Origin of the sequence: Leptothoe kymatousa TAU-MAC 1615 (assembly GCF_018739865.1) — a bacterium.
In the GTDB taxonomy this organism is placed as follows: Bacteria; Cyanobacteriota; Cyanobacteriia; order Phormidesmidales; family Phormidesmidaceae; genus Leptothoe; species Leptothoe kymatousa.
Genome location: NZ_JADOER010000002.1, coordinates 80530 through 138200, shown reverse-complemented (window position 1 = coordinate 138200; position 57671 = coordinate 80530). Strand labels below are relative to the sequence as shown.

Here is a 57671-nt window from a genome sequence, read left to right as displayed (position 1 = left end):
CGCCGCCACCGCATTAAGCGACCTAGTAATTACATCGATAGACTCATGAATATTACGGGCAGCAATGGGTGGACTCATGGTTGGGGAACAAGAGTGATAGTGATGGGCTTTCTCCACTATGCCCTGGTTTTCCCGAAAAGGTTAACAGTGTATCACCCCACGTATTTTTACGGCCAGATTCCGTGGAACTACTTAAATTTTAATAGCTTCGACCAACTCTAACCCAGTCTTTTAGCCCGTCCCCTGTACAATTCTAAAGTTTGTTTATTGTGCAGCCCATGGGTCCCAACGCCAGCCCCACAACTACTTTGCTTGCCCCTGCCACCAATTGGGAAAACCTTGACTATCCCCCGCTCAGTCTAGGTGTCCTGGCATCTGGCAACGGTAGCAATTTCGAAGCGATCATGACGGCCATTGAACGTTCCGCCCTAAAGGCCCAGGTCAATGTCGTGATCTGCAATAATCCTGGGGCAAAGGTCATGGAACGAGCTGAACGCTGGCAAATCCCTAGGGTTTTGCTTAACCACCGCGAGTTTACATCTCGAGAAGCGTTAGACCAAGCCATTATCCGCACGTTGAATCAACACGATGTTACCTGGGTGGCCATGGCTGGCTGGATGCGGCGGGTGACCCAACAGCTGATCGACGCCTTTCCTGACCGTGTGCTCAATATTCACCCCAGTTTATTACCCAGCTTTCCGGGGCTACATGCCGTGCAACAGGCGCTGGATGCTGGCGTCACCCTGGCAGGGTGCACCGTGCACCACGTCGAACTGGCCGTGGACAGTGGTCCGATCATCATGCAAGCCGCAGTGCCGGTTTTAGCGGGGGACACCGTCGAGCAGCTCCAGGCCAGGATTCAAGTGCAAGAGCATCACATTTATCCTGCTGCGATCGCCCTCGCCGCCCATGGCGACAGCCGAAAAAATGCCGTTGCTGATTTGGCCGGGGAACCACTCTGCTAATGGTGCGATCCATCGACCTTGCGCAGATGCAATCACCCCAAGGCTCAGCAATGCCAAGCACCTATTTTTGTCAATTTTGATACCGCGTTCACTCACGCTTCTCAGTATCTATCTACGCCCAATCTTGTCTGTTTTTCTCAACATTTAATCCGGAAGTCGGTCCATGAAACGCGAATGTACCAAGTAGTCACTCGCAAAACCGACAACATGTTTAACACCAATCAATTCACTGGTAAAAATCTAGAAGGTTTGGTGCGTATTGCCTTAACCCACAGAGAATTGTCCCCAGGTGTTGCAGCTGCCATTAAAACATATCGAGTTAAGCCTCAACTCACCAATGCCGAGGAGCGTCAGCTCGCTATTTTAGACAGTGCCATTGCCGATGGTTGCATCGTGCCTATTATGCGTGCATAGTTTACCCTTCGCCCCCTCGGAGTAAACCCTGGCTTAGCAAACTACGAATGAAAACGATTATGGAACGGCATCGCTTCGCAACGATGTCGTTTTTCCGTTAAATCGGCCGCAGAAAGACGACTCGATAGATAGTCGGGGCATTAAGTCATTTATAGTAATCAATGTGGGTGGCTTTTTGGCTACTCAATTGCTGCTTCTTGAAACATCATGCGCCTGAGTTCGATCTTTCATCGCTGCCGCTGGATTGTTGCGGTTGCGATCGCACTAACTATCAATCTCATCATCACGCCCCCTGCGAACGCTACCGGTGTGTACGACATGCCCATCACACCCAATAGTGAAAACTGGGTTTTAGATGACGCTAACCAAATCACCCGGTTAAACGAAAGCAACCTCAACAAAGATCTCCAAAAGCTAGCCGCAGCCACCGGCCAAGAAGTTCGCTACGTTACCATCCATCGCCTAGACTATGGCGAAACAGCCCAGAGCTTTGCCGAACAGCTATTCGCCCGTTGGTTTCCCACACCAGAAGCGGGTGCCAACCAGACAGTCGTTGTTCTAGATGATGTCACCAATACTATCGGCCTCAAATCAGGCGAAGAAACGGCGGCGTTACTCTCCAGTGACATCGCTGAGAGCATCACCGAAGAAACCATGAAAGCGCCACTGATCAAAAGCAATAGCTACAACCGTGCCTTTGACGACGCCACCACTCGCCTCGCAGCAGTGCTAGCTGGCGAGGCAGACCCAGGCCCCCCCATCATCGCAGAAACCATCAACGTAGAAGGCACCTTCGCCACTGCCGAAGAAACGGAAGCGAACCGCACCAGTTCCACCTGGATTGTTGTTGTCCTATTGATTTTATCCACCGTTATTCCCATGGCCACCTATTACTGGTACCAGTCCATGGGAGGCTAGCACACAGCACTAAAACAGAAATATTTTCCACAGAACAAGAATATGGGGGCGTTGACTACAACGCCCCCATATTTTTTATGACGTCAGTTAAGCCTGTTTCCTAAGCATAAACAGCTTCTAGAACATCACTGGCCACCCCTTGCAGGAGGCCTTCAGTCAAGGCCATATGAACCATTAGATCGACGACACGATTGGAGTAACCCCACTCGTTGTCGTACCAGGTCAACAGCTTAAAGAAATTAGGATTGAGCTCAATGCCAGCACCGGCATCAAACACACTGGAACGAGGATCGCCCACAAAATCAGTGGAGACAACGGGCTCCTCAGTATAGCCAAGCACACCGCGCAAACCGTTCTTAGAAGCGGCTTCCATTGCCTTACAGATCTCACGGTAGTTAGTGGATTTTTCTGTACGTACCGTTAAATCCACAATCGAAACATCGGGGGTGGGGACCCGCAATGCCATCCCCGTTAGCTTGCCAGTCAACTCTGGTAATACCAAGGTCACGGCCTTCGCCGCACCGGTTGAAGCAGGAATAATATTTTGAGAGGCGCCACGACCGCTGCGCAAACTCTTCTTATTGGGGCTATCAACGGTAGGTTGCGTCGCTGTGGAAGCGTGCACCGTAGTCATCAAGCCTTCTGCAAAGCCAAAATGTTCGTGGATAACTTTCGCCACCGGTGCCAAACAGTTTGTGGTACAGCTGGCATTGGAGACAATGTAATCAGATTCAGGGTTAAACGTTTTATGGTTCACACCCACCAACAACGTGGGCACTTGCTCAGGGCTCTTAGTAGGAGCCGAAATCACCACACGCTTGGCTCCAGCCTGGAGGTGAGCCGATGCTGTTTCATGGGTAGTAAAACGACCGGTGCACTCCACCACATAGTCCACATCTAAGCGGCCCCAAGGCAGCTCAGCTGGATTCGCAATGGAAAAACAAGGAATAAAGTAACCAGAGACAACAATTCCATTATCCCGAGCTTCCACATGGCCTGGAAACTGACCATGGGTGGAATCGTATTTAAGTAGATACGCAAGATTTTCAGGGGAAACTAAATCGTTAATACCAACAAACTCAATATTGGAATTGTTAATAGCGGCCCGCAGTATTAAACGACCAATACGACCAAACCCGTTAATGCCAACTTTCAGCACGGCCATGACAACTATCGCTCATAGAAGGTGTACAAAATGACTGCTTCAATCGGCGAGCAGCTTGTACCTGTTTATGGCTGATTCAGTCTAGTACATGGGGATCATCGGTTTTCCTTTAGAGTTGCAACCCGCTACGTGAACAAGGGTTTCAAAACATAGGCGAACATGACTGAATCGACATCATTCGCAATGGAAGCTTTAAATATCTTTGATATATTTCCCCAGCTATAAACCAAGGGAAATATCTGGCAGCTGGCGCTGAATTTGCTGCACGGCCTGGGTAAACATGGAGTCGTCCAATACCGGGGTTGATGGCATGGTTTCTAGGGCATTTTCTAATGTGAGCCAAGAACGACAGCCCCCGTAGCTGGATTGCCAGTCCATGGAAATAGGCGCCATTAAACGATATGTCCGCAACAAAAGTAAGTGCAGGGGCTGGGTGGGCTGCCAACGAAAGCGTTCTGCCACAAACTGATCATTCCAAATGTGAAATGGCAACAGGGCATTCACTGCGTCTAACGTATCCACGGTCCAAACATGAACCACCTCGGCCCAAGCCTGCAAAGTCACCTGGTTGGGATGCCAGCCTGGGGCTACGGGAGTGACCCGCTCAGCCCAATCAGATTTAAGCAAATGGTTTTTTTGGTGTTCATAGGTGGGGTATAACCACACATGCCGATGGGGCACCTGAAACTGTTTACCAACTTCGCGAATTCCACCTTTGCGCAACAAAAGAATTGTTTGGCCCTGCATCAGGGCATCGACGGCAACAGACCATTCTTTGAGGGCTTGGCTTAACAACATAGATATACCAGCAAGATATTTGCCCATAGTAGTGCCAATATTTTGTCCTATGGCAAATGAAATCATCCCGAGGAGCGACCCATTTAAACCCAAAGCCGCTGCCCTAAGGACTAGGACAACGGCTTTTTAAGCTACAAAACCCTGGTTAATGGCCCACTAGCAGCCCTAGCCCACCGAAGCGGCGACTGTTTCGGAACTTGCCAGGGTCTCAGGACGCTCCGCCTCGGAAGGGGGAACCACCTGCCAGAACTTAGGCAAATAGGTTTGCCAATCGGCCAAAATACGGGCCGCTTTAGTACTGCCAGTACGCTCAGCATGACGCGCAATCATTTCTTTGAGCTGGGTTGCGCCCTCATCGGTGATTACCCGCTGCACCTTCACAATTTCAGGATTCACACGGGTGGGGAAGTCGCCCTTTTCGTCTAGGAAATAGCCCAAGCCGCCGGTCATACCAGCGCCTACATTACGCCCCACACCGCCAAGACAAACCACGACACCACCGGTCATATATTCACAACAGTGGTCTCCGGCGCCTTCGATGACGGCTTCACCTTTGGAGTTGCGGACGGCAAAGCGTTCACCGGCTTTGCCGAACGCATACAGGGTGCCGCCGGTGGCGCCATAGAGGCAAGTATTCCCGACGATCACATTCTCAGAGGGGTCGTATTGCACACCTTCATAGGGGGTAATGATCAGCTCACCGCCGTGCATGCCTTTGCCAACATAGTCATTGGCTTCGCCCACCAGACGTAGGTTCATGCCCGGTAGGTTAAAGGAACCAAAGCTTTGGCCAATGCTGCCCTTGAACGTGAGGTTTAAGGTGCCCGCAAAACCGGTATTGCCGTATTGTTTAGCGATCGCACCGGATACGCGGGCGCCCACCGACCTGTCGGTATTGATGACATCCATGGTTTTCTCCACCAGCCCCTGGTCGCCAATGGCCCGTTGAACCTCAGCATCGGCCAACAGCTGATCGTCTAGCACAGGGCCATTACTGTGGATATCGCCATGGTTTAGCCAGCTGCGATCGCTACGGGTATCTGGCAAATGAGTCAGAATATCCAGCACCAACCCCTGGGTCTTCGCCAAACTAGCCTCGGCCCGAGCCGTTAGCAAATCGGCCCGGCCAATCACCTCAGACAATGAGCGATAGCCCAAATGAGCCAGCAGCGCCCGCACTTCTTCAGCCACAAAGTGGAAGAAGTTAACCACATGCTCAGGAATCCCCGTAAAGCGTTTGCGCAGTTCCTCCCGCTGGGTAGTCACACCAACGGGGCAGCTATTAGTGTGGCAAACGCGAGCCATGATACAGCCTTCAGCAATCATGGCGATGGTGCCAAAGCCATACTCTTCCGCCCCCATCAGGGCCCCCATAATCACATCCCAACCAGTCTTAATACCGCCGTCTACCCGCAGCAGCACCCGATCCCGCAGCTGGTTTTCCAGCAGCACACGGTGCACTTCGGTCAGCCCCAATTCCCAGGGCACCCCAGCATGCTTAATGGAACTTAGGGGCGAAGCACCGGTACCGCCATCGTGGCCAGAGACTTGAATCACGTCGGCATTGGCCTTAGCCACACCCGCGGCAATGGTGCCGATACCAATTTCAGACACTAGCTTCACCGAAACACCTGCCCCAGGGTTGATTTGATGCAGATCGTAGATCAGCTGAGCCAGATCCTCAATGGAGTAGATATCGTGGTGGGGCGGTGGGGAAATCAGGGTAACACCGGGCTTAGAACGACGCAGCGAGGCAATGTAGTCACTCACCTTACGGCCAGGCAGCTGCCCCCCTTCACCCGGTTTTGCCCCTTGGGCCATCTTGATTTCAATTTGCTTCGCGCTCATCAGGTACTCAGGCGTTACCCCAAAGCGGCCCGAGGCCACCTGTTTAATGGCAGAGCAAGCCGTATCCCCTGGCTTCAGCCCCTTCAGATGGGGCAATGTGGCAGAAAGGCCATGGTCATCCACGTCGTTGATGGGGGCAAAACGCACCGTATCTTCCCCCCCTTCACCGGAGTTGGACTTGCCGCCAATGCGGTTCATTGCGATCGCCAGGGTTTCATGGGCTTCCCGCGATAGGGCCCCCAGGGACATGCCCCCGGTGCAAAAGCGTTTCATGATATCGGCAACGGGTTCCACTTCGTCGATGGCAATGGCGGTGCGATCGCTCTTAAAGTCCAACAGATCCCGCAGAGCGGCCACCGGACTTCCCTGCAGATGCTCCTTATATACGGCGTAGTGATCGTATTGGTTCGACTTCACCGCCTTGTGCAGCAGCTTGGTCATTTGGGGGCTATTGCTGTGATATTCCCCCTTGGGCCGAGCCTGGACAAAGCCCATGTGCTCCAAACGCTTGCCGGTGAGTTCAGGAAATGCCTTACTGTGGAACCGCATAGTTTCCTGGGCCAGCTCCGACAAGGTTAAACCACCCAGTCGAGAAATACTGCCCTTAAAACCAGCCGCCAATAGCTCGGGTCCAATACCAATGGCTTCAAAAATCTGAGCCCCCTGGTAGCTAGACAGCAGCGAAATGCCCATTTTAGAAAGAATCTTGAGCAAACCGGCTTCCACCGCTTTCCGATAGTTAGCCTGAGCGCCATTCAATGTAGTCACCGGCAGCTTACCGGACTTCATAAATTTCTGGGTCCTGCTATTGGCCCACCAGTGACGCACACTTTCTAGGGCCAGATAGGGGCACACCGCGCTGGCGCCATAGCCAATCAAACAGGCAACATGATGGGTGCTCCAACACTGGGCCGTATCTACTAGCAGCGAAGCCCGCATGCGCAAACCATTACCAATCAGATGATGGTGCACAGCACCTACCGCCAGCAGTGGCGAAATATAGGTCTGGTTTTCGGAGAGGGTAGCGGGATTGCCCTGGGCATCGATGCGATCGCTCAGAATTAAAACTTCCGCCCCCGCTTTCACCGCTGCATCCGCCTGTTCACAAAGGGAGTCCAAAGCCTGCTTCAAGCCCTCAGGACCGCCCTCAACGGCATAAAGAGTAGACACAGTCGCCGTCGGCAAACTCCCCTGGCGAATCATCTCCAGCTCATTGTCGTTCACCACCGGAGAATCCAGTTTAATTAACCGACTCGGCCGCTCATCCAATAAGTTAGAGCGCTGCCCCAACTGCATCTGCAAAGACATCACCAACCGCTCCCGCAGCGGATCAATAGGAGGATTCGTTACCTGGGCAAACCGCTGTTTGAAGTAGTTATATAGCAGGTGAGGCTTATCAGACAGCACCGCCAAGGGGGCATCATTCCCCATGCAGTAGGTGGGCTCTTTCCCCTGGGCCGCCATGTCCTGAATGATCATATCCAGGTCTTCCGCGGTGTAACCAAATGCAGTTTGCTGAGTTAACAACACCTTGCCATCCAGCTGGGGTTGCCCACGGAATAACTGGGGCGAAATATCCTGGCGATGGTTACGCAGCCACTCACCATAGGGCTGGGATTGAGCCACCCGCTGCTTAATGTCCCAATTTTTCAAAATTTCATGGGTTTCAAAATCAATGGCAATCATCTGCCCCGGACCTAAACGGCCCTTTTCCACCACATCTTCCATAGGCAGATCGACCACCCCCGCCTCCGATGAAACCACCAAATAGCCGCTACGGGTAATGGCATAGCGGGCCGGACGCAAACCGTTGCGGTCCAGGGTTGCCCCCACCTGTTTACCGTCACTAAATACCACTAGGGCGGGGCCATCCCAAGGCTCCTGAACACCGCTGTAGTACTCATAAAAGTCTGTAATTTCAGGGTAGTTCAGCAGCTCCGGCTGGTTCAAATACGCTTCAGGCACCATCATCATCAACGCCTGAGCGGGAGTGCGCCCCGAACGCACTAGCAGCTCCATAACATTATCCAGGTTCGCCGAATCGCTGTTGTCAGCATTCACAATCGGCTTCAATTGCTGAATATTTTCTCCCCAAACAGGGCTGGCTAAGTCAGCCTCCCGCGCCATCATCCAGTTGATGTTGCCAATCAGGGTATTAATTTCACCGTTATGGCCAAGCAAACGCATGGGATGGGCCAAGGGCCACTTGGGCATGGTGTTGGTGCTAAAGCGCCGATGATAAACAGCAAAGGCGCTCTCATATTCGCTGTCTTGCAAATCCAAGTAAAACTGCCCCAGCACTTCGCTCCGGACCATGCCCTTATACACAACGGTCCGACTCGAGAAAGAACACATATAAGCCTCTTTCAGCGTCGATTTGAGCGCATCTGCACCGGCAACAGCCTCCAACGTGCGCACCCAAGCCCGACGCAGCAAAAATAGCTGACGCTCTAGCTCATCCCCATGGGCATCCGCCTCAACTAACACCTGCTCAATCCGAGGCTCATACTCTTTGGCCAGGGCGCCCAAAGCTTTAGACGCCACAGGCACAGGGCGCCACCCGAGCACCCTCACTCCGGCGTCCTGTGCCACTTTAGAAAACGCCGTTTTAGCAATCTCTACAGCGTCATCATGACGAGGCAAAAACGCCATACCAACGCCTACTTGGCCAGCCTTCAGGGTCTTATCCCCCGCCCAACGTTGCAAAATCTTCCAAGGAATCGCCGTCATGATGCCAGCCCCGTCACCGGAGTCTTGATCGGCACAACATCCACCCCGATGCTCCATACATGTAAGAGCATGGAGGGCATCAGTCACTAAACGATGACTGGCCCGCCCTTGCTGATCAGCAATAAATCCAACTCCACAGGCATCCCGTTCCTCCACTAATGATTTGGGACCCAAGGTTGGCAAACCCTGAGAGTGCTGATTTGCTTGAAGATTATCCACACGATTGTTAACCATGAGCCAGTCGCAAAAAGAAAAGAGAAAGAAACGGAGTGAGCACTCAATCATCGACTAATATCGCCAATAGATTAAGTTGACAGTGCCTAAAGAGTCTCCTCTCGGATTTTTTTCCAGAGGAAAGAGGTCATACTGACGCTGTTATTAGAATTGGTAGCCCGTAACCCAAAAGCTGCAATCAAGGGCTATACGATCAGTCAACATCGCCAAACAGCGCTGTTTTGTATAGATTGATACCGATAAAGTCACACCTAGGGTCACTTTTCAGCAGCAGACAGCTGTTTGCAAATACTCACAATGCTTTGACTGCTATGACGGTGATCACACTATCTTTACTTTTTAAAAGTAAATCAAATTTAGTCATCCTTCACAGAAGCTGACAAACTATGTAGCGCAATCTCTGACAAAGACTAGGGATAGATATTATTAAGCGAGCGCCCCAGATCCGTCAAGAATAGCTACGTGTTTTCAAGTATGTAGGATCTGAGCCCCCGGTTTCAATCATTACCTCAGCTGCTGTAGCAGTCACCCAAAAAATTATTCGCACGCCTAGACGTTTTTGCAAACCATTGCCGATGTCAATGCCAGGTTATTGGTCTTCCCAACTCAAAACATCTCTCAAATACTTTTTCCTCATGCTGTGCACCTGTGGATTTGTACTGGGAGGCGCCCAGATAAATTCACAACCTGCTATCACCCAGGTGATTTCATCATCCATTGGCCAACTTGCTTTGGTAAAAGCGGCAGAACCAACCGCCAGTGGGACTCAACTGCGCATTAACGGGCGTCTAGTCCCCGGTGACTGGCAAAAGCGTCGCAACCTGGTTGGCATTTCAGATGGGGCAATCGCCACTCAGCTTGGGGTTGATTTGAGGAGCACGGGCAACCCTAAACAGCAGCCCGTTGCATGGTTTCAAGGTGCCAACCAAGGGCTGCTGGAATTACCCGCATGGCACTACGACCACAATCGTTATGTCGACATCGAACCGCTGATTCGTCAGCATGGTTGGCAAGTAACTCCCCAGGGGACAGTACTCGATCTCAAATTGCCCCAAAGCAATATTGCAGCGCTCCGTCAGGGACGACAGCCTTGGGGCGATCGTCTGGTGTTGGATCTCAGTAATGCCACCGCCTGGCAAATGAGCCCAGCGGCTAATCGGATTACGGTAACTGTAGATGCGGCCATGGCAAAGGCTGCGATCGCTCAATTCAAGCTCACCTCCACACCGGGCATCAAAAACCTCAACATTACCTCCAGCAATCAGCGCACCACCCTCACCATATCGGTCGCTGACCATTTACATGCCAACATTTGGAGTTTGTCTCAGCCCCACCGACTCATCATCGATATTCGTCCCGATGCCCTCAAACCCAAAGAAATTCTCTGGGCAGACGGATTACAATTCCAGCAACGCTACATTAACCTTGCCCGTCAACGGTTCCCGGTTTACACCATCACCCTAGCCCCACAAAATCCCCAGTTTTCCCTACTGCCCCTCGGAGCCTTTCCAAACAAAGCTTCCGGCATCAAACCCCCGGCCGACCTCGCAGCCCAGGAAGAAACAATCGCCTTAATCAACGGCGGTTTTTTCAATCGCAATAATCAACTACCGCTGGGCGCCTTACGGGCCAATAACCGTTGGATTTCAGGCCCTATTTTAGGACGCGGAGCCATTGCCTGGAATGACCAAGGAGAAGTCATCGTCGACCGCCTCACATTGAGCACCAGCGTCACGGCCAACAATCAAACCTTTGCCGTAGACACCCTTAATAGCGGTTACGTCAAAGCTGGCATTGGTCACTACACGGATGCCTGGGGCCCCACCTACACCACGCTGGTAGACAATGAAATTGTCGTCACCATCCAAAACGGAAAAGTTACCCAAAAGCGAACCCTGGGCACAGCCGGTCAAAATACCCTGCCCATCCCCGCCGGAGGCTATCTCTTAACGTTTCGAGCTTTCAGCTCTGCCGCTACAGCTTTCACCGTGGGGGCAGACATCACCCTCAACCAACAACCATTACCCAACACATTCGAACAGTTTCCCCACATTCTCGGAGCCGGTCCTCTACTGATCTCCAATAGCAAAATCGTTCTCAATGCTCAGCAAGAAGGATTTAGCAACAACTTCATTACAGGCAGAGCCCCCCGAAGCGTCCTAGGCCTTACCCCCAAAGGCGACATCAAACTAGTCGCCATCCAAGATCGTGTCGGTGGGCGTGGACCAAACCTGAGGGAAACGGCTCAAATTTTACAGAAACTAGGGTGCAATACAGCGTTAAATCTGGATGGGGGGAGTTCATCGAGTCTGTATCTGGGAGGACGTCTAACCAATCGCCATCCCCAAACAGCTGCCCGTATTAATAATGGCTTGGGCATCTTTGTTACACCAACTCCATTAGCAAATCATCCCTAAAAGCACCCGTGATTGAAGCAACCTTTAAAGTAATTCCGATTAATTAAAGACTCCGTTTAATTAATCCTTTCCGTGGGCTTACCCGTGACGCCTCGCCATTGGCCACTGCTATGATAAAACCTGAATCAGAGACAGGTGGCTTTGCGCTGCCATGGACTTGATTTCGACCCATATAAATTCATTGAGCCTAAGGATAAAATTAAACCCTCATAATTCAAATCTATTACGGCCAATAAACCGTTATTTAAGCTTGTGTTGCTTTAGGTCAACACAAAATATATCGCCTACTTTTGCCTGTTGAAGTCAGACGCCCTTAAGTATTAGCAATGCTTACAGAGCAGCCACTATCAGCAAACAGTCACTATCAGCATCTGTACTTTTTCCATAGGAATTATTAACCATGGTCCAAACTCAAGAGCGCCCCAAGTCTTCCAATCAAGATAACAAAGATAGCGCACCTAACGTTAAGGACACTTCGCCTACATTCGACACACGCCCTTGGGGGTCTTTCACAGTTCTCGAAGAAGGCAAAGGCTACAAAATCAAGCGGATCGAAGTGAAGCCTGGCCATCGCCTAAGTCTACAAATGCATCACCATCGTAGTGAGCATTGGATTGTAGTTTCTGGCACAGCTAAAGTTGTGTGTGGCGATCAGGAAATTCTATTGTGCACTAATCAGTCCACCTACGTTCCTGCTTGCACAGCCCACCGCCTAGAAAACTCAGGCGTTATCCCTCTTATTTTAATCGAAGTTCAAAACGGCGAATATCTTGGAGAGGATGACATCATCCGTTACCAAGATGACTACGCTCGCACCAACAAATAGACTTTGCAGCGTCATGTGTGCCCTGCATTTTGCTAGCTAAACCGGCAGAGCACTAAACCTTTATGCAAGAAAATTTTGCTCAGGCAGCGCATACTGCCTGAGCATTTTTCACATGGGAAATCCGCTCACAAATCAAACACGATCACGTTCTGCCCCTAGGCCAAATGCAAAACCGCAAAACACCGTTGCCTCTCTTGGCAAACTAAACATCAAAAATAAATTGACAAGGCTACCCTGAAATCGATACGATGGGGTCTTGTGAAAACTTGGAAGCAATAGGCATTTGCCTTTCTTAGTATGCCAACCATTCAACAGCTCATTCGAAGTGAGCGCAGCAACGCTCAAAAGAAGACTAAATCCCCAGCCCTGAAGAGTTGCCCTCAGCGCCGAGGAGTATGTACCCGTGTTTACACCACAACGCCGAAAAAACCCAACTCGGCTCTGAGGAAAGTAGCTAGGGTTCGTTTAACGTCTGGTTTTGAGGTAACGGCTTACATTCCAGGCATTGGTCACAATTTACAAGAACACTCTGTCGTAATGATTCGCGGTGGTCGTGTAAAAGACCTACCTGGTGTGCGTTACCACATTATTCGTGGCACCCTTGACACTGCTGGGGTAAAAGATCGTCGCCAAGGTCGTTCCAAATACGGCGCTAAGCGTCCTAAGGAATAGCGATTCTTCGGCAGCGCACTACGAGAGACGGGTAGGTGTGGCCCCAAACTTTCGTGTAGTTGCAGTGCGTTTGCTAGTATGTGCGCCACAAATTTTCTAGCTAAGTGGAGTTAATTTGTTTTAACTCTTAGCACTCAACTCATACCTACATTCAAGAAATCCTATGTCTCGTCGTTCAAGCGCTCAAAAGCGTCCTGTTCCACCTGATTCTGTATACAGTAGTCGCTTAGTAAGCATGATGGTGCGTCGCATCATGGTTAGCGGCAAAAAATCATTGGCGTTGAAAATTGTCTATGGTGCTTTCAAAATTATTGAAGAGCGCACGGGCAATGAGCCGTTAGAAGTATTTGAACAAGCTGTTCGCAACACTACCCCCCTAGTAGAAGTGAAGGCAAGACGTGTAGGTGGTGCTACCTATCAGGTCCCCATGGAAGTCCGCACCGATCGTGGAACTGCCCTTTCCCTTCGTTGGATTTCTCAGTTCGCCCGTAACCGCGCAGGCAAGACCATGGCTATGAAGTTAGCCAATGAGCTGATGGATGCGGCTAATGAAACCGGTGGTGCTGTCCGCAAGCGGGAAGAGACCCATCGCATGGCAGAAGCTAACAAAGCCTTTGCCCATTACCGCTATTAATTTCCAACATCATCTTGGCATTAGTGTTAGCAACACGACTGTTTTGTCGTTGACAGGTAGCATCCATGGCGCGTACTTCTCCGCTAGACAAGGTTAGAAATATCGGTATTGCCGCTCATATTGACGCGGGCAAAACTACTACGACTGAACGGATCCTCTTCTATTCTGGCGTTGTCCATAAAATCGGAGAGGTCCACGACGGTAACGCAGTTACTGACTGGATGGAACAGGAGCAGGAACGGGGCATCACCATTACTGCTGCGGCCATCAGTACAAGTTGGCGCGATCATCAGGTCAATATTATTGATACTCCTGGTCACGTCGATTTCACCATCGAGGTAGAACGCTCAATGCGCGTTCTTGATGGTGTTATTGCCGTGTTCTGTTCTGTGGGTGGTGTGCAGCCTCAGTCAGAAACCGTTTGGCGACAAGCCGATCGCTACAGCGTGCCACGCATTGCCTTTGTGAATAAAATGGACCGCACTGGTGCCAGTTTTTTCCGGGTATATGAACAAGTTCGTGACCGACTGAAGGCTAATGCCGTGCCTATTCAGATCCCCATTGGGGCTGAAGATGAATTCCAGGGTGTGGTTGATTTAGTAAAGATGCAGGCCCATATCTACGCAAATGATTTGGGAACTGATATCGAAATCACCGACATTCCGACGGAGTTACAGGCCCAAGCAGAGGAATATCGCACTTTATTACTTGAAGCCATCGTTGAGACCGACGATGCCCTCATGGAGAAATACCTTGAGGGTGAAGACATCAGCGAACAAGAGGTAATGGGTGCGATACGCAAGGGCGTAACCGATGGTGGTCTGGTACCGATGCTCTGTGGCTCTGCCTTTAAAAATAAAGGGGTGCAAACACTGCTAGATGCGGTAGTGGATTACCTGCCATCGCCATTGGAAGTTCCTGCAATTCAGGGCACACTTCCTAACGGTGATGTTGGCTATAGACCCCCTGAAGATGATGGACCTCTGTCGGCCCTTGCCTTCAAGATCATGTCTGACCCCTACGGCAGGCTTACCTTTATTCGCATGTACTCTGGTGTGTTAGCCAAAGGTAGCTATGTCTACAATGCGACCAAAGATAAAAAAGAGCGTATATCGCGATTAATTATCTTAAAGGCAGATGATCGCATTGAAGTCGACGAACTAAGGGCTGGGGACCTTGGCGCCGTTTTAGGACTCAAAGACACTACAACAGGCGACACCATCTGCACAACAGATGACCCAATTGTGCTAGAGTCTTTGTTCGTGCCAGAACCTGTTATATCCGTTGCTGTGGAACCTAAAACTAAGCAGGATATGGAGAAGCTGGCCAAAGCTTTACAGTCGTTGTCTGAGGAAGATCCAACGTTTAGGGTCTCCACTAACCCGGAAACTAATCAGACAGTGATTGCAGGAATGGGGGAGCTTCACTTAGATATTCTCGTGGATCGTATGAAGCGGGAATTCAAGGTGGAGGCAAATATTGGCGCACCCCAGGTTGCCTATCGCGAAACTATTCGCAAGGCGATTACCACTGAAGGTAAGTTCGTGCGTCAAAGCGGCGGTAAGGGCCAATATGGCCATGTAGTGATTGAGGTTGAACCAGGGGAAGAAGGCTCCGGATTTGAATTTGAATCTAAGATTGCTGGCGGCACGGTTCCAAGGGAATACATTGGTCCCGCGCAAGCAGGCATGAAAGAGAAGTGCGAATCTGGTATCCTAGCTGGGTATCCCGTGATCGACCTTAAAGTCACACTGGTAGATGGTTCTTACCACGATGTAGACTCATCCGAAATGGCCTTTAAGATCGCTGGATCGATGGCTATTCAGGATGCAGTCACAAAGGCTTCTCCAGTCTTACTGGAGCCCATGATGAAAATCGAGGTTGAAGCTCCCGAGGAGTTTCTCGGTGACATTATGGGAGACCTGAACTCTCGTCGAGGCCAGATTGAGGGTATGGGGTCTGATGACGGACTTGCCAAGGTAAGTGCAAATGTCCCCTTAGCGGAGATGTTTGGCTATGCCACTGATATCCGTTCAAAAACCCAGGGTCGAGGCATATTCTCTATGGAGTTTAGCCACTATGCGGATGTTCCGCGTAATGTGGCTGATGCGGTTATCGCTAGAAACAAAGGGAACGCATAAGTAATTTTAGGGACACAGTAAATACATGGCACGCGAAAAGTTTGAAAGAAGTAAGCCCCACGTTAATATTGGCACCATCGGCCACGTTGACCACGGCAAAACCACTCTGACAGCAGCTATCACCATGACTTTGGCGGCAGCTGGTGGCGCTAAGGCTCGCAACTATGAAGATATTGATGCTGCTCCTGAGGAAAAGGCGCGTGGTATCACTATCAACACAGCTCACGTTGAGTATGAGACAGATACTCGCCACTATGCTCACGTAGACTGCCCCGGACACGCAGACTATGTGAAGAACATGATTACAGGTGCCGCCCAAATGGATGGTGCGATCCTGGTTTGCTCAGCAGCTGATGGCCCTATGCCTCAAACTCGTGAGCACATTCTTCTAGCGAAGCAGGTTGGCGTACCTCACATCGTTGTTTTCTTAAACAAAGAAGACCAGGTAGACGACGAAGAACTGCTCGAGTTGGTTGAGCTAGAAGTTCGTGAACTACTGAGTTCCTATGATTTCCCCGGTGATGATATTCCCATTGTTGCAGGTTCTGCACTGATGGCGGTTGAGGCCCTTCAGGCTAAAGGCGATATCGGTCGTGGTGAAGATGACTGGGTTGATAAAATCCATGCGCTGATGGACGAGGTTGATAAATACATCCCTACGCCTGAGCGTGATGTAGATAAGCCCTTCCTCATGGCTGTTGAGGACGTTTTCTCTATTACTGGTCGTGGTACCGTAGCCACTGGTCGTATTGAGCGTGGAAAAGTCACCGTTGGTGAGACGATTGAAATCGTCGGTATTCGCGACACTGTTGAAAGCACTGTAACGGGTGTAGAGATGTTCCAGAAGACCCTTGATGAGGGTATGGCTGGCGACAATGTTGGTGTTCTTTTACGGGGTATCCAGAAGGAAGATATCTTGCGCGGCATGGTTTTGTCCAAGCCTAAGAGCATCACACCTCACACTAAGTTTGAGGCAGAGGTTTATGTACTTAAGAAGGAAGAAGGTGGTCGTCATACTCCTTTCTTTCCTGGTTATAAGCCCCAGTTCTATGTGCGAACTACTGATGTAACAGGCTCCATTGCTAGCTTCACCGCTGATGACGGCAGTGCCGCTGAAATGGTTATGCCTGGCGATCGCATCAAGATGAATGTAGAGCTGATTAACCCTGTAGCCGTTGAACAAGGTATGCGCTTTGCGATTCGTGAAGGTGGTCGTACCGTTGGTGCGGGTGTAGTTTCTAAGATTACTGAGTAATTTTTACTGAGTAATTCGTTTTGAACTCGTAACGGGAAGGTGATGATACATCTTCCCGTTACTTAAGCCTTCGGGCTTTTGAACCTCGATAATTGAAGAACCTTTTGAGTCATTATGGCTACCATTCAGCAGCAAAAAATTCGTATTCGCTTGAAGGCATTTGATCGCCGTCTGCTTGATACTTCTTGCGAAAAAATTGTAGATACTGCCAATCGCACCAATGCAACCGCTATTGGCCCCATTCCACTACCAACCAAGCGCAAGATTTACTGTGTGCTCCGTTCTCCCCACGTGAATAAAGATTCAAGAGAGCATTTTGAAACTCGTACACACCGCCGCATTATTGATATTTATCAACCCACATCTAAAACAATTGATGCCCTGATGAAGTTAGATCTTCCTGCTGGTGTAGATATTGAGGTCAAGCTGTAGATAATTCAAGCTGGTTCATACTAGGTAGCCGGCATTGTCTATAGACTGCCAGAACTTGATATAGGAAAATGTGAGGCGCTGTGGAGTGCCTCACGTTTTCTTATTACAGGTCTTACGACTAGATTCTGTTTGGCTTCTAGTGGATGGGTTAGAATAATTATGCACATCCATAGGCGCTTTCGTTATTGGGCTGTGTATTTATAAGTACTTCCCACCTACCCTAATGGATTCTGTTTCATCAGTTGCTGTTCGAGAACTTCCCCTATTTCCGTTACCTGAGCTAGTTCTCTTTCCTGGTAGGCAATTACCGCTTCATATTTTTGAGTTTCGCTACCGCATCATGATGAACACCATACTCCAAGCGGACCGTCGCTTTGGGGTCCTCATGATTGACCCAGATAGTGGCGACATTGCGAAGGTAGGTTGCTGTGCAGAGGTTGTTCATTTTCAGCGGCTACCCGACGATCGCATGAAAATGCTGACGGTTGGTCAGCAACGGTTTCGCGTCCTGGACTATGTCAGAGAAAAGCCATATCGCGTTGGTTTAGTCGAGTGGATCGAAGATAGTGAAGCAGAGAAAAATTTAACCCCGTTAGCTTCTGAGGTAGACCAGCTACTTCGAGACGTGGTTCATCTCTCGTCTAAATTGACAAGTCAAGAAATTGAGTTTCCAGAAAGTATTCCTGAACTACCTTTAGATCTTTCTTACTGGATTGCTAGCACCCTACACGGTGTGGCAAAAGAACAACAGCTTCTATTAGAAATGCAAAATACCGCTCAGCGTCTAGAGCGGGAAGCCGATATTTTAACCTCTACACGCAATCATCTTGCCGCACGCACGGCTCTTAAAGATGTCTTACCTGAAGATAGCCCTTCGTAAGCGATGCAGAACGCTGCTTAAGGAACTTGAGTGGGTATTTGTTCGTAGGTGCCAAAGACTTTCAGGCTTTTTGTACAATTTTTTAGAAGCTGCAGTGCGGCTTGGGTATTGGTATTATCCAAGCTGGCTTCAATATCAATAAAAAAACGATAGTCGCCAAGGGCAAGCTTTGTCGGGCGTGATTCAATGCGACTCATATTAATGCCTTGAGTTGCGAATAGCTGTAAAGGCTTTAATAGCGCACCCGGAGTATTGTCGGGTAGTTGAAACGCAATAGAGGTGTGACTACCGCAGTGGCTTAATTGTTGACTCAGAACCCAAAACCGTGTGGAATTATCAGGATTATCGTTAATCGGGTCGGCGAGCGTTGGTAAATCGTAGAGCTTAGCCGCCCACAAAGGAGAAATTGCAGCGAATGTTGCATCATTTGAGACGCGTGGCAGCGCTTCTGTAGTGGAACTAGTCGCTATCTGCGTGGCATCAGGTAAATTGCTGGACAACCACTTCTGGCATTGACTGAGGGCTTGGGGATGGGAGTACACCGTTGTAATGGCATCTAAGCAATCTGCCCGAGATAGCAAGGCATGGTGGATTGGAATAACTAGATTATTTTGAATTTTGAGACTATCTAACTCCCACAGCATATCCAAGGTGTCTGGGACACTACCGCCAATCGAATTTTCAATAGGTACTACAGCAATATCTGATTCACCTGTTGCGGCTGCCTGAATAGCTTTAGAAATAGTATTGTATGGCTTCAGTTGAGAAGTTTGAGCCTGATATCTCTGAAGCCATTGAGCATAGTTGGTAGCTGCGAATTCTGAGTAGCTACCAGAAGGTCCTAAGTGGGCAATAGAAATCATTTAGCAATATATAAAGGCTACCAGTAACCATAGAAATAAAGGTGTTAGAGTTAGCTTAATGGGTTTTAGCCATCGCACAATCCAGTGATAAAAGCTAAGCTCTATAATGGCTGAAAATAACTCGGTATACGGGTATTTTATGGGTAAAGGACTGGGACATGATGCGACCTTGGGGTGAAATTGAGTGAATGGTTCATTTGCATGCGTCGCAATCTGTAGAAATTGATATTGCTCCTGCTCCGATTCCCATACATCAGTATCTAAAAAATACTGACCGCTTGGTTTATTCCCTGGCCGATCCGAGTCAAATTAAGGCCATTGGGAATCAAAAGTTTGAGTTCAGTATGCGTCCCATTAAGTTTTTGATGCTCACCCTAGAACCAGTGGCTGACGTTGAGATTTATCCCAATGAATCTGATGAAATTATTATTTATTCGGATTCATGTCGTTTACGACATCAATCTTCTCTCAATCGCAGATTCTCATTTCAGCTGCAGGGTTGGTTAGCAGCTCGTTCAGATAACTCTGGCGTTTCAGGTAATGCAGAATTAAGCATTGATATTAATCTGCCATCAGCATTTCGATTAACACCCAGACCACTCCTTGAATCCAGCGGGAATACAATTGTGAGCGGTATTTTGAGCACGATTAAATATCGTTTACAACATCGTTTAGTCCACGAATATAAGGGATGGGCAAACGGCATTTTAGCGGCTTCAAAAGTGCACTAAATACTTAGGCTTTAAGTTATCGATACATGTAATTTAGTGTCCTTATATTACTTTATTAAAGAGAGCGGCTGGCAACTCTTAAATGAACGGCGATGATACCTGGTGGGGCCTAAAGTTCGCAGTCCGGCTAAATGTTTAGGGCTACCGTATCCTTTATTTGAGGCAAGATCATATCCCGGATATCGATGGGACAGTCGGATGATCAGTTGATCTCGCCATACTTTAGCGATAATACTAGCGGCCGCGATCGCAAGCACATGCTGATCCCCTTTCACCACCGTCTCCTGCGCAATACCTAAACCAGGAATTAACTGATTACCGTCAACCAAACATTTATCAGGACAGGGCGACAGACGGGCAATAGCCTTTGCCATTGCCCGCAAAGAAGCCTGCAAAATATTGATCCGATCAATCTCAAAGACCGACACCCATGCAACTTGAGCATCAATCACCGATGCGTGAATAATCGGAACCAACTTTTCGCGCTTCCTAGGTGTGAGTGCTTTACTATCAGCCACACCTTGATCCTGTAACCACCGCTCTTTATCAGGCTGAATAATGACAGCCGCAGCAACTACAGGACCAAATAACGCACCGCGCCCAACCTCATCAACACCAGCAGTCAACGTCATGCACAAGGCCGCTTAACCGCGCACTGTCGTAGCAGAAGAACGGCGGCGGCGGCGGCGGCGAGTGTTCGGTGCTGGCACAGCATCCTCATCATCGGTACCTTGCGGCTCTGCCCCCTCATCCTCATCAACCGAGGTAATAGGCGTGACCTGAGAGGCAAATTCGACCTCAGCAGTCTCCTTAACCTCAATATTCATGTCGGAGCCTGAAGCATCTTCAGGGGAGGCATTAGCAGCTTTCACATCTGAAATCTCATCGACCGCTGGTGGTTCTTCCCCTGGCAAAACGACGGAAACCACAACGTTCTTAGTTTCTTTCAAATCTGCTTGACTCAAAACAAGCGGTGAGACGCCCATTTCAGCATAGATACGCTGCTCATCCGGCGTTAATGCAACAGTCACCACCTTAGGAGGAATTTCTGGCTTGCGGCCACGGCCACGAGAACGCTTTCCACGTCCTGGACTATCAGCCAAGCCTTCATCACGAACAGGTTCTGAGCCCAAACCAGGAGCAGCAGAACTCACAATAGGACTAACATTGCTGCTGCTGCCACCATTACTCACTAGCTTAGGTGGAGCAGCCGCTGACCGGCCTCCCCGAGTACTACTACTCGGCGGCGGAGAATCACCACGACGACGGCGACGGCGACTGCCACGACCATTTGTCTTGTCCTGATAATCAGGATGATTCATTAGGTCAAGCGTCTTCAGATTTTGATCCGGCTCTAGACTTTCTGTACGCTCTTGATGGCGTAGGGCCCTAGGCGTAGGCATGGGGATAACGCGATTAGCCACAGCCGACTGCTGCACTTCCACCGGTGCTTCACCCGGCAATTGAACCAAATGGCCTAGGCCACCACAAGCCGCACAAGGACGACCAAATAGCTCATAAATATTTTGACCTTGACGCTTGCGAGTTAACTCTATGAGCCCTAGCTCAGACAGCTGCGAAATCTGAGGACGCGCCTTATCCGCCTGCAACGCCTTACCAAAGTTCTCTAAAACCTGCATCTGATCACGGCGAGACTCCATATCAATGAAGTCAACCACAATCACACCCGCAACATTCCTCAGCCGTAGCTGGCGAGCAATTTCAACGGCAGCCTCACAATTCGTCCACAGCACTGTCTCCCGTGCCGTTGCAGAACGAGTAAATGAGCCTGAGTTAACATCAATTACCGTCAAAGCCTCGGTAGGCTCAATAATGATATAACCGCCAGAAGGCAGATCTACCCTAGGCTTCAATGCCTCTCGAATAGCCGCATTAACTCTGAAATACTCTAAAATTGGAGGCGACTCAGAGCGATGATGATCGACCAAAACACCCGATGGCAAACGACCATCACTCCAACTCGACAGGTGTTGTTTCACCCGCTGCATACCGATATCAGAGTCAGTAACAATGCGATTCACATCGGCATTGTAAACATCACGAAGAACGCGCTGAATAAAGTCGTCATCACGATTCAGCAATGCCGGTGGGCGAGTCGCCATCGCCTCTTGCTGAACCATTTCCCAACGCTTTTGCAATGCTTCTAAATCTTCAATAATTGCTTCTTCAGAAACACTTTCAGCTTCAGTACGCACTAACAGCCCCATTCCCGGTGGCTTGGTCAAAATACCTAAAGCACGCAGCCGATGACGCTCGGCTTCATTACGAATTCTCCGGGACAAATTCACGCCCCGACCGTAGGGCATAAGCACCAGATATCGGCCCGGCAAAGTAATTTTGCCCGTGAGCCTGGGGCCTTTATTCCCTGTCGGCTCTTTCATGATTTGCACTAGCACTTTTTGCTTGGGTGCAACCAGTTCAGTAATCGGGCCTGGGGCACGCTTGAGCTTTAAGGGTCCTAAATCGGACACATGCATAAAGCCATTACGCTCACTGTCGCCGATATTGATAAAGGCGGCATCAATTCCGGATAGGACGTTTTCGACCGTACCCACGTAAATATCGCCAACTTGGTGACTACCGGTAGCCACAATCAACTCTTGAATCTGATCTTCTGAAAATACGGCGGCAGTTCGATGCTGCTCCGCAATAATGATCTGCTTAGGCATCCAATTTCCTCAAAAACCCGCGTCACCAACCCAACTGTTACGGGGGCTGATACACACAAGCTCAACGATTAATCCTTTTAAATCCAAAACAGCTGCCCAGACCTAAACTTGTGGCCCCTCAAAACCAAGGTGACCAGACTCCGCTAAGGTAACGGGCAGGGTACAGAGAAAACCGCAGGAATCCAAAAACTTCGCTGCTGAGCAGCTAGAAGTGACGTTTAGATAAATTCGATTAAGAGTACCGAGGCCTCAAGACAGACCGTAAGCGTCGCCAATACTTTGCAATCGCAGCACGTGCTCTGACAGAAGCGGAATAGGTCAGTACTCGCCGTTGGTTGAGCTGCAGTTAACAAACTCTGTAGTTATCCTACGGCAGCTTCAGTTGCAATGGATTATAGCTTGAGCTTGTCCATATGACCAGAGTTTTAATTCTTTTATTTTATTTTCTAAGGAAGTAACCTGAAAGACCGACACAGATTAAACCTCAAAAGCTTGGAAGTTTAGCTCCCACAGACACGGCTGAGGGCCAAAGATTTCAACACACGCTTAGAAAATGCGTATTCAATTTTTTGGTCAAATTAAAGTATCACTGATGCAGCCTTTGAGTCTAAACTCAACGGACATTGTGGACATTGGGTAATAAACACCAGAATGTCCTTAGTATTTAGCCGAGGCCAGCTGTCAGAGTAGACACTATTTTTTTTCACAGCAGACAAGCTGGCCCTAGCTAAAATTCACCAATACGCTACACAGTGACAACCTTTTTCTTCACTGGATTAGCTGGCTTACTGGCTGGCTCTGCGTCAACTGCATCAACAGATTGCAATAAAAATACGAGCAGCGGATAGCGTTTGGGTAATTCTCTGCGGATAAAATAGCGAACCTCTTCTTCTAGACGAGAGCGCAAACCATCCCACCGAACGTTGGTCTGATCATCTGCGGTATCCACGACTTCGCGCCAGCGACTACGCAGCCCAGAGGCAACCACCTTATGAGCTTTCTCTTCCCAATCTGCTTGAGATAGCTTGGTGACTACGCCCCTTAAATGAACGGCCGGAGGAGCTAGCAATTTACCGTTGAGATCTACTGTGGCAGAGATGGTTATGATGCCATCTTCAGCTAGTTGCTGGCGCTCCTTTAAGACTGTACGGCCTACAATGCCATTGCGGGAGGAATCAACGAGTTCTATGCCCGAGGATACTTTACCAGCAATGCGAATTCCTTGATTGTCATCAACGGCGACAATGTCACCGTTTTGAATTACAACCATATTATCTTCAGGAATGCCCATACTTTGAGCCGTTGCCGCATGCTTAACTAACATCCGATGCTCGCCATGGACAGGAAGAAAGTATTTGGGACGCGTTAACGCCAGCATCAGCTTTTGATCTTCTTGAGCACCGTGCCCAGAAACATGTAATCCTTGGCGCTTACCGTAAATAACATGGGCCCCTTGAGCCATCAATCTATCGATTGTGTTCACGACCGCAATCGTATTACCAGGAATCGGATTGGCTGAAAAGATAATAGTATCTCCAGCACGCACCTTGATTTGACGATGGGAGCCATTAGAAATGCGTGTAAGGGCCGCCATAGGTTCACCTTGAGAACCTGTGGTTAAAATCATTGCTCGGTCATCAGGGCAACTATTCAGAGTATTTAACGGTTTGAATAGATCATCCGGACATTTGATATACCCAAGACTGCGCGCATGGGCAATCACATTCAACATGGAACGGCCCACAACGAAGACGGAACGTTGATGTTTTTGAGCTAACTCCAGCAGCATATTGACGCGATGCACTGAAGAAGCAAACGTAGTGACCATCAGGCGACCTTTTGCTTGGCCAAATGCTCGATCTAAATTGGGAAATACGGAACGTTCGGATGGAGTATGTCCGGGGACTTCAGCATTTGTAGAATCACTGACCAAACACAGCACTCCCTCCTCACCATAGGAGGCCAAACGGGCGAAATCAAAAAACTCACCATCCACTGGCGTATGGTCAATTTTGAAGTCGCCTGTGTGAATCACCACACCGGCAGGCGTGCGAATAGCGACCGTAAAACTATCGGCCATCGAGTGGGTATTGCGGATATATTCCACCTCAAAGGACTGTCCCAACCGAACGATATCTCGTGGTTGCACTGTTTTGAGCTCTGTGCGACCAGACACCCCCGCTTCCTCTAGCTTATCTGCCAGCAAAGCCATGGCCAGCCTAGGCCCATGGATAATAGGAATGTCAAATTGTTTCAGGTGAAAGGCAATACCACCAATGTGATCTTCATGACCATGGGTGACGATCATGCCCTTGATTTTGTGGTGGTTCTCACGCAGGTAGGTAACATCTGGCAAAACGATGTTTACACCGTGCATTTCATCCGATGGAAATGCTAAGCCTGCATCTACCAGAATAATTTCATCGTTAATCTCAAAAACACAGGTGTTTTTGCCAATTTCGTGTAAACCACCTAGGGGAATTATTTTGAGGGTACTTTTATCAATTTTGCTAGCAACTTTAGGTGCACTTTTAGCAGCTTTACTCCGAGGCTTAGGAATATCACTCTGACCGTTATTTTTTGCAGTTGTTCTGGTTCTAGATCGCTGACGCATAAGTTCCTTTATGAAAGATCAAAAAAAGTGTGAATCTGGATAACTGAAATCTTCAAGGCTGTGAAACACGCCCAAGTGCGATGCGGGATAAGGGGGTGATCCTTTTTGTGGACAGCCAGTAAAACAACTACCTAGGCAACTGGTACAGGTAGTATTTCGAGTTCATTCATTAATACTCTGAGCTGCTCGACTAGCTCGGTGGAAGGTTCACTTAGAGGCAGACGGCATGTGCCTACTGACCACCCCTGTAGACGTAATGCAGCCTTAATCAAAATTGGGTTTGTTGTGGCAAACAATGCTTTGCATAGAGGCAAAAGTTTTAGATGGAGTTCCCTAGCATGACTTATTTGCCCTGATTCATAAGCGTTGATCATTTGCTGCTGCAAATCACCAACTAAATGACTCGCCACACTAACGACCCCGACAGCCCCGACCGAAAGCATGGGCAGCGTTAGGGAGTCGTCACCTGAATAGATATGAAAATCGGCAGAGGTCAAGCGGCGAATTTCACTGACTTGATCAAGATCACCACTGGCTTCTTTAATGGCAATAATATTTGAAACCTTAGCTAGCTTTGCGACAGTAGATGGCTCTAGGTTACGTCCTGTACGCCCTGGAACGTTATACAGCATAATTGGCATATCAGGGACAGCCGTTGCGATCGCACGAAAATGCCCTTCTAACCCCGATTGAGGCGGCTTATTATAATACGGCACCACCTGAAGTGTGCCATCTACCCCCAATTCAAAAGCTTTTTGAGTAGCCGAGATTGCCTCCTGAGTACTGTTGGAGCCGGTTCCAGCAATAAGCTTGCCACGACCATCAATAGCCGCCTTTACCACTTGAAAAAGCTCATATTCTTCCGACCAGGTCAGTGTAGGCGACTCACCCGTGGTGCCACATACCACAATAGTATCTGTACCATTATTAACCAAATGCGACGCTAAACGCCGAGCAGACTCATAATCAACGGCTCCAGATTGATCAAATGGAGTGATCATAGCCGTGAGAACTCGCCCAAAATATGTCACGTTTTATCATCCTCACTACATTAAAAAACATGCTGCTTCCTACCAATCCTGAAATATACGGAAACTAGCAAAACATTTAACTTAGACAGGCAACTACTTTTACCAAAGCAGTCAGTCAGCCAAAAGTATTCAAAATCGTTCTCTTAAAAAATGAGCTAAGAACGGTCACTAAAATAATCCAGATCAAGCAACAGTCTTAGACTTCAAAAGTTGCTTTTTCACCAGAAGCTCAGCAATCTGAACAGCATTAAGGGCAGCCCCCTTGCGAATCTGGTCACCACTGAGCCAAAGCTCTAAACCGCACTTGTGGGACAAATCCGTACGAACCCTACCCACCAGGACATCATCCTGCCCACTAGCCTCCATAGGCATAGGAAAGTAATTGGCATCCCAATCTTCAACCACTTTAATACCAGGAGCTGCATGTAAAAGTTCTAGAGCCTTAGCCACTGCTAAAGGCTGCTGAAACTCGATATTAATTGCCTCCGAATGAGCCCGCAAAACAGGAACCCGAACACAGGTAGCACTTAATCGCAAATCAGAAACCCCAAATATTTTTCGGGTTTCATTCACCATTTTCATTTCTTCCTGACAGTAGCCCCGATCGTCAAGTGGCGAATTGTGCGGAAATAAATTGAAGGCCAAAGGATAAGGGAACGCCTCAGTTACAGGTTTCTCATCACGTAAAATCGCTTGAGCCTGCTGCTTCACCTCTTCCATCGCACGAGCACCTGCACCACTGGCAGATTGATACGTGGACACAACCACTCGCTCAATAGGTTGATATTGATGCAAAGGCCACAGGGCGACCCCCATTAAAATAGTGGTGCAATTAGGGTTGGCAATAATCCCCTTATGCTCCAAAACAGCCTCAGGATTCACCTCTGGCACAATCAATGGAACAGTAGGATCCATGCGGAAGGCGCTGGAATTATCGACCACTATTGCCCCTGCAGCAGCGGCCTTGGGTGCCCATTCCTTAGACACCGAACCACCGGCAGACGCTAACACTAAATCAATGTCAGAAAAATCAATCTGATTAATATCTTGAACTTTAATTGACTGACCCTTAAATGTTAGCTCCCGACCAACGGAACGCGGAGACGCCAACAAGACAAGCTCCTCAACCGGGAAATTACGCTCCGCTAGCAGGTCTAGCAACTCGGTACCAACGGCACCTGTAGCACCCATAATTGCTACACGATACGTTTCAGGCAAAAGCTTTAACCTCCCTCATTTCGAAAAATTGGATAAACATAAATCTATCGCGACCTAACTTGAAACTAAATACACAGACTGCTAACCCTGGCTAGCATGACCACAACTTAAATAAGAGCAAAAATACTTTAATCGAATAAAGTGCTAGCAAAAAATTGAATGACCATTAAAAAGCGCAACACAAAACCAGCCATAAACTGCTTAGCTAAAGCACAATGTAACAAAGCTGGTAGCCATAAATAATCATGCGCGTAATATTTCTTGATCAGTTCAAAACATTAAACTTTCTGCAGCAAAACCAGACTTAAAGCTCAACGCAAATTCAGAAACAGTATGACCCAACGTGCCTTTTAACCATCGAACGACCAGCAAGTTGAAATCAACATCGAATTTCTGAGACACAAAAAGCAGCAATGGTTAAGAAGACATCAACTAAACAATCCTTAATAAGTAGGAATGTCAGTAATTCTAACCAAACTCCAAAGCCGAAGAAACGTTAATCAACGATTTAAGGTATCTAACTATATTACTACACCGTCCCAAGACCGCAAAAATGATCGCCACACATCTATTATCAAAATGCGCAAACGAAGGCTCCATTACCCCATTAACCCGCTGAATATTGATGACTCTACAGTTCCATATACGAATAATCAGGTAACATAGCTAATTGCGCTCGCCGTGCTTAGTGAATTTAGTGCGCTAGACTCTCCCTCATATTCCTTGCACATCACAACTCATTTGCATACCAAAAGCAGCACCATGCGTTCATCCTAACCAAAACTCAACTAAGCTTCTAGAAATGCTATGTGGCCATCCATAGTGGAGTAGAAGGTCGAATGTATGGTAAGAACCTTTTTTGTTTGCGCACCTAACTAATTAGAACAGAAATCCCAAATGAAAGTTACTCAGGAAAGATTGCCCGATAGTCAGGTCGGTTTAGAAATTGAAGTTCCCGGAGACATCTCTAAACAGACTTACGAGCAAACGCTGCGCAAGTACATGAAAACAGCAAACATTCCTGGGTTTCGAAAAGGGAAGGTGCCTCGCCAAATTTTGATTCAGCAGCTAGGGGCCACTAGACTCAAAGCCGCAGCGTTAGAGGAGCTAGTCCAAACAGCTATTGATAAAGCCATTGCCCAGGAAAAAATTGACGCCCTTGGCAACTATCAGCTCATATCACAATTTGAAAACCTGATTGAAACATTTGAGCCCGGTAAAGTTTTAACGATTTCAGCCTCGGTCGATGTGCCACCTGAAGCTAGCCTGAAACAATACAAAGAACTATCAGTAAAAGCTGAAGAAATCCTTTACGATGCTGCACGCATTACAGAAACACTGGAGGGCTATCAGCAAAATTTAGCCAGCTTAGTCCCCATTGAAGATCGAGCAGCACAAGAAAACGATGTCGCAATTGTTGACTTTGTTGGCAAAGTGGCCGAGGAAGGCAAAGAGCCTGAAGAATTTGAAGGGGGCAGCGCTAAAGAGTTCCAAGTTGAAATTAAGGAAGGCCGCTTTATTCCAGGCTTCGTTGAAGGCATCGTTGGCATGGAACTAGGCCAAACTAAGGATGTAGAAGTCACGTTTCCAGAGGAATATCCTCAAGACGAATTAGCCGGAAAACCCGCTATTTTCAGTATTACCCTCAACGATCTAAAGGAGCGTGAGCTACCTGACTTAGATGATGACTTGGCACAAGAAGTCAGTGAGTTCGAAACTTTAGATGAGCTCAAGAAATCGTTGGAAGAGCGCTTCCAGAAAGAAGCACAGGATGCGACACGGGCTAATACGGAAAAAGCACTGTTAGATGAACTGGTCACTTACTTGGATGTTGAAATCCCCAAAACGCTCTTGCTCAGGGAAGTAGACCATATCGTTACCCAAACAGTCATGCAGCTGTCTAACCAGGGTATCGACATCAATAAGTTTTTGACTAAAGAATTGGTCGAAAATATGCGTGAAAACGCAAAACCAGAAGCCACCGACCGTTTACGCCGAACATTAGCGTTGGGTGAAGTCGCCAAGCAAGAGTCCATCAGCGTGGATGACGAAGCTGTCGCAGCTCGCATGGGTGAAATGATGGCAGAGGTCGATGATCCGACTAAAATCGATCCAGATCGCTTGAAGCAAGTTGTAAATGAAGATCTGCTTAAGGAAAAGATATTAGGGTGGTTAGCTGAAAGTGCCACCGTAGAGCTTGTGCCAGAGGGTAGTCTTAGCGATGATGAAGCTGAAGCTCCAGACAATGGCGATGCCAAAGAAGAAGAAGCCGAATAACGCCTACTCCACCGACGCAGCCTATTTATTCAGGGTTATAACTTCTGGCCAAATAGATAGGCTAACCACCCAAAATCCTTTGCAATCTAAAAGGTAGATGGCAACAGCGGCAAGTCTTTAGGTCAGGGATTGCATTCCCGTTTTTTTCCTTAAGCAAATATGGATTATAAAAATCCTCTGCTTGTCGCTGTTGAAATTGGTCGGTTTTCGCTAGAGTATGGGGACTGTCCTTTATAAACCTCTCGGCAGATACGTAGGGCATAATCTATAGGAAAGTCTTGATAATTTATGTATTCATCAATGTCTCACCCCTATCACAGTACATCGGTAACAGGTTTAACTGGTCACCGTATGCCTATGCTCTCTGGGGAAAGCACTAGTATGCTTCCCGTTGTGCTTGAGCAATCTGGTCGAGGGGAACGGGCATTCGATATTTATTCACGCTTACTTAGGGAACGCATTGTTTTTCTAGGTAGTGGAGTCGATGACACCTTAGCCGACTCGATTGTTGCGCAGCTCCTTTATTTAGATGCCGAAGATCCGGAGAAAGATGTACAGATTTACATTAATTCTCCGGGAGGTTCTATTACGGCAGGTATGGCCATCTATGACACGATGCAGCAAATCAGACCAGATGTTGTGACGATTTGTTTCGGTCTAGCCGCCAGCATGGGAGCGTTTTTACTCTCTGGCGGTGCCAAAGGAAAGCGGATGGCTCTCCCAAGTTCACGTATTATGATTCACCAACCTCTAGGTGGAGCTCAAGGCCAAGCCGTCGATATTGAGATTCAAGCTAGGGAAATCCTTTACCTTAAGCAAAGACTCAATGAGTTACTCGCTGACCATACTGGGCAGCCTTTGGAGAGGATTGCAGAAGATACAGAACGAGACTTTTTCATGTCAGCAGCTGAAGCCGCTGAATATGGATTGATTGACACTGTCATTTCTCGTGATGCCACTGCTGATTTAATGTCAACGCACTAGGTTAGGGCTGATATGTCTAAATATGACTCCCATCTTAAATGTTCCTTTTGCGGCAAGTCGCAGGAGCAGGTGCGCAAGCTAATCGCAGGTCCAGGGGTTTATATCTGTGATGAATGTGTCGATCTATGTAACGAAATATTAGATGAGGAGCTGTTTGACTCAAGCTCTGCGGTTACGCCTCCTACACCCAGGCGAGAACAGCCCCCTGAACGTGGACGCAAAGCACCTTCCCACATATCACTGAATCAGATACCCAAGCCCCGTGATATCAAGGCCTATTTGGATGAGCATGTCATTGGTCAGAATGAGGCAAAAAAGGTACTGTCTGTAGCCGTTTATAACCACTATAAGCGGCTTAGCTATGTGCAGTCGGGTGGAGATCCAGGGGATGACCACGTAGAACTACAAAAGTCGAACATATTGCTGATTGGCCCTACTGGGTCAGGAAAAACATTACTTGCCCAGACCTTAGCTAAAATTCTAGACGTCCCATTTGCTGTCGCTGACGCCACCACCCTCACAGAAGCCGGCTACGTTGGGGAAGATGTCGAAAATATTTTGTTGCGACTGTTGCAAGTGGCCGATCTTGATGTTGAGGAAGCTCAGCGTGGAATCATATATATCGATGAAATCGATAAGATTGCACGTAAAAGTGAGAACCCATCTATTACCCGCGATGTATCTGGTGAAGGGGTTCAGCAAGCGCTTCTAAAGATGCTAGAGGGAACCGTCGCCAATGTGCCCCCCCAAGGTGGACGAAAGCACCCTTACCAAGATTGCATTCAGATTGATACCAGTAATATTTTGTTTATTTGTGGTGGTGCCTTTGTTGGCTTAGACAAAATTGTTGATCAGCGTATTGGCAAAAAGTCAATGGGATTCGTCCAAGGGTCCGGGGAAACTCAGAATCAATTTAATCGTGACAAGCGCACAGCTGATGTCTTGAAGGAATTGGAAGCCGATGACATCGTTAAGTTTGGGATGATTCCTGAATTTATTGGGCGAATTCCAGCAATATCAGTCCTGAAACCGCTGGATGAAGAAGCTTTGATGGCTATTTTGACGGAGCCGAAAAATGCTTTGGTCAAGCAGTTTCAGAAGCTCATGCTGATGGATAATGTCAGCTTGGAATTCAAACCAGATGCAATCCGTGCGATCGCACAGGAAGGGTATCGTCGCAAAACTGGGGCACGGGCGTTGCGCAGCATCATTGAGGAAATCATGCTGGACGTTATGTATGAGTTACCATCCAGGAAAGATATGAAGCGGTTTCAGATCACTCGCGAGATGGTAGAAAAGCGATCAACCGCAGAGTTATTGCTACATCCTTCCTCATTACCGAAACCAGAATCGGCTTAAGTAAAACCAACGATTATTTATTCCTAGTTGATTCCAATGGCAAGCTAGATAGGACGTTGAGCAATGTATAAACGCCTATGTCTTATGTGTCCCTAAATGGAGTCGAACACTATTATGAGTGGATCTGCACGGATGAGGCAGACAACCAACGTCCTACTTTAGTGTTTTTACACGGCTGGGGGGGCTCCGCTCGTTATTGGGAAAATACAGCCAATTCACTTAAGCATCAATTTAACTGCTTGTTGTACGACCTACGGGGGTTTGGACGTTCTAAAGCCGCAACGACAATAACGTCTGAGTCTGGCAAACTCGAAAGTTTTGCCGATGACTTAGCGTTGCTCCTAGATAAACTCCAGTTGGAACGTGTGTATATCTGCGCACATTCCATGGGGGCTTCTGTCGCACTTTATTTTTTAGAGCGTTTTTCCAGTAGAGTCCATCGTGCCGTTTTGACCTGTAATGGCACATTTGAATACGACAAGCGCGCATTTGAGGCGTTTCAACGATTTGGCAGCTATGTTGTCCTATTTAGACCTGCATGGCTAGAAAAGATTCCATTAGCGCCCCAACTATTCATGTCGCGTTTTCTGAAAAAGCCTATTCCCTATGCGGATAAGAAAGTTTTTTTACGGGACTTTCTACAGGCCGACAAAGACACAGCAATAGCAACCTTAAAAGCGTCAGTCAGTAAACATGCCACAGAAAGCATGCCCCAGGCTTTTGCCTCTGTAGACGTACCAACGCTCTTAATATCGGGACAGTACGACAAAATAACCCCGGCTGATTTAGGGCGCCAAGCCGCAGAACTGAATAACCGCATTGAGTACCACGAAGTCGCTGGCACCGGTCATTTTCCTATGCTGGAAGATACTGCAACCTATGAGTCAGTTATTAACCAGTTTCTTCTAAAATAAGGCACCTTTGCCCCATACATACTGATTGGCTGTAGAGTATGCCGCTATCTACAGCGTTTTAAGAAGTCTGGTGCTCATCTATTTTTTTGATAAAAGAAATACTCATCTATTTCTTTTATCAAAAAAACTCTATATACCAACGTTCATAGGGAACTCTAAAGTCACAGAAAATAGACATCATAACTTTACCACTGAGCCTATTCATCATAAATTTGTTTTTTCTTTTTCCTTAAAAATAAGTTTTCTTGTTCTTTAAAACTTGCAGTTAGGGTCTTTTAGTTAATCCATATACTCTTCAAAAAAATATTTTTTATCTATAAGAAAGGAGGACCAATATTTTTTTGAAAGGTAATATTTTTTCAGAAAATCTACGGAATAACTATACTCAAAGCAAGGTCACACAAGTAGTTGAAGAATTGACTCAAAAGTGTTGTTTACAACAGCTAGAGTGAATATACGGACTCTCTCAGAAAATTTATAGACTGAGTCCCGTAATCCAACGATGGTGAGCTTAAGTCAACATCCCGACAATGGACTTAAATCACGATTTAACTCCCTGTCACAGGATATTCAGCACACTATGGCTACTCAAACCTCGTCACTTCGATCTCGCGGGATGGAAATGCTGATGGCATATAAGCAAAAGCCATCAATCAAATTACGTAATGATTTAGTCCGTTTAAATGCAGGTTTAGTCCGCAAAATTGCACATCGGGTTAGTCACCAATGTGCAGAGCCCTACGAAGATCTAGAGCAGATTGGATACCTGGGCTTAATTCGCGCCATTGAAAGATTTGATCCTAGCCAAGGATGTGCATTTAGTTCCTTTGCGGTCCCCTACATTCGGGGCGAAATGCTTCATTTTCTGAGAGACCGAGGCTCCACTGTTAAGATTCCCCGTCGTTGGCAAGATTTGCAAAAAGCTAGTCAGAAATTGCAGTCTAGCCTTCTGCGCCAGTATGGGCGTCAACCTTCGGACCATGAGATGGCCGAAGCACTTTCAATTTCTGTGAAGGAGTGGCGCCAAGTGAAGATGGCGAACAAGAATCGGATGCCACTGAGTTTGGATGCTACTGTCTGTCATCAGACAGATTCCACTATTACGTTAGGCGACACGCTACCTGACATGCATTACCAACTGCTACAGGCGCTGGAAGAGGATCGTCAGCAGCTACAGCGAGCGCTAAGTCAACTAGAAGATAAAACTCGCTCTGCTATTGAGTTTGTCTTCTTTAAGGGACTATCCCGTAAAGAGGTAGCTGAAAGAATTGGTGTTAGTCCGATGACTGTCACTCGACGGATCCAGCGGGGCGTTGACCAAATGATTACTTATTTGCACCCTCAAACGCTTCAAACCGATCCTTAAACCGATATTGGGTCTTCTCGGCTAAGTATCGTGCACATGATATTGGGCTCTGTATAGTTTTAGCCTTAGCTGAAGTAATTGGATCAACAATAGCGACGTGAGTCTGAATACTCACGTCGCTATTGTTATTTTTGCCCAAAGTCCATCAGCCATCGTCTAGATTTTATGTAATAGAATCATTGGACAGTTGCGTTGGTGAGGGATTAGTTTTGGCGTCTGAAGCAACTGAATGGCAACTGAATGAGGCACAATTTTGTACGTTGCAGGCAGAACTGGCAACGCGCTGGCAACCCATTAATTGCTTTGATCGTGCGCCTAGACAAATTTTAGTGGTCCCGTCCCTAAGTCTTGATCAAGAAGAATTAATCAAGATCAAAGGCGTCCATCACTACGAAGAAAGACTATTATTTTCGTTGCTTCATTTACGAAATCCCAATACGGCTCTGATTTATGTGACATCGCAGCCACTGCATCCGAGTATTGTGGACTACTATTTGGAATTACTGCCAGGCATTCCTAGCTCCCATGCGCAAAACCGTCTGAGTTTATTTGCAACCTATGATGGCTCACAACGCCCTCTGACTGAGAAGGTTTTAAATCGGCCTCGATTAATCGAACGAATTCGTCAATGCTTGGTGCCATCGGAAGCCTACATGGTGTGTTTCAACTCCACGGTGTGGGAAAAACAGCTAGCCCTAAAGCTAAATATTCCACTCATGGCGGTACCGCCAAATTTACTGGATTTGGGCACTAAGGCAGGCAGCCGAAAAATTTTTGCGGATTGTGGTCTACCCCATCCTCAGGGCAGCCAACTACATCACGATATCAACGATTTAGCTCAAGCTACGGCTCGGCTTTGGCAACGGCAGCCATCTTTAGAACGGATTGTAATTAAGCTCAATGAGGGGTTTTCGGGTGAGGGAAATGCCCTTTTGAGACTAGACGATTTGGCACTCATCAACCCGAGTGAACATTCTGATGAGTCCTGTAGGAAGGCGATCGCCAAAGCATTCGAGACGATGGATTTTCAGTGTGACCATGAAACGTGGGCACACTTCAGTCGTAAAATTCATGAATTAGGTGCGATCGCAGAATCCTTTATCGAAGGCGACATCAAACGCTCACCTAGCGTACAAGGTCACATCAATCCGTCTGGAGAAGTAGAAATTCTCTCCACCCATGACCAAATTCTTGGCGGACCCGATGGTCAAATCTTCCTAGGCTGCCGGTTCCCAGCAGATGCCGCCTACAGGTTAGAACTGCAAACCATGGGGCAGCAAGTGGGCATGGCCTTAGCCAAACAAGGTGCCCTAGAGCGCTATAGCGTAGACTTTATTGCCGTAAAAACTAGCCCCCATAGCTGGGAACTCAACGCGATCGAAATCAACTTAAGAAAAGGCGGCACCACCCATCCATTTATGGCGTTGCAGCTCCTCACCAATGGTCACTACAACATAGACGACGGACTTTTTTATACTCCCCAGGGCCAAGCAAAATACTACCGGGCCTCTGATAACCTCCAAAAAGAACAGTACAAAGGATTGCTCCCCAACGATCTAATGGACATCATTATGGTGGAACAGTTACACTTCAACTCCATTGCCGGAACAGGTGCTGCCTTTCATCTCATGGGATGCCTGTCAGAATACGGAAAACTAGGTCTTACCTGCATTGGTAACACCCCAGAAGAAGCCGAACAAATTTATGAACGCGTAGTCAGCGCCCTAGACCAGGAAACCCGCTAGCGATTTTTCATCATGCGCGCAATATCGCGTTTTTCCTGTTTTTTCTTAAGAGAATCTCGCTTATCGTGGAGCTTTTTACCCCGCCCAATGGCAATATTCACCTTCACACGACCTTTCTTTAAATAAAGCTTCAAAGGAACAATGGTCAGTCCTTTTTCCTCAACTTTACCAACGAGTTTACGAATTTCCGCCTTATGAAGCAGTAATCGCCGAGGGCGACGGGGCTCATGGTTATAAACCTGGTTCGTCATATTATGGGGGGAAATATGCACATTGAGCAGCCATACTTCGCCATTTTTCACCTGGGCATAGCCATCCCGAAGATTAACTTTGCCCGCCCTAATGGACTTTACCTCAGTACCTTTCAGCTCGATACCAGCTTCATAGCTATCTAAAATTTCATAGGTAAACCGAGCCTGGCGATTATCGGCCATGACCTTAAAACCGTCACTGGGCTGGGATTTCTTATTTGTTTTGGCCATACGCACCTTTTACCTAGGTTTGCTATTGTAGCGAGCTATTCCACCACCACGCACCATTCATGGAGCTCGTAGCTAACGCAGCCATTTTGAATCAACGGATCTGCCTGGACAATCGCCTTCGCCTCATCCAAAGACGAGGCTTGAAATAGCAGCATGCCCCCACCCCGCTCCTTCCAATACCCGGTCTTGGCCTGATGACCTTTCGCCACCAGCTCTTTGACATAGGCCACATGGGCTGGAACAAACTGGTCAAATGTAGGCTTATCGACAATGCCACGCTCAAGTTTTATAAACCACGCCATAGAAAAGTGATTGAGAGAGCGGTCCTAATCGTAAGGAACTGCCTTACAAAATACATCTTAGAGAGATTAATTTATCATTTAGCAAACTTGCAGAGATTCTTCATCGGTCTAATGATGGTGTGCACAAAACGAAACAAGGCAAGCTAGTTTATACACCAGCCTGCCTTGTTAAGAGAACTTTAATTATCTAGAAGTGTAAGGGGGGGGGGTAATCCCAGTTCTCCCCCCAAAGCCCGGCATCTAGCCTCGCCACACCTCAAGGGCACACATATTCAATGCATCCCGAGACAGGTCTCCTTGAACCACTAGCTGACCGTTACTGATGGTCACGGTGCCGAGATCCAGACGTTTCCAGGTACCGGCTGAGCCAGAGCGTTGATTCGTCAATACAGCGCTACCGTTAACCTTTAAGGAAAATGTAACCGTATTGTTATCCTCAAACACCCACAAATACACCTTGAAAGAACCGTTGGGAATATTGGTCATGGTTACGCTGACCGGTCTACCCCAAATAAAGCTCTGGAGCAACGAACGTGTGGAGGCATCCACCGTTGGACTAGGGACCGTGGGGCTGACAAAGGTACGCCCTACCGTGGAATAGTTGGCGGCATTCTTACCTTCAAATGACACGCCATCTACCGAGACAGAATTACCATTCAGGTTAATAGCTCGATATAACGTCCCAGCCAATGGGTCACCGCCACCGTCGTCACCGCCGCCGCCATCATCCGGTGGCGATGTCCCGGCTTCGACCGTGATGGTCACGCTATCGCTGGACGTTGCTCCATTGTCGTCGGTCACCGTCAACGCAATGGTATGGACACCAACGGTAAGATTTACTGCAGCTGTAGCCGTCGTCGCTAGCGTAGTACTGCCTTCTTTCCACTCATAGGACACGATGCTTCCATCGCTATCCGATGAGCCGCTACCATTTAGGGTAACTGACTCCAAGCCATCTCCGTCACTGTCAGTTACTGTCTGATTAGAGCCAGCATCAGCCACAGGAATTTGGTTCTGGGGTAGTGCATCCTCAATACGCCACACTTCAATGGCAGACATATTCAGGGTGCCTCGTGGCATATCTGCCTGAATAGCTAACACGCCATTACTAACAACCACTCGGCCCAAATTCAAACGTTGCCAGGCCCCAGCAGTATTAGCAGAAACTTGGTTGCTCAGACCAGCTGTTCCATTCATGTTCACCGCAAAAGTGACACTTTTCTTCCGATCTTCGAATACCCAAAGATAAACCTGGTACTCGTCATCAGGAACGCTGGTTAAAGTCACTGTACTCAACCGGCTCGAGATAAAGCTTTGAAGCAACGCCTGTTGGCTCGAAGCCACAGCCGGTGTAGGAACAGTAGTCGACACTTGAGTGAAACCACGGGTGGAATAGTTCGAGGCATTTTTACCTTCAAATGACACGCCATCTACAGAAACAGCATCTCCATTTAGGTTAATCGCTCGATATAACGTCCCAGATGATGGCTCACCACCACCATCATCCCCGCCGCCATCATCTGGTGGTGATGTCCCGGCTTCGACTGTGATGGTCACGCTATCACTGGACGTTGCTCCATTGTCGTCGGTCACTGTCAACGTAATGGTGTGGACACCGACATCCAAGTTGACAGAAATGATTGCAGAATCCGCGATCGCAACCGTAGTACCACCTTCTTTCCATACATAGGAGACAATGGTGCCATCACCATCTGTAGACCCCGTTGCATTCAGGTCAATACGTGCAACACCATCACCATCACTGTCAATAACAGTCTGATCTGGCCCAGCATCAGCGGTTGGCCCTCCATTGGCTGGTAAAACATTAACCTGAACATCATCCGTTGCCTGGGCTCCACACACGTCAGTAACGGTTAGTCGGAAAACGTAGAGACCGGCCACCAACACATTATCTACCGTCACTTCCGCTGTAGTAGCGTTGTTTAAGGATACGGTGGACGGGCCACTCACCTGCGTCCACTGGTATGAGGCAATAGCACAGGTTAACTGCGAAACCGAACCTGTCAATGTAAATGCACCTGCCGAAAGCTTAATCGAGACATCATCCCCTGCACTTACAGTCGGAGGATCATCAATCGGGTCAAGGCCATAAAGCTGCCTAAACTTCTGAATATACGCCTGATGCCACGCATTCCTTTGATCTATACAAGTTCTAATCCGGGCTGAGAACACATTTTTAGCATTGTTCCAAGTATTAACAGGATTTGCATAATCCCATTCAAAACCACCATCGATACCAATGTAGTAATTTGGTCTGTCAGGAAATGGGCTGACATATCGTCCGGCCCAAGACCCTTTAGTTGGATCGTCGAGATCATTGGCAGGATCGAGCAAATACAGTAGGGAATTAGTATCCAGGGCTCGAAAATATCTCGGAAAGACTTCTTGAATGTGAGCCCCCAGCGCGCCGGCATCACGCGCCAATAAGTTATTCAGGTCTATGGCTTCTGACGCGGTCCGCAAATTCTCATTAAAGGCCATTCCATTCCAAGACCAGTCCATTTCCAGCCACCAAACATCCGGAAATCTTCGCCAAATATCATTCCGGGACTCTCCCCAAGCATTCCAGTTATAAAGGCGACCATCACCAGTAGAGAGACTGTTATCCCGCAGATGCGTACCAATGGAAATAAGACGAATTTTACTCCGCTCTGCCGCCGTCATCTGCTCTAAACTTTGAGGTGCACGTTGGGTCCCCCCCCAAATCAGCATATAGATAGGACGAGGATCCGATAACCCCGCTTCTTCTTTGATCGACGCAATTGCCTCACTATGGCTGGTGTATAACTTGGTACGAAGATAAGCAGGTGTAGGGTAATTTAACTTTTGAAAGTTATAGTCCGGGTTGTTGTAGTCTGCTTCATACTTATCAAAGACAATTTTTGTTGCATCAGAACCGCTCTGAAGAGAGTCAGGCCAAATTCCACATATGTCAACTTCATTGGCATACATCATCAGATGCGCCATCGATTGACGGTCATCGGGGTCACCGGTCCCCACTTTAATATCAGAAATAATAACAACTCGGGGGCGTTGCCCCAGTGGGGTTGAGCCCTGACTTGCGGCACTTGCCATAGAAAGGAAACCGTCCCTTCCCAAGGAACCTGCAGCAAAACCCAAAAGTGAGTTTCTCAGAAAAGCTCGCCTATCCATGGGCTGATTCTCCTAAGATTTAGTTTAAAAGCAAAGAAATATTGAATTTGGAGTAGAGCCCACAAGCATTTTAGGTAGAAAAAAAGCCAAATCGCAGGGCCTAATCCCAACTCTTCATTAGCAACTCATGGTTCCGTAGTAATTGCTTTATTCTTCTCTTTTTTTCTGACACTCTTTAGCCCTATACAACCCCTAATGCAGCGTATTTTCACAGGGAAAGAGAATGACTATTCTAACAAGGGGCTACGGTTAGTAAGAGACATCTCATGATAGATTTTCTCCCACATAACCGTAGCATTTTAGAATCTTTATCTAAGGCTATCTCTGCATGAGTATGGCGCGTATTGCCCTTTTAGAACTCTAGATTCTCTTAGCCCAGAAATGTCTTTTTACTCCCTCCACACTTCGATTGCACACATATTGAGGGCATCCCGAGAGAGCTCTCCTTGCACTACCAACTGACCATTGCTGATGTTAGCCGTGCCTAAATCTAGACGCTTCCAACTGCCCGCAACACCCGAGCGCTGATTGGCTAGCGCAGTTCTACCATTCACTTTGACTGAGAAGTTAACGCTGTGGTTATCTTCAAACACCCACAGATAGACTTGATAAGAACCACGGGGAATACTGGTCATCGTCACTCTTGCGGAACGATTCCAGATAAAGCGCTGTAGCATAGACTGTTTCGCCCTATCTACAGCGGGTTTGGGCACCGTACGACTGACATGGGTACGACCTACTGTGGAATAGTTGGCCGCATTTTGGCCTTCAAAGGAAACGCCATCTACTACGGTGGCACTCCCATTAAGGTTAATGGCACGATACAGCGTTCCAGTCAGGGGGGTATCGCCCTCAGGCGGCGACGGTTGATTGGGCTCAGGTTCCTCTGGGGATGGGGGTTCCTCTGGTTCTGGAGATGGGGGTTCCTCTGGTTCTGGGGCAGCGGGCCTCTGGTTTACGGTAATGGTGACTGTGTCATTATCGGTACTGCCATTATCATCGGTAACCGTCAAGGTCAGTGTATGTACCCCCACTGACAGGTTAACCGCAGCGGTTGCGGTGGTAGCTAATGTAGCACTGCCTTCCTGCCAACGATAGGAGGCAATGCGGCCGTCGCGATCGCTAGAATTTGAGCCATTCAACGTTACCCGTTCAGTGCCGTCTCCATCACTGTCCGTCACGGTTTGATTGGCACCAGCATCTGCTGTCGGTCCCTGATTAGCAGGCGCACTACCCCCTTCACGCCACACCTCGATCGCACACATATTCAGGGCGTCCCTAGAGAGATCTCCCTGTACGGCCAAGCGACCATTGGTAATGGTCGTTGTTCCCAAATCCAAGCGCTTCCAGGACCCAGCACTGCCAGAGCGCTGATTCATGAGCACCACTCTGCTATTTAGCTTTACAGAATAGGTAACGCTGTTGTTATCTTCAAATACCCAGAGATAAACCTGATATACACCGGTAGGAATACTCGTCATGGTCACACTCACAGGTCTGCCCCAAATAAAGCTTTGAAGCATGGAGCGTTGCCCATTATTCACCACCGATTGGGGCGCTGTACGACTGACATGGGTACGTCCCACCGTGGAATAGTTGCCGGCATTTTTCCCTTCAAAGGAAACACCATCCACCGTCACAGCAGCACCGTTTAGATTAATGGCGCGATATAGCCCCGTATTCGATGAGGGGGGTGACTCTCCACCACCGTCATCCTCATTAGGAGAAGGCGACTCACCATTCACCGTAATTTTGACACTGTCACTAGCGGTCATGCGTTTATCGTCAGTGACCGTCAATGTGAGGGTGTGCACACCCACGGGCAAGTCAATAGCCACTGAACCAGTGTCAGCCGTTGCTAAGACCCGACTGCCTTCCTTCCACACATAGGAGACGATAGTGCCAGTCCCATCCACTGAGCCAGTACCGTTCAGCACGACACGGGCTTCACCATCCCCATCACTATCATTCAAGGTTTGATCGGGTCCAGCATTAGCGACAGGGCCATTGTTGGGCGGCAATACGGTCACTTGGACATCGTCTGTGGCCCGGGCTCCACAAACATCAGTCACCGTTAGGCGAAAGACATAGGTACCGGCCACCGTCAAATTATTCACCCTCAGTTGCGGCGATGTAGCCCCATTTAAGGCCACATTGGCGGGGCCACTTACCTGACTCCATTGATAGGTAGCAACGGCACATCCGAGGCTACCGATAGAGCCGGTCAGGGTAATGGAATCTGCCGGCAGTTGGATAGAGGTATCTGCCCCTGCGGTCACGGTAGGCCGATCGCTAATCGGCTCGTGGCCATAGAGCTGCTGAACCTTTTGAATAAATGCCTGATGCCAAGCATTTCGCTGAGAAATGGTGGTACGAATGCGGGAATTAAAGACGCTTCTGGCGTTGGACCATGTACTGGCAGGATTTCCATAGTTCCAGTTGTGGCCACCGTCAATGCCAATGTAGTAATTGGGTCTTTCTGAAAAGGGTCTGACATACCGTCCGGCCCAAGACCCCTTGGTGGGATCATTTAGATTATTGGCAGGGTCCAGTACGTAGAGCAATGAGTTAGTATCTAAAGCTCGAAAATATCTAGGAAAGACTGCTTTGATATGAGCGCCTAAAGCGCCCGCATCTCTGGCGAGTCGATCGTTCAGTACAATGGCTTCGTTCGAGACCCGTAGGTTCTCGTTGAAAACCATCCCCATCCAGGTCCAATCCATTTCCAGCCACCACACATCTGGAAACCGTTTCCAGATGTTGTTGCGGGCCTCACCCCAGGCATTCCAGTTGTAGCGGCGACCGTCTCCGCTAGCCAGGGCATTATCGAGCAGATAGGTACCAATGGAAATCAGACGGATTTTACTCCGTTCTTGCGCGGTCAGGCGTTCCAAACTTTGAGGAACGCGATGGGTACCGCCCCAAACCAGCATATAGATGGGACGGGAATCTGCCCGCCCTGCTTCCGTTTTGATGGCCGAAATGGCTTGGTTATGGCTGGTAAATAGTTTTGTACGAACTTGCGCTGGGGTGGGATAGTCTAATTTTTTAAAGTTGTAGGAAGAGTTGTTGTAATCTTTCTCGTAATTATCTATTGCAATGCGGGTGGCGGTTCCCCCACTGCTCATATCGTCGGGCCAAATGCCACGAATATCGACTTCATTGGCATACATCATCAGATGGGCCATGGATTGCCGATCGTCGGGGTCTCCACTGCCGGCTTTAATATCAGAAATAACCACAACACGTGGTCGCTGGCCTAGCGGTGTAATCTGACCATCAGCAGCTCTGGCAATGGATATTAAACCGTTTTTACCCAAAGAACCTGCTGCAACACCTAGGAGGGAGTTTCTTAAAAAAGCTCGCCTATCCATGGGTTTGTTCTCCTAATACTGATTGACACAGACGTGCTACAGGGAAAGACAAACCACGAGCGGGGAAAATAGCTGCTAGATTGCGGGGGTCTAGCAATGCTTCATCGTTAGCTCATGTATCCGCAGAAATTCTTCATCGCTCTTTTACCTCCTCCGGAAGTTCAGACATCCATCCATCAAATTAAGGAGTATTTTGCGGAGCACTATGGCTCGCGTAAGGCGTTTAATTCGCCACCGCATATCACTCTGCAGGCACCGTTTGAGTTGTCTAGCCCACGTCAGCTGACCGTACTCACGGATGGATTAAGAATTTTTGTTATGGAGAGAGAAAAAATTGCGATCGCCCTCCGCAATTTCGCCGCCTTCCCCCCCAAGGTGATCTATGTGGATGTGGTACAAAGTCCAGGGTTAATGAGTCTACAAAGCGACCTAGCCCAATTAATGACCCACCAGCACGGCATTACCGAACGCCATTACCGCAGCTTTTGTCCCCACATGACCGTGGCGTTTCGCGATCTCACCCCAGCCGCCTTTCACCAAGCCTGGCCAGAATTTCAGCACAAACCTCTAGCGGTTGACTTCACCGCCCAGCAGGTCACCCTATTGCGCCACGATGGTCAGCGGTGGCAAATTCACCAGGAGTATCCGTTAGGTCAACCTGCCCCCACTCCCTAACCAGAACTATGTCTCCGGAGCCGACTCCACGGCGTCATGGCCATACAGCTGCACCACCTTTTGCTGAAAGGATTGATGCCATGCGCTGCGTTGATCGATGCAGGTTTGCATCCGGGCCACGAAAACATCCCGAGCATTTTGCCAGGTACTGGCCGGATTGTCATAGGCCCAGTCATAGCCGCCATCGATGCCCGTGTAGTAGTTCGGCCTGTCCGCAAAGGGACGATGGTACTGCCCCGCCCAGGAACCACCGGTGGGATCATCCAAATCGTTAGCGGGATCCAGCAAGTACAGCAACGAATTGGTATCTAGGGATCGAAAATACTTAGGAAATACCTCCTGAATATGGCCCCCCAGGGCACCCGCATTTTCAGCCAGCAGCTGATTCAGCTCCTTAGCTGCATTGGCAATGCTTAAATCTTGATTAAACGCCATGCCATTCCAGGACCAGTCCATTTCCAGCCACCACACCTCTGGAAACCGATTCCAAATATCCATGCGAGATTCCCCCCAGGCATTCCAGTTATATTTTTGACCGTCGCCATCGGCGAAGGCGTTATCCCGCAGATAGGTGCCAATGGAAATTAGCCGGATCTTGCCTTGTTCCTCAGGGGTAAGTTTTTCCAAACTCTGAACCACCCGATGGGTGCCGCCCCAAACCAACATATATAAGGGGCGAGGATCATCCGCCTGGGCTTCTGACCGAACGGCCGCAATGGCTTGGTCATGGTCCGAAAACACCTTGGAACGGATGTATTCCGGGGACGGATAGTTCAAGGACTGAAACTGGTAGGCCGGATTGTTGTAATCCTCGTCGTAATGGTCCAATACGATCTCGGTACCCTCTAGGCCAATATCCAAGTTATCGGGCCAAATGCCACGGATATCCACCTCATTGGCATACATCATCAGGTGGGCCATGGACTGTCGGTCATCCGGATCCCCCTTGCCTACCTGAATATCGGAAATGACAATAATCCGTGGTTTATCGCTGAGGATCGAGGGTCCCGGATCTGTCGTTTGGGCATCCGTTTGGGCAACAGATCTCAGGTTACTTTTATTACACGAGCCCATAGCCAGACCTATGAGCGAGGTCCTTAAAAACGCTCGCCGATCCATGGGGTGACTCTCCTAAATTGTGGAAACGAATAATTGAAGCGCAGTGCAAACTACGCGCACCCCTTACCTATCTTCACTGATGCTGCCACGCCGCCTGGAAAAAGTCCCGTTCACACACCATGGCATACCGATAGGTGGACCGAGTTAGCTCGCTATCCTCAGCATAGTCATCCACAATCGCCTCCAACTGGGCGGCCAGGGGTTCAAATTCATCGCTGCTGTAGGTGGCAATCCAATCCTTGTAGCCGTGCTCCGGAATGCCTATCTGGGCCAGCTGCTGCCCCAGATAGGCATATAGCCGCATGCAGGGGGACATGGCCACGGCGGTGACACCAATGGGCTGGCTCCAGGCGGTGGCCAGCAAAAAATCCGTATACTGCCGGGTGGCGGTGCCGGGGGTGACCTGGGATAAATCCACCTGCCAGGTTTGGGCATAGCCCTGGTGCAGGTTGAGTTCCGCCAGCACTCCGGCAGCTAGGTCGTGGAACACGTTAAAACTTTGCCAGGTGGGGGCCTTAGCCGCCGCAATGCTGTAGGCCCGCGCAAAGGCTTCTAGGAAAAAGGCATCCTGGCCCACGTAGTAGGCAAAGGTGGCCTTGGGTAGGGTGCCATCGCCAATGCCTTGGACAAAGGGATGGGCCAGGCTCTCATGGGCCAAGTCTAGATGTTGCTGCCAAAGCTTAGAAGAAAGGGCCATGGGGTACCGGTCAAAATCGGATTGCGGGTGACATTATAGAATTAATAGGCATTAATCCCACCGGCGCTCAATGTTAGACCTGTCCGATCTTAAACGCGAAAGCGATTTGCTCACTAATCGCCTGGGCAAAGCCCAGGAGTATCTTTGACTTACCTGCTATTCAAGCCAAAATCGACGATCTAGAGCAGGTGGCGGCCCAACCTGACTTTTGGGACAACCAGGAACAGGCGCAAAAAACGCTACAAACCCTAAACGAATATAAGTCCTACCTGGAGCAGCTCAACACCTGGACCACCCAGCTAGGGGATATTCAAACCATTGCAGAACTGCTGGAAATGGAATCGGATCCGGCCCTGCTGAGCGAAGCCCAGGAAACGGCCCAAAATCTAGCTAAATCCCTAGACCAGTGGGAATTACAACAGCTGCTTTCGGGTCCCTACGACAAAAACAGCGCCGTGGTCACCATTAATGCCGGGGCTGGGGGCACCGACGCCCAGGACTGGGCGGAAATGCTGTTGCGCATGTACACCCGCTGGTGTGAGCAACATGGCTACGGTCTGAAGCTGGTGGAGGAATCTAAGGGGGATGAAGCCGGGCTGAAATCGGCCACCCTGGAAATCGACGGGCGCTATGCCTATGGCTATTTAAAGGCCGAGAAAGGCACCCACCGCCTGGTGCGTATTTCGCCCTTTAATGCCAACGGCAAACGGCAAACGAGCTTTGCGGGGGTGGAGGTGATGCCGGTGCTAGATGACACCATTGAACTGGATATCCCGGATAAGGAACTGGAAATTAAGACTTCGCGTTCTGGCGGGGCCGGTGGGCAAAATGTGAACAAGGTGGAAACGGCGGTGCGCATTACCCACTTGCCCACGGGGCTATCGGTGCGCTGTACCCAGGAGCGATCGCAGCTACAAAACCGAGAAAAAGCCATGGCCCTGCTCAAGGCCAAGCTATTAGTCATTGCCCAGGAACAACAGGCCCAGGCCGTGGCCGACATTCGCGGCGACATGGTGGAGGCCGCCTGGGGCAACCAAATTCGTAACTACGTCTTCCACCCTTACCAGATGGTGAAGGACCTGCGCACCAATGTGGAAACCACCGCCGTTGACGACGTCATGAACGGCGACCTCGACCCGTTTATCGAAGCGCTGCTCCAGAAAGAAAATCAAATTACCCAAGAAACGACGGTGTAGCCAGCCCCCAACGACCTGATACATTACTTAATATTGCGGAATACTCCCTAGGGGAATGTTTTTAAACTAGAGAAATATCCATATAGCCATGTCTGAACCACAATCCCCGATTCAAGATGGGGCCACCTCTGAAGCTCCACCTAGCTATGTCAAATTAGCCATGCGCAACATGGTTAAGAAAGGCAGCAAATCTCTATTCCATTTTTTCCTGACCACCATTGGTTTATTGGGAGTATTAGTGGGTTTAGCCTATCTCACCCGGTGATGGCATCAAACGCTCATCCTGACGTGAATTTATGGGTTGAAACCTCGGCCATAGAGACGATTGATTTACCTACGTCTGCAAGTTGGGAAACCTGGTTTAGCCGATGGCTACGCGAGCTGAAGCCCACCGCGTCCCCCATTAACCAGTACGAAGTTAGTCTCTTACTGACTAACGACGCCACCATCCAGCAGCTAAACTCCACCTATCGTCACCAGGACAAGGCCACTGACGTCCTAGCCTTCGCTGCCCAGGAAACCCATATGCCCGGGGCTCAAGTGATCTACCAAACAGTCCCCATGCCCCTCGGAGACCTAATTATCTCTGTGGAAACAGCCCAGCGACAACGCCATGATGCAGCCTATTCGTTAACTCAAGAACTGACTTGGCTAGCGGCCCACGGTCTACTTCATTTGCTTGGCTGGGATCATCCAGACGATGCCAGCCTCAAAAACATGCTAGATAAGCAGACCGATCTTTTAGGCCTAATAGCCTAGCTTTTTCGTAGGTCACCTGTTAATTCTCAGATCAGAATAGGTAATATACGATCATAGATTTTGATGAAGGTTAACATAGACTGCAGAAAGGTAATTATTTCGGGAACCTATTCAATGGTTTCAGGCTTCGATTAATTTAGGCCCGAAGAATTATGGGGCTTGTCCATGGCTAAATACATTCAATCCAGCTACCTGGTAAAACAGAAGCCAACTCAAGTCATCAGTTTTACGCTCTTGTACTAACTGACCAACATCACCATTAGGTTCGTACATGTCTATTTCGTCTAACCTTCAATCCACACCTAAGAGTAAAAAGGAAAGCAAAACTGCCTGGCAGGTTGCACCTAACCTATTTACAAGTTTCCGCTACGCCTGGGCAGGCATTCTTTATGCCACTAAAACCCAACGAAACTTTCGGATTCATTTGGTGATTGGCTTGGTAGCCCTATCTTTGGGCGTAGTGCTCCATATTCAGGCACTGGAAGCCGCCGTTGTGACTGTTACCATCAGCGCGGTGTTGGTGATGGAGCTGATGAACACCGCCCTTGAGTCTGTGGTAGATCTTACCGTCGGGCAAACGTATCACGAACTGGCCAAGATCGCGAAGGATTGTGCGGCTGGGGCTGTACTCATATCTGCGATCGCGGCGCTACTAGTTGCCGTTTTTGTCTATTTACCCCCATGCCTCGAGTTATTACACCCAGGCATCGCATAGCAATATCAAAACGCGTTGCTAGGCACTGGCTGGATTAATAAAAAGCCAATGGCTACCCTAATTAACGATGAGCGCTAAACGTGAGCGCTGGTAGGGTTTAAGATCAGGTCATACCCTGAATCAGCAGCGGCATGATTTTAGTCATTGATAACTACGACAGTTTTACCTACAACCTGGTGCAATACCTAGGTGAGTTAGGCCAAACCCTAACGGTCGCATCGGATATTCAAGTATTTCGCAACGATCAAATATCCATCGAAGCCATCCGCCGTCTCGAACCCGATGGGATTTTAATCTCACCCGGTCCTGGCACACCGGATGATGCTGGGATTTCATTAGCCGTCATTCAAGAACTGGGACCTACGATTCCCATCCTGGGGGTGTGTTTAGGGCACCAAAGCATTGGCCAAATATTTGGCGGCACTGTCACAGCCGCCGCTGAGCTTATGCATGGGAAAACATCCCCTGTGACCCACAACAACCAAGGCGTATTTGCGGGATTATCGAATCCATTCACCGCCACTCGATACCACAGCTTAATTGTGGAGCGAGCCAGCTGCCCCGAATGCCTCGAAATTACAGCCTGGATTGACGACGGCACAATTATGGGTCTGCGGCATCGTCAGTATCCCCATATCCAAGGGGTGCAGTTCCACCCCGAAAGTGTCCTTACCGATTCGGGCAAACAGCTACTACACAATTTTTTGAGCGCCATCCCCACCAAAGCGATCGCAGCGGCTTAGGCGCGCACGCAATGAACCGGCGGTGACCGTTCTGCTTGTATTCACTTCAGAACCAAACCAAGAAAACTGTCTATCTCGGTACACGAGTGTTCCGAGGCTATGGCACTATAACAAGTCATGGATAGTTAATCTTAATGGGATGTGAGGACGGTATGAAACGGCGGCAATTGCTTCGGAATGCGAGTGCAGCATTCGTCGGTACTCTGGGTCTGGGAATTGCCTCTAATTGGCAAACCTATCAAGCCCAAACTGGTGCGCTACGGATTACGTCCCTAGGCCATATGTGTTTCCAGTTCAGTGGCAGTGGGACAACCATCATCACCAATCCGTTTGATGCGCGAGGATGCACTGAGAACTATGCCAGACCCTCCCTGGGTAGCGCAGATTTAGTTCTAGTGAGCAGTCGCTTACTAGATGAAGGATTTATTCCTGAAGGGGCGTCCGTCGCTAACTTGTTAGATGAACCAGGTGCCTATGAAGTCAACGGCCTGAATATTCAAGGTGTCGGCATGCCCCACGATCGAGAAGGGGGTAGACGCTTTGGCATTAACACGGCTTGGCTCTGGGCCCAGGCAGGCATCAATGTCGTCCATCTAGGGGGTGCCGCAGCGCCCATTGAGCTAGAAGATAAAATTTTGATTGGTCGCCCGGATGTACTCCTAGTGCCCGTGGGCGGTGGCCCCAAGGCCTATACCCCGGCAGAAGCCGCGGCCACCATCGAGAGTTTACAACCCAAACTCGTTATTCCCACCCAGTTTCGCACCAGCGCCGCCAGCAGCAGCTGCGAATTGGAAGCGGTTGAGGCCTTCCTAAATGTGATGGCGGGCACCCCAGTGGATCGCGTAGGTAACACCCTAACTCTCCAGGGGAGCAGCTTACCCGCCAGCGGCATGCGCATTAAGGTTTTGTCCTAACTTGAGCCCCTGCAACTACCCACCCCAAATGCCCATGAATCCAGAATATCAACAGCGACGGCAGGCCGTGATGGACGCCATTGGCCAGGGAACGGCCATTTTTGGTAGTGCGCCTACCGCCGTTATGCACAATGATGTGGAACATCCGTTTCGTCAGAATAGCGATTTTTTCTATCTGACAGGATTTAATGAGCCGGATGCGATCGCAGTTTTAGCCCCCCACCATGAAGAACACCAGTTTGTTCTATTTGTTAGGCCCAAGGACAAAGACAAAGAAACCTGGTCGGGCTATCGCACAGGTGTAGACCTGGCCAAGGAAAAATATGGAGCCCAGGAAGCCTATCCCATAGAAGAATTAGCAGAAAAACTCCCCCAATATGTAGAGAACGCAGAGCGCCTCTACTATCGATTTGGCGATGACGGTCGCCTAGACCAACACATCCTCAACCTATGGCGCCGCATTTTAAATAAGTATCCCAAACGTGGTCGTGGCCCCGTTGCCATCGAAGATGGCCGTCTGCTCATGCAGCAGTTTCGCCGGATCAAAAGCAACAGCGAACTAGACCAAATGCGGCGGGCCATTGCCATTTCGGCCAAAGCCCATAACCACGCAATGGCCATCACAGAACCCGGCCGTTATGAATACCAAATTCAGGCGGAAATGGAGCATATTTTTAGACTAGACGGTGCTTTGGGACCGGCCTACCCCTCCATTGTCGCGTCTGGTGCCAATGCCTGCATTTTGCATTACATCGAAAATAATCGCCAAATGCAGACTGACGATTTGCTCCTGATTGATGCCGGCTGCACCTACAACTATTACAACGCCGATATCACCCGAACATTTCCCGTCGGCGACCAGTTCACGGCAGAACAGCGCACCTTATATGAGCTCGTGCTAGAAGCCCAGCTCAAGGCCATTGACGCGGTTGCGCCGGGACGCCCCTTTAACGAGTTCCACGATGCCGCAACCCGCACTATCACAGCAGGTCTAGTAGAGCTAGGTCTATTGAAGGGCGACGTTGACACTCTCATTGAAGAGAAAAAACACAAGGCCTTCTTTATGCACGGGACTGGTCATTTCCTAGGCTTAGACGTCCACGACAGCGGTACGCTCAGAAATCCAGACAAAACTTGGCAGTCGTTTGTAGCTGGGAATGTTGTCACCGTCGAACCGGGCATTTATATTGCCCCCAACTATGAACCGGTCGAGGGTCAACCCGAGGTGGAACCAAGATGGCGGGGAATTGGTATTCGCATTGAAGATGATGTCCTAGTTACCTCCACGGGCAATGAGGTACTCACAGCCGCCGTCCCCAAACAGCTATCTGCGATGGAAAACCGCAGGCAGCAATAAAAACACCTCGACGTTGACCTTAGATCAACATCACGTCTTCCCCTCCATGGGCAGTCAGAGCCCCCCTTTCCTCAGGCATGCCCCACGGCTAACCACCCTAGAAAATCGCTCTAAAATCAATGGCTTTGTAACAAATACCCTTGTTGGGGGCACACTCTAGAAACATACCTATCAATTAGACATGATTGGCTGATTCAACTCCTAATCCATGCTTTTTAGCAATCTGACAGCCATTCTTGACTGAAACAACATAAATCTGGCGAATCAAAATACAGACAACTCACCCATCGCAGTGTTCAATGTTCATTCCCCCAAACATGGCACAAATGCGGTTACCCTAAATCTTGCCCCCCTATTAGCTCCCAGCATTAGTCAATACAACTAACCTGCTGGACAACTGTTGAAAGGAACTGAAACTGTGCATTGGAAGCCTCTACTGCCCCATACAATGTTGTCTCCCAGACATGTTGGACTCAGGTCTGGGGTCTTGGGTATTTTGGGGTCAATTTTGGTAGCCCTGCCAGTGGATGCAGCAAATCTCCAATTCTGGCGCTTTGACCCACAACAAAACCGGCTCACGTTTACCACCGATACCCAGGTACAACCCAAAGCGCAGCTCATCTTTGACCCTACACGCTTAGTTATTGACCTGCCAGACACCCAGGTTACTAGCTCCACCACCCGCCAACGGCTACAGTCAGGTATCAAGGAAATTCGCGTTGGTCAGTTAGATGACCAAACCGCTCGCATTGTTATTGAGCTAGAGCCAGGCTACACCCTGGATCCGCAACAGGTACAGGTGCGTGGAGAAACGGATCGTCGTTGGTTTGTTCAGCTACCTGAGCTCACCGGCGATGACGGTCGCCGTTCTGTCTCAGCAGAAACACCGGAAACACCAGAAACACCAGACGCACCAGAAACAAACAATCAAGTCACTGGCAACAGTTCTACCAACCGCAGCTCCACTCAGGTGGAAGGCATTCGAGCAACCGCCGATGGCTTTTTTATTCGTGTCAGTGGCCAAGCACCAGAAGTGGAGTTACGGCGGTCTCGGCGGCGTGATCCAGAACGCACCATTACCCTGGAGTTAGAGGATAGCTCCATTGCGCCTGGACTCACGGTGACGTCTTTACCCAACAATCGATACAGCATTGAACGCTGGGAAATCAATCAAGAGGACTCCAGGGTATTTATTACCATGCAGCTTGGGGACGATAGCCCCGATTGGCGCACGATTGTCACCGACGTTAGCAGCAATTTACGCGGTATTTCTGTCCTCCCCGATGGTGTCTCGATTGGGACTATTCCTGATACGAAACCGAACAATAATAGCGTTGCCGTTACCCCAGACCCCACTCCCCGACGGCCAACTCGACCGATTCCTCGCCGAGAAGAAGAAGCCATCCGACCCCGTGGGGAGGATGCGTCATCAGGGCAACTGCCGCGAGTGAGTCAACAGCGGATAGTCGTTGCCATTGATCCTGGCCATGGGGGACGCGATCCGGGCGCTGTTGGGATTGGTGGGCTGCAAGAGAAACAGGTCATTTTTCCCATTTCTCAGCAAGTTGCGAGTATCTTGCGCCAACAGGGTGTAGAGGTGATCATGACGCGCAACAGAGACATTGAACTAGACCTGGCACCTAGGGTACAAATTGCAGAACGGGCCGATGCGGATTTCTTTGTGAGCATTCACGCCAATGCTATTAATTTAAGTCGCCCAGACGTGAATGGTTTGGAAACCTACTATTACTCGGACAATGGCGCACGGTTTGCCCGCACCGTACACAATATTGTCCTGGGCACTATGGGTATGCCAGATCGTCGAGTGCGTCAGGCTAGGTTTTATGTCCTTCGTCGCACATCTATGCCCGCTATCTTAATTGAAGTTGGCTTTGTCACAGGCGCGGAAGATATTCACAACCTGCGCGATCCCCAATGGCGCAGTGATATGGCCAATGCGATCTCACGGGGAATACTAACCCACATCCAACGAGAGCGTTAACCCCTCGCTAATTCACAATTCAATTCACAATTCATCGACAAGAAGCGGCTTAGGGCTCCGGCCCCAAGAGCCCATCCACTAAGTTACTTATGTTCCGGGTGTTCCGTCGCTTCACAGGGCTCACCTAAGGAATTAATCTGGCGAATAAATTGTTGCAATCGCCCAAAGTTGCGGTGGTTAAACCGAAAAACAATCCGCGGGAAGCCAGCTGTTTCATCCCCCTGCTCTTCCGGCAACGTCTCGGTCATTTCCATTTTGCCCGCTTCTACAATATCGCCAAAAGATTGATTGAGTTCATCCAAAGCCCCGGCGCGCAAACAAGATTTCAACCGTATTACCAAGCGATCTCCCACATATCGAATGGAATGAAACACACGATAGTAGTTAGTAATCTCAGCCCAGGCATCATCAATGTTATCGGTCATCACATAAAGGCTCGGATCATCCGAACTAATGAGACCATTTGCCAATAGATGGTCCCGCACATAGGTATCCCACCCCTGCCAATAGTTACCACCAGGATGATCGATTAACACAATCGGCATCGGCTCAGCCTTGCCCGTTTGCACTAGAGTCAGCGACTCAAAGGCCTCATCCTGGGTACCAAACCCCCCTGGGAAAACCGTTAACGCGTCGCATTCTCGCAAAAAGAATAGCTTACGCGTGAAAAAATATTTGAATGTCAGTAATTTAGGATCATTTTCCATAATGGGATTAGACCCTTGCTCAAACGGTAGTTGTATATTCAGCCCAAAAGAATGATCAGCGCCCGCCCCCTCGTTACCGGCCTCCATAATCCCAGGACCGGCTCCCGTCATCACCATAAAACCTTGCTTGGCCGCTCGCTGGGCAAACGACTTTGCCAACTGATAATCCGGATGATCCCCAGAGGTGCGAGCAGAGCCGAAAATCGCAATTTTACGCGTATGGCGATGGGGATAAAATCCCTGGAACCCCAGTTCCATATCCTGGAGGGTATTATTCAATATTTTCCAATCTAAGCGATCAGCCTCCCGCCCAATCATTCTCACAAGCGTCTCTAAAATTTGTTGAATAACCGCCCCATGTTCCATGGAGGGAAGCTGAGTAACAACTTCAGAAATCTTCTCTTGTAAGTGAGTGGGCATTTTCTCTGCAGAGGTGACCATACAAATACCAACCAATCTAGATTGTGAACTATTGAATTGACCAAGCTTCTAACACCACAAGCCCGTAGCCAACATATCGCAAACATTAGCTCCCAGGCATCTTTTCTCGCGAGAAAACTCCAGCCCCTATTGTCTCTACTTATTTTCTAGCAACAACATAATAGAGAGTTTGGAAATAGCTACAAAGTTGAGATGTTTTTGCAGTTTACCAGGGCTCTGTCTATTGCGCACCGTCCCTCAAAACCTTGATGACTAAAGCAAAGGCTTCGACAATTAATTGTCGAAGCCTTTTAAGCAAAACTACCTAAAGCGGTGGAACTTCCCTTGAACCGTGCCACATCCAATCACAGCCAAGAAAAAATTCAGGGGCCATTAAAACCTAAAGGTACTTTTCCAAAGTATTGGCCAAAGTTGTTTTAGGAACAGCGCCCACTACCATATCCACACGCTGGCCATCTTTAAAGATCATTAGGGTGGGAATACTGCGGATACCATACTGACTAGCCACCTTAGGATTATCGTCAGTATTGACCTTGACCACCTTTACTTTGCCGTTATATTGCTCAGAAATCTCGTCCACCACAGGTGCAACCATTCGGCAAGGCCCACACCAGGGGGCCCAAAAGTCCACGAGCACTGGGAGCTCGCTATTGAGTACTTCTTGTTCGAATGTCGAATCTGTGACTTGTGCGGCTGCTGACATCCCTACATTCCTTGTCATCAAATATCAGATTCCTACCATAGCTGATTTTGGTCTGCCTCTCATCATTGGGATGGGAAAAATCAACCTTAAGAATAACGTTGTATTAAGCAATGCCTTGAATACCAACACTTACACAGTTGCCCCAGGGTATTGAGCCGGCATAGCGCCACAGGGCGATGTGACACGTCAAAAACCATTGCAAAACCATGTAGGAAAACGATGCCTACAGGAACCGCCTAAACCGAATTCGGTTTAGGCGGAGTGTGGTGTGAGGAGTGAACGGAAACTTCCGTCTCCGCTTTCAGCTCCATTGTATGTCAAGTCTCAGCTTTTGCCATCCCCTAAAGTCCAGGTATGGTAAGGACTTTAAGTTTTATTTTCTTGCATATAGAAGAAAACAAAACTTAGTGATTTCGAACATAGCTGTCAGGTGATTTGGGTCATCCATTGGATACAGAACTTAATTAGTGACAGCGTTTGTTGTTGTTGAAACCCATTGGTCTGGGACACTGCCGCTACTTACCCATACCCAACTGCTGGGCCTTTTGATAAACCTTACCCTCGGTAAGTAATGAAGGTGCAATGACCACATCCACCTGTTGCATATCCTTTAAATCTTTAGCGCCTAGAGTGCCCATGCTGGTTTTGAGCGCCCCTAGCAAATTGTGGGTGCCATCATCCAACTGGGCAGGCCCCCTCAAAATTTGCTGCAGACTGCCTGTTGTACCCACCTGAATACGCGTGCCCCTAGGCAAAACAGGACTCGGAGTCGCCATGCCCCAATGGAAGCCCCGCCCTGGTGCTTCAGCCGCCCGCGCAAATGGCGAACCAATCATTACGCCATCGGCCCCCGAGGCAATGGACTTACAGATATCCCCCCCGGTCACTAAACCACCATCGGCAATTACTGGCACATAATTCCCTGTCTCCCGCTGATAGTCATCCCGGGCCGCAGCACAATCGGCAACGGCGGTCGCTTGGGGCACACCCACACCCAGCACACCGCGGGATGTACAAGCCGCCCCCGGTCCGATGCCAACCAATACACCTGCCGCTCCAGCCCGCATAAGTTCCAGGGTCACCTCATAGGTGACGCAGTTACCTAAAATAACCGGCATGGGCATATCGGCACAAAATTTTGCCAAATCTAGGGGCACAACGGTATCGGGCGATAAATGGTTAGTAGACACCACCGTTGCTTGAATAAACACAAGATCGGCTTCGGCTGCAGCCACAACTTCGCCGTATTTTGCAGCGCCCATGGGAGTGAGACTGACCGCGGCAATACCGCCTTGGCTCTTAATATCCGAAATTCGTTTTTTAATTAATTCTGGTTGAACAGGCTGGGCATATATTTCCTGCATTAAGGGAACAAACTCAGATTTACCCACCGATGCAATGCGATCTAAAACAGGATTTGGATCCTCATACCGAGTTTGAATCCCTTCCAAATTAAGCACGCCAAGGGCCCCTAGCTTAGAGAGCTCTACCGCCATGCGCACATCGACAACACCATCCATAGCGCTGGCAATAATAGGAATTTCGCGTTCCACATTACCCAGGGTCCAACGGGTGTCAGCGAGTACAGGATCTAGGGTTTTCGGTCCAGGCACCAATGCGATTTCATCAATGCCATAGGCACGCCTTGCTGTTTTGCCGCGACCAAGTTGAATGCTCACTTATTTCTCCTTCCCAAGATCATTAGGTAAGCCTAGCAAAGAAAGAAATCGATCCTCAATCGTTTGTTGTTAGGTCGCTGAGGAATTTACCGAAGAACGTTTCTAGAGAAATTGGGCAAGTGGCGTTAGCGCTTATTCATAGCAAGTTATGCCCATTGGAGAGGATATTCTACAAGGAAAAGAAAATGAATAATTGTTTTATCTCCAGCGCAATGAAAATAGCTGCCAGGGTATGTTCCACCTCACCCCTGCGAATAGCCCCTCGGCAAACAGGTACAATAATTGTCCCGTGGGCTCTCTGACTTGTAGTTCAGCGACATTCTGACTGACAATTTCATTATTGAGTTGTAGACAATACCGTGAATTTATCGTCCCTCAAATTTTTTAGAAACCTACGCGCAAACAACCGCCAGTTTGCCGTCATCGGGTTAGGTAGATTTGGGCGAGCCGTATGCCTTACCCTGCACGGTATGGGGTACGAAGTTTTAGGGATTGATTCGGATGAAAGCCG

Annotated in this window: 47 protein-coding genes (2 of these 47 only partly in view); 28 read left to right on the top strand and 19 right to left on the bottom strand. The window is 48.9% G+C overall.

The genetic code is table 11. The features are described 5' to 3' along the window. A protein-coding gene (locus IXB28_RS01020) for a sensor histidine kinase (RefSeq protein ID WP_215616678.1) crosses the window boundary here: on the bottom strand, positions 1–78 show its 5' end (the start). It extends 1605 nt beyond the left edge of the window; 78 of the gene's 1683 nt are visible here — the first part of the coding sequence; its start codon is at positions 76–78; the stop codon falls past the left edge of the window. Positions 79–278: 200 nt separating this feature from the next. Here IXB28_RS01020 and purN point away from each other — a divergent pair, with 200 nt between their 5' ends. The 3 genes from purN to psb32 all read left to right on the top strand — a co-directional run bounded on the left by purN (position 279) and on the right by psb32 (position 2297). Next, positions 279–965, top strand: coding sequence for a phosphoribosylglycinamide formyltransferase (gene purN / locus IXB28_RS01015; RefSeq protein WP_215616677.1), 687 nt, complete (start codon positions 279–281; stop codon positions 963–965). A 174-nt stretch (positions 966–1139) separates the two neighbouring features. After that, positions 1140–1379, top strand: a complete 240-nt coding sequence (locus IXB28_RS01010) for a hypothetical protein (protein ID WP_215616676.1) — start codon at positions 1140–1142, stop codon at positions 1377–1379. A 207-nt stretch (positions 1380–1586) separates the two neighbouring features. Beyond that, a complete protein-coding gene (gene psb32, locus IXB28_RS01005) occupies positions 1587–2297 on the top strand; it encodes a photosystem II repair protein Psb32 (protein ID WP_215616675.1) in 711 nt (236 codons plus the stop codon). Between the two features lie 100 nt (positions 2298–2397). Here the strand turns inward: psb32 and gap are convergent, their stop codons facing one another. The 3 genes from gap to gltB all read right to left on the bottom strand — a co-directional run bounded on the left by gap (position 2398) and on the right by gltB (position 9072). After that, positions 2398–3462, bottom strand: a complete 1065-nt coding sequence (gene gap / locus IXB28_RS01000; RefSeq protein WP_215616674.1) for a type I glyceraldehyde-3-phosphate dehydrogenase — start codon at positions 3460–3462, stop codon at positions 2398–2400. Positions 3463–3681: 219 nt separating this feature from the next. Next, positions 3682–4260 carry a DUF1802 family protein gene (locus IXB28_RS00995; protein WP_246559563.1) on the bottom strand — a complete coding sequence of 193 codons (579 nt, stop codon included), beginning with the start codon at positions 4258–4260 and terminating at the stop codon, positions 3682–3684. A gap of 165 nt (positions 4261–4425) precedes the next feature. Beyond that, the gene (gltB, locus tag IXB28_RS00990) at positions 4426–9072 is read right to left on the bottom strand and encodes a glutamate synthase large subunit (RefSeq protein ID WP_215616673.1); all 4647 of its coding nucleotides are present in this window, start codon (positions 9070–9072) and stop codon (positions 4426–4428) included. A 575-nt stretch (positions 9073–9647) separates the two neighbouring features. Between gltB and IXB28_RS00985 the strand changes: the two genes are divergently transcribed. From IXB28_RS00985 to IXB28_RS00950, 8 genes are all read left to right on the top strand, one after another. Continuing rightward, entirely contained in the window at positions 9648–11489 is a 1842-nt protein-coding gene (locus IXB28_RS00985; protein WP_215616672.1) for a phosphodiester glycosidase family protein, read from the top strand. Positions 11490–11889: 400 nt separating this feature from the next. Beyond that, positions 11890–12315 carry a phosphomannose isomerase type II C-terminal cupin domain gene (locus IXB28_RS00980; protein WP_215616671.1) on the top strand — a complete coding sequence of 142 codons (426 nt, stop codon included), beginning with the start codon at positions 11890–11892 and terminating at the stop codon, positions 12313–12315. Positions 12316–12612: 297 nt separating this feature from the next. Beyond that, positions 12613–12987: a 30S ribosomal protein S12 gene (gene rpsL / locus IXB28_RS00975; protein WP_006515834.1), complete on the top strand. Its 375-nt coding sequence runs from the start codon at positions 12613–12615 to the stop codon at positions 12985–12987. A 163-nt stretch (positions 12988–13150) separates the two neighbouring features. After that, the gene (rpsG, locus tag IXB28_RS00970; RefSeq protein ID WP_215616670.1) at positions 13151–13621 is read left to right on the top strand and encodes a 30S ribosomal protein S7; all 471 of its coding nucleotides are present in this window, start codon (positions 13151–13153) and stop codon (positions 13619–13621) included. Between the two features lie 65 nt (positions 13622–13686). Further along, complete coding sequence (fusA, locus tag IXB28_RS00965; protein WP_215616669.1) at positions 13687–15762, top strand: elongation factor G; 2076 nt, start codon at positions 13687–13689, stop codon at positions 15760–15762. A 25-nt stretch (positions 15763–15787) separates the two neighbouring features. Then, the gene (gene tuf / locus IXB28_RS00960) at positions 15788–17017 is read left to right on the top strand and encodes an elongation factor Tu (RefSeq protein WP_215616668.1); all 1230 of its coding nucleotides are present in this window, start codon (positions 15788–15790) and stop codon (positions 17015–17017) included. Between the two features lie 114 nt (positions 17018–17131). After that, positions 17132–17449: a 30S ribosomal protein S10 gene (gene rpsJ, locus IXB28_RS00955; RefSeq protein ID WP_006515830.1), complete on the top strand. Its 318-nt coding sequence runs from the start codon at positions 17132–17134 to the stop codon at positions 17447–17449. A gap of 223 nt (positions 17450–17672) precedes the next feature. Next, positions 17673–18329: an LON peptidase substrate-binding domain-containing protein gene (locus IXB28_RS00950; RefSeq protein WP_215616667.1), complete on the top strand. Its 657-nt coding sequence runs from the start codon at positions 17673–17675 to the stop codon at positions 18327–18329. A gap of 17 nt (positions 18330–18346) precedes the next feature. On the opposite strand, the gene pheA is transcribed toward IXB28_RS00950, so the two are convergent. Then, positions 18347–19192 (bottom strand): prephenate dehydratase, encoded by an 846-nt coding sequence (pheA, locus tag IXB28_RS00945; RefSeq protein WP_215616666.1) that lies wholly within the window; start codon positions 19190–19192, stop codon positions 18347–18349. A gap of 188 nt (positions 19193–19380) precedes the next feature. Between pheA and IXB28_RS00940 the strand changes: the two genes are divergently transcribed. After that, positions 19381–19923: a DUF1997 domain-containing protein gene (locus IXB28_RS00940; RefSeq protein ID WP_215616665.1), complete on the top strand. Its 543-nt coding sequence runs from the start codon at positions 19381–19383 to the stop codon at positions 19921–19923. 47 nt (positions 19924–19970) lie between these two features. On the opposite strand, the gene IXB28_RS00935 is transcribed toward IXB28_RS00940, so the two are convergent. From IXB28_RS00935 to IXB28_RS00915, 5 genes are all read right to left on the bottom strand, one after another. Next, on the bottom strand, positions 19971–20555 hold the full coding sequence (locus IXB28_RS00935) for a ribonuclease HII (RefSeq protein WP_215616664.1): 585 nt from the start codon (positions 20553–20555) through the stop codon (positions 19971–19973). Between the two features lie 12 nt (positions 20556–20567). Beyond that, positions 20568–22613, bottom strand: coding sequence for an Rne/Rng family ribonuclease (locus IXB28_RS00930; RefSeq protein WP_215616663.1), 2046 nt, complete (start codon positions 22611–22613; stop codon positions 20568–20570). 745 nt (positions 22614–23358) lie between these two features. Next, positions 23359–25227 carry a ribonuclease J gene (locus IXB28_RS00925; RefSeq protein WP_215616662.1) on the bottom strand — a complete coding sequence of 623 codons (1869 nt, stop codon included), beginning with the start codon at positions 25225–25227 and terminating at the stop codon, positions 23359–23361. Positions 25228–25358: 131 nt separating this feature from the next. Further along, entirely contained in the window at positions 25359–26258 is a 900-nt protein-coding gene (gene dapA, locus IXB28_RS00920; protein WP_215616661.1) for a 4-hydroxy-tetrahydrodipicolinate synthase, read from the bottom strand. Between the two features lie 183 nt (positions 26259–26441). Then, on the bottom strand, positions 26442–27476 hold the full coding sequence (locus IXB28_RS00915; RefSeq protein ID WP_215616660.1) for an aspartate-semialdehyde dehydrogenase: 1035 nt from the start codon (positions 27474–27476) through the stop codon (positions 26442–26444). An 897-nt stretch (positions 27477–28373) separates the two neighbouring features. On the opposite strand from IXB28_RS00915, the gene tig reads away from it, so the two are divergent. From tig to IXB28_RS00885, 6 genes are all read left to right on the top strand, one after another. Then, positions 28374–29753, top strand: a complete 1380-nt coding sequence (tig, locus tag IXB28_RS00910) for a trigger factor (protein WP_215616659.1) — start codon at positions 28374–28376, stop codon at positions 29751–29753. A gap of 351 nt (positions 29754–30104) precedes the next feature. Beyond that, positions 30105–30737 (top strand): ATP-dependent Clp endopeptidase proteolytic subunit ClpP, encoded by a 633-nt coding sequence (gene clpP, locus IXB28_RS00905; RefSeq protein WP_274609647.1) that lies wholly within the window; start codon positions 30105–30107, stop codon positions 30735–30737. Positions 30738–30749: 12 nt separating this feature from the next. Then, positions 30750–32096, top strand: a complete 1347-nt coding sequence (gene clpX / locus IXB28_RS00900; RefSeq protein WP_215616658.1) for an ATP-dependent protease ATP-binding subunit ClpX — start codon at positions 30750–30752, stop codon at positions 32094–32096. Between the two features lie 77 nt (positions 32097–32173). Beyond that, on the top strand, positions 32174–33010 hold the full coding sequence (locus IXB28_RS00895) for an alpha/beta fold hydrolase (protein ID WP_215616657.1): 837 nt from the start codon (positions 32174–32176) through the stop codon (positions 33008–33010). A 580-nt stretch (positions 33011–33590) separates the two neighbouring features. Next, positions 33591–34376 (top strand): RNA polymerase sigma factor SigF, encoded by a 786-nt coding sequence (locus IXB28_RS00890; protein WP_215616656.1) that lies wholly within the window; start codon positions 33591–33593, stop codon positions 34374–34376. 209 nt (positions 34377–34585) lie between these two features. Next, a complete protein-coding gene (locus tag IXB28_RS00885; RefSeq protein WP_246559559.1) occupies positions 34586–36121 on the top strand; it encodes a peptide ligase PGM1-related protein in 1536 nt (511 codons plus the stop codon). Here IXB28_RS00885 and smpB read toward each other — a convergent pair. From smpB to IXB28_RS00865, 4 genes are all read right to left on the bottom strand, one after another. Next, positions 36118–36603 (bottom strand): SsrA-binding protein SmpB, encoded by a 486-nt coding sequence (gene smpB / locus IXB28_RS00880; RefSeq protein ID WP_215616655.1) that lies wholly within the window; start codon positions 36601–36603, stop codon positions 36118–36120. The genes IXB28_RS00885 and smpB overlap by 4 nt on opposite strands. Positions 36604–36638: 35 nt before the next feature. Continuing rightward, positions 36639–36905, bottom strand: a complete 267-nt coding sequence (locus IXB28_RS00875) for a YciI family protein (RefSeq protein WP_215616654.1) — start codon at positions 36903–36905, stop codon at positions 36639–36641. A 240-nt stretch (positions 36906–37145) separates the two neighbouring features. Further along, on the bottom strand, positions 37146–40001 hold the full coding sequence (locus IXB28_RS00870) for a PKD domain-containing protein (RefSeq protein ID WP_215616653.1): 2856 nt from the start codon (positions 39999–40001) through the stop codon (positions 37146–37148). Between the two features lie 467 nt (positions 40002–40468). Further along, positions 40469–43453, bottom strand: coding sequence for a PKD domain-containing protein (locus tag IXB28_RS00865; protein ID WP_215616652.1), 2985 nt, complete (start codon positions 43451–43453; stop codon positions 40469–40471). Between the two features lie 114 nt (positions 43454–43567). Between IXB28_RS00865 and IXB28_RS00860 the strand changes: the two genes are divergently transcribed. After that, positions 43568–44128 carry a 2'-5' RNA ligase family protein gene (locus IXB28_RS00860; protein WP_215616651.1) on the top strand — a complete coding sequence of 187 codons (561 nt, stop codon included), beginning with the start codon at positions 43568–43570 and terminating at the stop codon, positions 44126–44128. Positions 44129–44134: 6 nt separating this feature from the next. On the opposite strand, the gene IXB28_RS00855 is transcribed toward IXB28_RS00860, so the two are convergent. Next, positions 44135–45202 (bottom strand): nucleoside hydrolase-like domain-containing protein, encoded by a 1068-nt coding sequence (locus IXB28_RS00855; RefSeq protein ID WP_215616650.1) that lies wholly within the window; start codon positions 45200–45202, stop codon positions 44135–44137. A 118-nt stretch (positions 45203–45320) separates the two neighbouring features. Further along, a complete protein-coding gene (locus IXB28_RS00850; protein ID WP_215616649.1) occupies positions 45321–45944 on the bottom strand; it encodes a TenA family protein in 624 nt (207 codons plus the stop codon). Between the two features lie 70 nt (positions 45945–46014). Here IXB28_RS00850 and prfB point away from each other — a divergent pair. The 8 genes from prfB (at position 46015) to IXB28_RS00810 (ending at position 53630) form a co-directional block, all read left to right on the top strand. Beyond that, positions 46015–47140, top strand: a protein-coding gene (gene prfB, locus IXB28_RS00845; protein WP_215616648.1) for a peptide chain release factor 2 whose coding sequence is annotated in 2 segments (ribosomal slippage) — positions 46015–46089 and positions 46091–47140 — 1125 coding nt in all. Because the reading frame shifts where the segments join, the coding sequence is not laid out codon by codon here. A gap of 88 nt (positions 47141–47228) precedes the next feature. After that, positions 47229–47405, top strand: a complete 177-nt coding sequence (locus IXB28_RS00840; RefSeq protein WP_215616647.1) for a DUF3285 domain-containing protein — start codon at positions 47229–47231, stop codon at positions 47403–47405. Then, positions 47405–47899, top strand: a complete 495-nt coding sequence (gene ybeY / locus IXB28_RS00835; protein WP_215616646.1) for an rRNA maturation RNase YbeY — start codon at positions 47405–47407, stop codon at positions 47897–47899. Before IXB28_RS00840 ends, ybeY begins: the two co-directional genes overlap by 1 nt. Positions 47900–48170: 271 nt before the next feature. After that, a complete protein-coding gene (locus IXB28_RS00830) occupies positions 48171–48614 on the top strand; it encodes a diacylglycerol kinase family protein (RefSeq protein ID WP_215616645.1) in 444 nt (147 codons plus the stop codon). A gap of 131 nt (positions 48615–48745) precedes the next feature. Beyond that, positions 48746–49357: an anthranilate synthase component II gene (locus tag IXB28_RS00825; RefSeq protein ID WP_215616644.1), complete on the top strand. Its 612-nt coding sequence runs from the start codon at positions 48746–48748 to the stop codon at positions 49355–49357. Positions 49358–49509: 152 nt separating this feature from the next. Next, a complete protein-coding gene (locus IXB28_RS00820) occupies positions 49510–50271 on the top strand; it encodes an MBL fold metallo-hydrolase (RefSeq protein ID WP_215616643.1) in 762 nt (253 codons plus the stop codon). Between the two features lie 34 nt (positions 50272–50305). Continuing rightward, positions 50306–51628, top strand: coding sequence for an aminopeptidase P N-terminal domain-containing protein (locus IXB28_RS00815; protein ID WP_215616794.1), 1323 nt, complete (start codon positions 50306–50308; stop codon positions 51626–51628). Positions 51629–52136: 508 nt separating this feature from the next. After that, entirely contained in the window at positions 52137–53630 is a 1494-nt protein-coding gene (locus IXB28_RS00810) for an N-acetylmuramoyl-L-alanine amidase (protein WP_246559558.1), read from the top strand. Positions 53631–53713: 83 nt separating this feature from the next. Here IXB28_RS00810 and IXB28_RS00805 read toward each other — a convergent pair whose 3' ends face one another. From IXB28_RS00805 to IXB28_RS00795, 3 genes are all read right to left on the bottom strand, one after another. After that, positions 53714–54778, bottom strand: a complete 1065-nt coding sequence (locus IXB28_RS00805) for an LOG family protein (RefSeq protein WP_215616642.1) — start codon at positions 54776–54778, stop codon at positions 53714–53716. 379 nt (positions 54779–55157) lie between these two features. Then, positions 55158–55481 (bottom strand): thioredoxin, encoded by a 324-nt coding sequence (gene trxA, locus IXB28_RS00800; protein ID WP_215616641.1) that lies wholly within the window; start codon positions 55479–55481, stop codon positions 55158–55160. A 515-nt stretch (positions 55482–55996) separates the two neighbouring features. After that, positions 55997–57160, bottom strand: coding sequence for a GuaB3 family IMP dehydrogenase-related protein (locus tag IXB28_RS00795; protein ID WP_215616640.1), 1164 nt, complete (start codon positions 57158–57160; stop codon positions 55997–55999). Positions 57161–57519: 359 nt separating this feature from the next. Between IXB28_RS00795 and IXB28_RS00790 the strand changes: the two genes are divergently transcribed. Continuing rightward, positions 57520–57671 carry the 5' end (the start) of a potassium channel family protein gene (locus tag IXB28_RS00790; protein WP_215616639.1) on the top strand. 556 nt of this gene lie beyond the right edge of the window, so the window shows 152 of its 708 coding nt (coding positions 1–152); it begins with the start codon at positions 57520–57522; the stop codon falls past the right edge of the window.

Excerpts from the sequence above, each read along its gene's own strand:
- IXB28_RS00860 (WP_215616651.1), top strand. The coding sequence starts at position 43,568 with ATGTATCCGCAGAAATTCTTCATCGCTCTTTTACCTCCTCCGGAAGTT.
- IXB28_RS00825 (WP_215616644.1), top strand. The coding sequence starts at position 48,746 with ATGATTTTAGTCATTGATAACTACGACAGTTTTACCTACAACCTGGTG.
- clpX (WP_215616658.1), top strand. The coding sequence starts at position 30,750 with ATGTCTAAATATGACTCCCATCTTAAATGTTCCTTTTGCGGCAAGTCG.
- rpsJ (WP_006515830.1), top strand. The coding sequence starts at position 17,132 with ATGGCTACCATTCAGCAGCAAAAAATTCGTATTCGCTTGAAGGCATTT.
- rpsL (WP_006515834.1), top strand. The coding sequence starts at position 12,613 with ATGCCAACCATTCAACAGCTCATTCGAAGTGAGCGCAGCAACGCTCAA.
- IXB28_RS00830 (WP_215616645.1), top strand. The coding sequence starts at position 48,171 with ATGTCTATTTCGTCTAACCTTCAATCCACACCTAAGAGTAAAAAGGAA.
- IXB28_RS00995 (WP_246559563.1), bottom strand. The coding sequence starts at position 4,260 with ATGTTGTTAAGCCAAGCCCTCAAAGAATGGTCTGTTGCCGTCGATGCC.
- IXB28_RS00950 (WP_215616667.1), top strand. The coding sequence starts at position 17,673 with ATGGATTCTGTTTCATCAGTTGCTGTTCGAGAACTTCCCCTATTTCCG.
- gltB (WP_215616673.1), bottom strand. The coding sequence starts at position 9,072 with ATGGTTAACAATCGTGTGGATAATCTTCAAGCAAATCAGCACTCTCAG.
- tig (WP_215616659.1), top strand. The coding sequence starts at position 28,374 with ATGAAAGTTACTCAGGAAAGATTGCCCGATAGTCAGGTCGGTTTAGAA.
- IXB28_RS00815 (WP_215616794.1), top strand. The coding sequence starts at position 50,306 with ATGAATCCAGAATATCAACAGCGACGGCAGGCCGTGATGGACGCCATT.
- IXB28_RS01010 (WP_215616676.1), top strand. The coding sequence starts at position 1,140 with ATGTACCAAGTAGTCACTCGCAAAACCGACAACATGTTTAACACCAAT.
- IXB28_RS00890 (WP_215616656.1), top strand. The coding sequence starts at position 33,591 with ATGGCTACTCAAACCTCGTCACTTCGATCTCGCGGGATGGAAATGCTG.
- rpsG (WP_215616670.1), top strand. The coding sequence starts at position 13,151 with ATGTCTCGTCGTTCAAGCGCTCAAAAGCGTCCTGTTCCACCTGATTCT.
- IXB28_RS00935 (WP_215616664.1), bottom strand. The coding sequence starts at position 20,555 with ATGACGTTGACTGCTGGTGTTGATGAGGTTGGGCGCGGTGCGTTATTT.
- smpB (WP_215616655.1), bottom strand. The coding sequence starts at position 36,603 with ATGGCCAAAACAAATAAGAAATCCCAGCCCAGTGACGGTTTTAAGGTC.
- IXB28_RS00840 (WP_215616647.1), top strand. The coding sequence starts at position 47,229 with ATGTCTGAACCACAATCCCCGATTCAAGATGGGGCCACCTCTGAAGCT.
- trxA (WP_215616641.1), bottom strand. The coding sequence starts at position 55,481 with ATGTCAGCAGCCGCACAAGTCACAGATTCGACATTCGAACAAGAAGTA.
- IXB28_RS00980 (WP_215616671.1), top strand. The coding sequence starts at position 11,890 with ATGGTCCAAACTCAAGAGCGCCCCAAGTCTTCCAATCAAGATAACAAA.
- IXB28_RS00850 (WP_215616649.1), bottom strand. The coding sequence starts at position 45,944 with ATGGCCCTTTCTTCTAAGCTTTGGCAGCAACATCTAGACTTGGCCCAT.
- ybeY (WP_215616646.1), top strand. The coding sequence starts at position 47,405 with ATGGCATCAAACGCTCATCCTGACGTGAATTTATGGGTTGAAACCTCG.
- gap (WP_215616674.1), bottom strand. The coding sequence starts at position 3,462 with ATGGCCGTGCTGAAAGTTGGCATTAACGGGTTTGGTCGTATTGGTCGT.
- clpP (WP_274609647.1), top strand. The coding sequence starts at position 30,105 with ATGCCTATGCTCTCTGGGGAAAGCACTAGTATGCTTCCCGTTGTGCTT.
- IXB28_RS00925 (WP_215616662.1), bottom strand. The coding sequence starts at position 25,227 with ATGCGTCAGCGATCTAGAACCAGAACAACTGCAAAAAATAACGGTCAG.
- IXB28_RS00805 (WP_215616642.1), bottom strand. The coding sequence starts at position 54,778 with ATGGTCACCTCTGCAGAGAAAATGCCCACTCACTTACAAGAGAAGATT.
- IXB28_RS00870 (WP_215616653.1), bottom strand. The coding sequence starts at position 40,001 with ATGGCAAGTGCCGCAAGTCAGGGCTCAACCCCACTGGGGCAACGCCCC.
- purN (WP_215616677.1), top strand. The coding sequence starts at position 279 with ATGGGTCCCAACGCCAGCCCCACAACTACTTTGCTTGCCCCTGCCACC.
- IXB28_RS00940 (WP_215616665.1), top strand. The coding sequence starts at position 19,381 with ATGGTTCATTTGCATGCGTCGCAATCTGTAGAAATTGATATTGCTCCT.
- pheA (WP_215616666.1), bottom strand. The coding sequence starts at position 19,192 with ATGATTTCTATTGCCCACTTAGGACCTTCTGGTAGCTACTCAGAATTC.
- tuf (WP_215616668.1), top strand. The coding sequence starts at position 15,788 with ATGGCACGCGAAAAGTTTGAAAGAAGTAAGCCCCACGTTAATATTGGC.
- IXB28_RS00875 (WP_215616654.1), bottom strand. The coding sequence starts at position 36,905 with ATGGCGTGGTTTATAAAACTTGAGCGTGGCATTGTCGATAAGCCTACA.
- IXB28_RS00985 (WP_215616672.1), top strand. The coding sequence starts at position 9,648 with ATGTCAATGCCAGGTTATTGGTCTTCCCAACTCAAAACATCTCTCAAA.
- IXB28_RS00895 (WP_215616657.1), top strand. The coding sequence starts at position 32,174 with ATGTCTTATGTGTCCCTAAATGGAGTCGAACACTATTATGAGTGGATC.
- IXB28_RS00855 (WP_215616650.1), bottom strand. The coding sequence starts at position 45,202 with ATGGGCTCGTGTAATAAAAGTAACCTGAGATCTGTTGCCCAAACGGAT.
- IXB28_RS00820 (WP_215616643.1), top strand. The coding sequence starts at position 49,510 with ATGAAACGGCGGCAATTGCTTCGGAATGCGAGTGCAGCATTCGTCGGT.
- IXB28_RS00865 (WP_215616652.1), bottom strand. The coding sequence starts at position 43,453 with ATGGATAGGCGAGCTTTTTTAAGAAACTCCCTCCTAGGTGTTGCAGCA.
- fusA (WP_215616669.1), top strand. The coding sequence starts at position 13,687 with ATGGCGCGTACTTCTCCGCTAGACAAGGTTAGAAATATCGGTATTGCC.
- IXB28_RS00930 (WP_215616663.1), bottom strand. The coding sequence starts at position 22,613 with ATGCCTAAGCAGATCATTATTGCGGAGCAGCATCGAACTGCCGCCGTA.
- psb32 (WP_215616675.1), top strand. The coding sequence starts at position 1,587 with ATGCGCCTGAGTTCGATCTTTCATCGCTGCCGCTGGATTGTTGCGGTT.